Annotated in this window: 55 protein-coding genes and 1 pseudogene (1 of these 56 running past the window's edge); 35 read left to right on the top strand and 21 right to left on the bottom strand. The window is 66.1% G+C overall.

Annotated features, from left to right (window positions below; all coding sequences use genetic code 11):
• The 3 genes from IP89_RS19565 to ahpF form a co-directional block, all read left to right on the top strand.
• Nucleotides 1–155, top strand: the final stretch of a protein-coding gene (locus IP89_RS19565) for a hypothetical protein (protein ID WP_043311397.1). It extends 454 nt beyond the left edge of the window; the window shows 155 of its 609 coding nt (coding positions 455–609); the start codon falls outside the window, past its left edge; it ends in the stop codon at nucleotides 153–155.
• Between the two features lie 143 nt (nucleotides 156–298).
• Nucleotides 299–862 carry an alkyl hydroperoxide reductase subunit C gene (ahpC, locus tag IP89_RS19560; protein WP_043311396.1) on the top strand — a complete coding sequence of 188 codons (564 nt, stop codon included), beginning with the start codon at nucleotides 299–301 and terminating at the stop codon, nucleotides 860–862.
• A gap of 141 nt (nucleotides 863–1003) precedes the next feature.
• Entirely contained in the window at nucleotides 1004–2560 is a 1557-nt protein-coding gene (gene ahpF / locus IP89_RS19555) for an alkyl hydroperoxide reductase subunit F (protein ID WP_043311395.1), read from the top strand.
• A gap of 63 nt (nucleotides 2561–2623) precedes the next feature.
• Here the strand turns inward: ahpF and dgt are convergent, their stop codons facing one another.
• Both dgt and IP89_RS19545 read right to left on the bottom strand, forming a co-directional pair.
• Entirely contained in the window at nucleotides 2624–4090 is a 1467-nt protein-coding gene (gene dgt, locus IP89_RS19550; protein WP_043311394.1) for a dGTPase, read from the bottom strand.
• A 55-nt stretch (nucleotides 4091–4145) separates the two neighbouring features.
• Nucleotides 4146–5030: an EamA family transporter gene (locus IP89_RS19545; protein ID WP_043311393.1), complete on the bottom strand. Its 885-nt coding sequence runs from the start codon at nucleotides 5028–5030 to the stop codon at nucleotides 4146–4148.
• Nucleotides 5031–5175: 145 nt separating this feature from the next.
• Between IP89_RS19545 and IP89_RS19540 the strand changes: the two genes are divergently transcribed.
• The 8 genes from IP89_RS19540 to IP89_RS19505 all read left to right on the top strand — a co-directional run bounded on the left by IP89_RS19540 (nucleotide 5176) and on the right by IP89_RS19505 (nucleotide 12339).
• Complete coding sequence (locus IP89_RS19540; protein WP_043311392.1) at nucleotides 5176–5397, top strand: DUF3820 family protein; 222 nt, start codon at nucleotides 5176–5178, stop codon at nucleotides 5395–5397.
• Nucleotides 5398–5488: 91 nt separating this feature from the next.
• Entirely contained in the window at nucleotides 5489–5926 is a 438-nt protein-coding gene (locus IP89_RS19535; protein ID WP_043311391.1) for a MarR family winged helix-turn-helix transcriptional regulator, read from the top strand.
• A 3-nt stretch (nucleotides 5927–5929) separates the two neighbouring features.
• The gene (locus IP89_RS19530) at nucleotides 5930–8002 is read left to right on the top strand and encodes an FUSC family protein (protein WP_043311390.1); all 2073 of its coding nucleotides are present in this window, start codon (nucleotides 5930–5932) and stop codon (nucleotides 8000–8002) included.
• Complete coding sequence (locus tag IP89_RS19525) at nucleotides 7999–8211, top strand: DUF1656 domain-containing protein (RefSeq protein ID WP_043311389.1); 213 nt, start codon at nucleotides 7999–8001, stop codon at nucleotides 8209–8211. The genes IP89_RS19530 and IP89_RS19525 overlap by 4 nt, the downstream gene beginning before the upstream one ends.
• Nucleotides 8208–9086, top strand: a complete 879-nt coding sequence (locus IP89_RS19520) for an HlyD family secretion protein (protein WP_043311388.1) — start codon at nucleotides 8208–8210, stop codon at nucleotides 9084–9086. The genes IP89_RS19525 and IP89_RS19520 overlap by 4 nt, the downstream gene beginning before the upstream one ends.
• Nucleotides 9083–10504 carry an efflux transporter outer membrane subunit gene (locus IP89_RS19515; protein WP_043311387.1) on the top strand — a complete coding sequence of 474 codons (1422 nt, stop codon included), beginning with the start codon at nucleotides 9083–9085 and terminating at the stop codon, nucleotides 10502–10504. Before IP89_RS19520 ends, IP89_RS19515 begins: the two co-directional genes overlap by 4 nt.
• Before the next feature lie 100 nt (nucleotides 10505–10604).
• The gene (locus tag IP89_RS19510) at nucleotides 10605–11375 is read left to right on the top strand and encodes an SDR family oxidoreductase (RefSeq protein WP_043311386.1); all 771 of its coding nucleotides are present in this window, start codon (nucleotides 10605–10607) and stop codon (nucleotides 11373–11375) included.
• Between the two features lie 151 nt (nucleotides 11376–11526).
• Nucleotides 11527–12339 (top strand): ABC transporter substrate-binding protein, encoded by an 813-nt coding sequence (locus IP89_RS19505; protein ID WP_043311385.1) that lies wholly within the window; start codon nucleotides 11527–11529, stop codon nucleotides 12337–12339.
• On the opposite strand, the gene IP89_RS19500 is transcribed toward IP89_RS19505, so the two are convergent.
• Both IP89_RS19500 and IP89_RS19495 read right to left on the bottom strand, forming a co-directional pair.
• Nucleotides 12320–12853 (bottom strand): hypothetical protein, encoded by a 534-nt coding sequence (locus tag IP89_RS19500; RefSeq protein ID WP_043311384.1) that lies wholly within the window; start codon nucleotides 12851–12853, stop codon nucleotides 12320–12322. The genes IP89_RS19505 and IP89_RS19500 overlap by 20 nt on opposite strands.
• 102 nt (nucleotides 12854–12955) lie before the next feature.
• Complete coding sequence (locus IP89_RS19495) at nucleotides 12956–13699, bottom strand: polysaccharide lyase family 7 protein (protein WP_043311383.1); 744 nt, start codon at nucleotides 13697–13699, stop codon at nucleotides 12956–12958.
• Between the two features lie 260 nt (nucleotides 13700–13959).
• Here IP89_RS19495 and IP89_RS19490 point away from each other — a divergent pair, with 260 nt between their 5' ends.
• Nucleotides 13960–14457, top strand: a complete 498-nt coding sequence (locus tag IP89_RS19490) for a hypothetical protein (RefSeq protein ID WP_043311382.1) — start codon at nucleotides 13960–13962, stop codon at nucleotides 14455–14457.
• Between the two features lie 135 nt (nucleotides 14458–14592).
• Nucleotides 14593–15111, top strand: a complete 519-nt coding sequence (locus IP89_RS19485) for a ProQ/FINO family protein (protein WP_043311381.1) — start codon at nucleotides 14593–14595, stop codon at nucleotides 15109–15111.
• Nucleotides 15112–15176: 65 nt separating this feature from the next.
• Here IP89_RS19485 and IP89_RS19480 read toward each other — a convergent pair whose 3' ends face one another.
• The 6 genes from IP89_RS19480 to IP89_RS19455 form a co-directional block, all read right to left on the bottom strand.
• Nucleotides 15177–16562: an MmgE/PrpD family protein gene (locus IP89_RS19480; RefSeq protein WP_043311380.1), complete on the bottom strand. Its 1386-nt coding sequence runs from the start codon at nucleotides 16560–16562 to the stop codon at nucleotides 15177–15179.
• Between the two features lie 16 nt (nucleotides 16563–16578).
• A complete protein-coding gene (gene leuD / locus IP89_RS19475; RefSeq protein WP_043311379.1) occupies nucleotides 16579–17187 on the bottom strand; it encodes a 3-isopropylmalate dehydratase small subunit in 609 nt (202 codons plus the stop codon).
• A 1-nt stretch (nucleotide 17188) separates the two neighbouring features.
• A complete protein-coding gene (gene leuC / locus IP89_RS19470; RefSeq protein WP_043311378.1) occupies nucleotides 17189–18613 on the bottom strand; it encodes a 3-isopropylmalate dehydratase large subunit in 1425 nt (474 codons plus the stop codon).
• Nucleotides 18614–18615: 2 nt separating this feature from the next.
• Complete coding sequence (locus IP89_RS19465) at nucleotides 18616–19635, bottom strand: phosphoglycerate dehydrogenase (RefSeq protein WP_043311377.1); 1020 nt, start codon at nucleotides 19633–19635, stop codon at nucleotides 18616–18618.
• Nucleotides 19636–19733: 98 nt separating this feature from the next.
• Nucleotides 19734–21017, bottom strand: coding sequence for a CitMHS family transporter (locus IP89_RS19460; protein ID WP_043311376.1), 1284 nt, complete (start codon nucleotides 21015–21017; stop codon nucleotides 19734–19736).
• A 134-nt stretch (nucleotides 21018–21151) separates the two neighbouring features.
• Nucleotides 21152–21931, bottom strand: a complete 780-nt coding sequence (locus tag IP89_RS19455) for a MipA/OmpV family protein (RefSeq protein WP_081963320.1) — start codon at nucleotides 21929–21931, stop codon at nucleotides 21152–21154.
• 134 nt (nucleotides 21932–22065) lie between these two features.
• Here IP89_RS19455 and IP89_RS19450 point away from each other — a divergent pair, with 134 nt between their 5' ends.
• The 14 genes from IP89_RS19450 (at nucleotide 22066) to IP89_RS19385 (ending at nucleotide 37399) form a co-directional block, all read left to right on the top strand.
• A complete protein-coding gene (locus IP89_RS19450; protein WP_043311375.1) occupies nucleotides 22066–23268 on the top strand; it encodes a citrate synthase in 1203 nt (400 codons plus the stop codon).
• A gap of 159 nt (nucleotides 23269–23427) precedes the next feature.
• Nucleotides 23428–25287, top strand: a complete 1860-nt coding sequence (locus IP89_RS19445; RefSeq protein ID WP_371261967.1) for a DUF1302 domain-containing protein — start codon at nucleotides 23428–23430, stop codon at nucleotides 25285–25287.
• A gap of 10 nt (nucleotides 25288–25297) precedes the next feature.
• A complete protein-coding gene (locus tag IP89_RS19440; protein WP_043311373.1) occupies nucleotides 25298–26656 on the top strand; it encodes a DUF1329 domain-containing protein in 1359 nt (452 codons plus the stop codon).
• A gap of 339 nt (nucleotides 26657–26995) precedes the next feature.
• The gene (locus IP89_RS19435; RefSeq protein WP_043311372.1) at nucleotides 26996–28381 is read left to right on the top strand and encodes an acyclic terpene utilization AtuA family protein; all 1386 of its coding nucleotides are present in this window, start codon (nucleotides 26996–26998) and stop codon (nucleotides 28379–28381) included.
• The gene (locus tag IP89_RS19430; protein WP_043311371.1) at nucleotides 28381–28689 is read left to right on the top strand and encodes a DUF4387 domain-containing protein; all 309 of its coding nucleotides are present in this window, start codon (nucleotides 28381–28383) and stop codon (nucleotides 28687–28689) included. Before IP89_RS19435 ends, IP89_RS19430 begins: the two co-directional genes overlap by 1 nt.
• Nucleotides 28690–28902: 213 nt before the next feature.
• Nucleotides 28903–29970 (top strand): Ldh family oxidoreductase, encoded by a 1068-nt coding sequence (locus IP89_RS19425; protein ID WP_052081144.1) that lies wholly within the window; start codon nucleotides 28903–28905, stop codon nucleotides 29968–29970.
• Between the two features lie 78 nt (nucleotides 29971–30048).
• On the top strand, nucleotides 30049–30753 hold the full coding sequence (locus IP89_RS19420; RefSeq protein WP_043311369.1) for an SDR family oxidoreductase: 705 nt from the start codon (nucleotides 30049–30051) through the stop codon (nucleotides 30751–30753).
• A gap of 157 nt (nucleotides 30754–30910) precedes the next feature.
• On the top strand, nucleotides 30911–31840 hold the full coding sequence (locus IP89_RS19415; RefSeq protein ID WP_043311368.1) for an alpha/beta fold hydrolase: 930 nt from the start codon (nucleotides 30911–30913) through the stop codon (nucleotides 31838–31840).
• 106 nt (nucleotides 31841–31946) lie between these two features.
• Nucleotides 31947–32843, top strand: coding sequence for a LysR family transcriptional regulator (locus tag IP89_RS19410; RefSeq protein WP_177326906.1), 897 nt, complete (start codon nucleotides 31947–31949; stop codon nucleotides 32841–32843).
• 3 nt (nucleotides 32844–32846) lie between these two features.
• Nucleotides 32847–33749, top strand: coding sequence for a LysR family transcriptional regulator (locus IP89_RS19405; protein ID WP_043311367.1), 903 nt, complete (start codon nucleotides 32847–32849; stop codon nucleotides 33747–33749).
• Between the two features lie 149 nt (nucleotides 33750–33898).
• Nucleotides 33899–34525 carry a glutathione S-transferase family protein gene (locus IP89_RS19400; RefSeq protein ID WP_043311366.1) on the top strand — a complete coding sequence of 209 codons (627 nt, stop codon included), beginning with the start codon at nucleotides 33899–33901 and terminating at the stop codon, nucleotides 34523–34525.
• 51 nt (nucleotides 34526–34576) lie between these two features.
• A complete protein-coding gene (locus IP89_RS19395; RefSeq protein WP_043311365.1) occupies nucleotides 34577–36631 on the top strand; it encodes a pyridoxamine 5'-phosphate oxidase family protein in 2055 nt (684 codons plus the stop codon).
• A gap of 15 nt (nucleotides 36632–36646) precedes the next feature.
• Entirely contained in the window at nucleotides 36647–36886 is a 240-nt protein-coding gene (locus IP89_RS19390; RefSeq protein ID WP_043311364.1) for a hypothetical protein, read from the top strand.
• A gap of 36 nt (nucleotides 36887–36922) precedes the next feature.
• The gene (locus tag IP89_RS19385) at nucleotides 36923–37399 is read left to right on the top strand and encodes a nuclear transport factor 2 family protein (RefSeq protein ID WP_043311363.1); all 477 of its coding nucleotides are present in this window, start codon (nucleotides 36923–36925) and stop codon (nucleotides 37397–37399) included.
• A gap of 63 nt (nucleotides 37400–37462) precedes the next feature.
• Here the strand turns inward: IP89_RS19385 and IP89_RS19380 are convergent, their stop codons facing one another.
• The 5 genes from IP89_RS19380 to IP89_RS19365 all read right to left on the bottom strand — a co-directional run bounded on the left by IP89_RS19380 (nucleotide 37463) and on the right by IP89_RS19365 (nucleotide 42122).
• Nucleotides 37463–38776 carry an FAD-binding oxidoreductase gene (locus IP89_RS19380; protein WP_043311362.1) on the bottom strand — a complete coding sequence of 438 codons (1314 nt, stop codon included), beginning with the start codon at nucleotides 38774–38776 and terminating at the stop codon, nucleotides 37463–37465.
• Nucleotides 38777–38832: 56 nt separating this feature from the next.
• On the bottom strand, nucleotides 38833–40197 hold the full coding sequence (locus tag IP89_RS19375; RefSeq protein ID WP_043311361.1) for a glutamine synthetase family protein: 1365 nt from the start codon (nucleotides 40195–40197) through the stop codon (nucleotides 38833–38835).
• Nucleotides 40198–40288: 91 nt separating this feature from the next.
• Nucleotides 40289–40462 carry a hypothetical protein gene (locus IP89_RS23425; protein ID WP_156115086.1) on the bottom strand — a complete coding sequence of 58 codons (174 nt, stop codon included), beginning with the start codon at nucleotides 40460–40462 and terminating at the stop codon, nucleotides 40289–40291.
• A 67-nt stretch (nucleotides 40463–40529) separates the two neighbouring features.
• Complete coding sequence (locus IP89_RS19370) at nucleotides 40530–41492, bottom strand: hypothetical protein (RefSeq protein WP_043311508.1); 963 nt, start codon at nucleotides 41490–41492, stop codon at nucleotides 40530–40532.
• A 213-nt stretch (nucleotides 41493–41705) separates the two neighbouring features.
• A complete protein-coding gene (locus IP89_RS19365) occupies nucleotides 41706–42122 on the bottom strand; it encodes an HPF/RaiA family ribosome-associated protein (protein ID WP_043311360.1) in 417 nt (138 codons plus the stop codon).
• A 380-nt stretch (nucleotides 42123–42502) separates the two neighbouring features.
• Between IP89_RS19365 and IP89_RS19360 the strand changes: the two genes are divergently transcribed.
• Together IP89_RS19360 and IP89_RS19355 are read left to right on the top strand one after the other, a co-directional pair.
• A complete protein-coding gene (locus tag IP89_RS19360) occupies nucleotides 42503–43735 on the top strand; it encodes an NADH:flavin oxidoreductase/NADH oxidase family protein (RefSeq protein WP_043311359.1) in 1233 nt (410 codons plus the stop codon).
• A gap of 81 nt (nucleotides 43736–43816) precedes the next feature.
• Nucleotides 43817–44119 carry an I78 family peptidase inhibitor gene (locus IP89_RS19355; protein ID WP_043311358.1) on the top strand — a complete coding sequence of 101 codons (303 nt, stop codon included), beginning with the start codon at nucleotides 43817–43819 and terminating at the stop codon, nucleotides 44117–44119.
• Between the two features lie 11 nt (nucleotides 44120–44130).
• Here IP89_RS19355 and IP89_RS19350 read toward each other — a convergent pair whose 3' ends face one another.
• Nucleotides 44131–44493 (bottom strand): putative quinol monooxygenase, encoded by a 363-nt coding sequence (locus IP89_RS19350; RefSeq protein ID WP_043311357.1) that lies wholly within the window; start codon nucleotides 44491–44493, stop codon nucleotides 44131–44133.
• A 261-nt stretch (nucleotides 44494–44754) separates the two neighbouring features.
• Between IP89_RS19350 and IP89_RS19345 the strand changes: the two genes are divergently transcribed.
• Nucleotides 44755–45672, top strand: a complete 918-nt coding sequence (locus IP89_RS19345) for an AraC family transcriptional regulator (RefSeq protein WP_043311356.1) — start codon at nucleotides 44755–44757, stop codon at nucleotides 45670–45672.
• Here IP89_RS19345 and IP89_RS19340 read toward each other — a convergent pair whose 3' ends face one another.
• Entirely contained in the window at nucleotides 45673–46557 is an 885-nt protein-coding gene (locus IP89_RS19340; RefSeq protein WP_043311355.1) for a pseudouridine synthase, read from the bottom strand.
• A 167-nt stretch (nucleotides 46558–46724) separates the two neighbouring features.
• On the opposite strand from IP89_RS19340, the gene IP89_RS19335 reads away from it, so the two are divergent.
• Nucleotides 46725–47420: an aspartate/glutamate racemase family protein gene (locus IP89_RS19335; protein WP_043311354.1), complete on the top strand. Its 696-nt coding sequence runs from the start codon at nucleotides 46725–46727 to the stop codon at nucleotides 47418–47420.
• Here the strand turns inward: IP89_RS19335 and IP89_RS19330 are convergent.
• Together IP89_RS19330 and chrA are read right to left on the bottom strand one after the other, a co-directional pair.
• Nucleotides 47417–48994, bottom strand: coding sequence for a diguanylate cyclase (locus IP89_RS19330; RefSeq protein ID WP_156115084.1), 1578 nt, complete (start codon nucleotides 48992–48994; stop codon nucleotides 47417–47419). The two genes, IP89_RS19335 and IP89_RS19330, sit on opposite strands and share 4 nt — an antisense overlap.
• A gap of 65 nt (nucleotides 48995–49059) precedes the next feature.
• Nucleotides 49060–50400, bottom strand: a complete 1341-nt coding sequence (chrA, locus tag IP89_RS19325; protein WP_043311353.1) for a chromate efflux transporter — start codon at nucleotides 50398–50400, stop codon at nucleotides 49060–49062.
• 139 nt (nucleotides 50401–50539) lie between these two features.
• Between chrA and IP89_RS19320 the strand changes: the two genes are divergently transcribed.
• Nucleotides 50540–51796: an NAD(P)/FAD-dependent oxidoreductase gene (locus tag IP89_RS19320; RefSeq protein WP_043311352.1), complete on the top strand. Its 1257-nt coding sequence runs from the start codon at nucleotides 50540–50542 to the stop codon at nucleotides 51794–51796.
• 81 nt (nucleotides 51797–51877) lie between these two features.
• On the opposite strand, the gene IP89_RS19315 is transcribed toward IP89_RS19320, so the two are convergent.
• Entirely contained in the window at nucleotides 51878–52042 is a 165-nt protein-coding gene (locus IP89_RS19315) for a rubredoxin (RefSeq protein WP_043311351.1), read from the bottom strand.
• Nucleotides 52043–52300: 258 nt separating this feature from the next.
• On the opposite strand from IP89_RS19315, the gene IP89_RS19310 reads away from it, so the two are divergent.
• Nucleotides 52301–52495, top strand: coding sequence for a hypothetical protein (locus tag IP89_RS19310; RefSeq protein ID WP_043311350.1), 195 nt, complete (start codon nucleotides 52301–52303; stop codon nucleotides 52493–52495).
• Between the two features lie 9 nt (nucleotides 52496–52504).
• On the opposite strand, the gene IP89_RS19305 is transcribed toward IP89_RS19310, so the two are convergent.
• The gene (locus IP89_RS19305; RefSeq protein ID WP_043311348.1) at nucleotides 52505–53995 is read right to left on the bottom strand and encodes a helicase HerA-like domain-containing protein; all 1491 of its coding nucleotides are present in this window, start codon (nucleotides 53993–53995) and stop codon (nucleotides 52505–52507) included.
• 127 nt (nucleotides 53996–54122) lie between these two features.
• Between IP89_RS19305 and IP89_RS24005 the strand changes: the two are divergent.
• Nucleotides 54123–55139: pseudogene (locus IP89_RS24005) on the top strand (cache domain-containing protein); the annotation flags it as partial.
• 93 nt (nucleotides 55140–55232) lie between these two features.
• On the top strand, nucleotides 55233–55892 hold a 660-nt coding region (locus tag IP89_RS24000; protein ID WP_371261969.1), incomplete at its 3' end, for a methyl-accepting chemotaxis protein.

The following is a 55892-nucleotide window of genomic DNA, read 5'->3' as shown; positions in this document are numbered from 1 at the left end:
GCCTGCCCATCAAGGGCCGGCGTATCCGCCGGATCGGCCGCCATCGAGCGGCCTACAGCCTGCAGATGCACAACAGTGAACACGCGGAATGCATCCGCCAGTTCATCTTCGAGCAGTACCGTCAACGGCACCCACAACTACAAATCGCCGGCTGACCGTAATAGAAAACCGCCTCCTTTTAGACGATTGCCTATAGATCGAGCCAATCGTCTTGATGCCTTCATTCAATTTAGCGATTACAGCTGATGCGGTTAGTATGCGCAGCATCAAGTTTCCAAACCCCAACAGGAGTTCTCTCATGTCCCTGATCAACACCCAGGTTCAACCCTTTACCGCCAACGCCTTCCACAATGGCGAGTTCATCCAGGTCACCGAGCAGAGCCTGAAAGGCAAGTGGTCCGTGCTGATCTTCATGCCGGCCGCCTTCACCTTCAACTGCCCGACCGAAATCGAAGACGCCGCCAACAACTACGCCGAGTTCCAGAAGGCCGGTGCCGAGGTGTACATCGTCACCACCGACACCCACTTCTCCCACAAGGTGTGGCACGAAACTTCCCCGGCCGTTGGCAAGGCTCAGTTCCCGCTGATCGGCGATCCGACCCACCAGCTGACCAACGCTTTCGGCGTACACATCGCTGAAGAAGGTCTGGCTCTGCGTGGCACCTTCGTGATCAACCCGGAAGGCGTGATCAAGACCCTGGAAATCCACTCGAACGAAATCGCTCGTGACGTTTCCGAGACCCTGCGCAAGCTGAAAGCTGCTCAGTACACCGCCGCCAACCCGGGTCAAGTTTGCCCGGCCAAGTGGAAAGAAGGCGAGAAGACCCTGGCTCCGTCCCTGGACCTGGTCGGCAAGATCTAAGATCTGCCCGGGGCCGCATAGGCCCCACTCCGCCTTGCGCTTCGCCGGCTGTAACCCAGCCGCAAGTGCCCGAACGCCCGGGCGCGATCCGTCCGGGCGTTTGTTTGTCCGAAATTCGCTATTCGCTAGAGGATTCCCGTCATGTTGGACGCCAATCTGCAAACCCAGTTGAAGGCCTACCTCGAGAAGGTCACCCAGCCGTTCGAGATCGTCGCTTCCCTCGATGACGGCGAGAAGTCTCAGGAACTGCTCGGACTGCTCAAAGACATCGTCGGCCTGACCGACAAGATCACCCTCAAGACCGATGGCAACGACGCACGTCGCCCGTCGTTCTCGCTCAATCGCCCGGGTGCGGATATCGGCGTTACCTTCGCCGGCATCCCCATGGGCCACGAATTCACCTCGCTGGTACTGGCCCTGCTGCAGGTCGGCGGCCACCCGTCCAAGCTGGACGCGGAAACCATCGAGCAGATCAAGAGCATCGAAGGCCGCTTCGAGTTCGAAACCTACTTCTCGCTGTCCTGCCAGAACTGCCCGGACGTGGTCCAGGCGCTGAACCTGATGGCCGTGCTCAACCCCAACATCCGCAACGTGTCCATCGACGGCGCGCTGTTCCAGGAAGAAGTCGAGCGTCGCCAGATCATGGCCGTGCCGAGCATCTACCTGAACGGTGAAGTGTTCGCTTCGGGTCGCATGGAGGTGAAGGAAATCCTCGCCAAGATCGACACCCAGGCCGGCAACCGCGATGCCGAGAAGATGAACGCCAAGGACGCCTTCGACGTGCTGGTAGTCGGCGGTGGCCCGGCCGGCGCCGCAGCGGCCATCTACGCCGCGCGTAAAGGCATCCGTACCGGCGTTGCCGCCGAGCGTTTCGGCGGCCAGGTGCTGGACACCATGGCCATCGAGAACTTCATCTCGGTGCAAGAGACCGAAGGCCCGAAACTGGCCCGCGCCCTGGAAGAACACGTGCGTCAGTACGAAGTCGACATCATGAACCTGCAACGCGCCTCCGCCCTGGTTCCGGCCAGTGCCGAAGGTGGCCTGCACGAAGTGAAGTTCGACAACGGCGCTTCGCTCAAGGCCAAGACCGTGATCCTCTCCACCGGCGCCCGCTGGCGTGAAATGGGCGTGCCCGGCGAACAGCAATACAAGGCCAAGGGCGTGTGCTTCTGCCCGCACTGCGACGGTCCGCTGTTCAAGGGCAAGCGCGTGGCGGTGATCGGCGGCGGTAACTCCGGCGTCGAGGCGGCGATTGATCTCGCCGGCATCGTCGCCCACGTCACCCTGCTGGAGTTCGCCGACACCCTGCGTGCCGACGCCGTGCTGCAGAACAAGCTGTACAGCCTGCCGAACGTCACCGTGATCAAGAGCGCGCAGACCACCGAAGTGGTCGGCGACGGCCAGAAGGTCACCGGCCTGACCTACAAGGATCGCACCAGCGACGCGCTGCATACCGTCGAACTGGAAGGCATCTTCGTGCAGATCGGCCTGCTGCCGAACAGCGACTGGCTGAAAGGCACCGTGGAGCTCAACCGCTTCGGCGAGATCATCGTCGACGCCAAGGGCGCTACCAACATCCCCGGCGTGTTCGCTGCCGGTGACGTAACCACCGTGCCGTACAAGCAGATCGTCATCGCCGTCGGCGAAGGCTCCAAGGCCTCGCTGTCCGCCTTCGACCACCTGATCCGCACCAGCTGATCGGTACGCCGTAACGAAAAAGCCGGGCTCCCGCAAGGAAGCCCGGCTTTTTTATGCCTGCGATTACTGCGCGCTAAGCACCCGGTACTCGTCCTCCGCCAACTGGTCGGTCAGGCCGCTGACAAAGTCCAGCAGCAGGCGCGTGCGGTGGTAGAACTCCCAGGCCGGTGCATCGTCTCCTGCGTGCTCGGTCAGCGCCTGGCGATAGGCACTGAGCAGGTGGGTCGGCAAGCGGCGCAGCAGCATGCGTTGGTCGCCGCGGCCCTTGCCGTCGAGCAGTGCCTGGAAGCCCTCGGCGCTGACGCCCAGCAGCGCCCCGTAGCTGTCCAGCAGCCCCTGCAGGATGCGCAGGCCACGTATCTGCAGGGTCTCCACCTCGCGGTGGCAGAACACCTGCTCGGCGCCCACCGTCTTGAAGGTCTGCACCACGGCGCAGGCCGGACTGTCGTCCTCCAGCAGCGCGCGGTCGAGGGTGCCAGCGTAGACGGCGTCTATCTGCTCGATGAACTGCCCGGCGGCGTGCTGCACCAGAGGGTGGATCAGGTTCACGCGCAGGCGGATGAAGAACTGCCCGACCTTGTCCACCGGCTCGGCGTCGGCGCGCTGCCCGGCGTCATCCAGCAGCTCGGCGAAGCTACGCCCGCGGGTATCAATTGGTGTGTCCAGCGGTTTGAAGCGAGCGAAGGTCTCGCGCAGCAGCATGCACAGGCGCGGCAGGTCGAGAATGCCCTTGACCACCGCGTCTTCCAGGTCGGCCAGGCAGTAGGAGATATCGTCCGCCGCCTCCATCACGTAGACCAGCGGGTAGCGGGTCTGCGACGCCATGCCCAGCGTCTGCCACAGCTGGGTGACAAAGCCTTCCTCGCTCAGGTAGAAGCCGGGCTTCTTGCCCAGGTAGGCGCCAGCGCTGCCCTTCTCCGGCTTCGGCTGGTGCGCCGCGCGCACGTACTTGAGCATGCAGGCGGCCTGGCTGTAGGTCAGGTTCATGTCGTGCAGGCGATGCACCAGGCGAATGGCCTGGGCATTACCCTCGAAGCTGTTGAGGTCGCGCAGCATGCGCTGGCGCAGCTCGGCGTCGACCTGCGGCACGGCCGTGGCGAATAGCGTGTCGAGGTGCCGCGCACACCAGTCGCCGATGGCGAACTCGCCGAAGTGGCCGAACGGCGGATTACCGATGTCGTGGCTCAGGCAGGCCATCTCCACCAGCGTTTCCAGCACCCGCTCCAGGCCGTCCAGGCCATGGTCGGTAGCACGCGAGCCGAGCTTGTGGAACAGCGTGCGGACGATGTGCCGGCCGACCTGCTGCACTTCCAGCGAATGGGTCAGGCGACTGCGCACCGCGGCATTGCGCTCCAGCGGGAAGACCTGGGTCTTCTGCTGCAGGCGGCGCAGCGCCGCCGAGTTGAGGATGCGCCCGCGGTCGCTTTCCAACCGCTCGCTCAGCTCGAACAGCCAGGCCTCGTCTGCCACCTCGGGCACCGCGCCGCTGTCGCGGGCACGGCGTAGGGAAATCTTCGCTTTGAAATCCAACGCACTCGCTCCTTGCCGGTTGGCCCGCAGCCTACCGCGCCGGCGAGCGCTTCGGCTAGGCGGTTTGCGTGCCCTGCAGGCGCTGCCAGAGCTTGCCGCCGAACACGTTGACCAACAGGCCGAGCATCACCAGCGCAGCACCTGCCCACTGCAGCGTGCTGAGGCGCTCGCCCAACAGCACCGCCGAACTGCTCAGCCCAACCACCGGCACCAGCAGCGAGAACGGTGCCACCTGCCCGGCAGGGTAGCGCGACAGCAGGCGGCTCCACAGACCGTAGCCGAGCAGCGTGGCGACCAGCGCCAGGTACAGCAGGGCCAGCACCGAACTCATGCCGATGTTGAGCAACGCGTGCTCGATGCGCTGCGGACCTTCCAGCCACAGTGAGAGGAGGAAGAACGGGATCGGCGGAATCAGGCTGCCCCAGATCACCAGGCCCATCAGGTTGACCTTGCCGAATTTGCGCGTGAGCACGTTGCCCATCGCCCACATCGACGCGGCGATCAGGGTCAGCACGATGCCCAGCAGCGTGGTCGAGTGGCCGGTCTGCAGGCCGATCAAGAGCAGCCCGCCACCGGCGATCAGCAGACCAAGCAGGCTGGCGCCACGCATGCGCTCGCCAAGGAACAGCGCGGCGAAAGCCAGGGTGAAGAAAGCCTGCGACTGCAGCACCAGCGAGGCGAGGCCGGCCGGCATGCCGTTGGCCATGGCCTGGAACAGGAACACGAACTGGCCGAGGGAAATGGTCGCGCCATAGGCGATCAACCAGCGCCACGGCAGGTTGGGCCGGCGCACGAAGAACACCGGCAGCGCCGCCAGAACGAAGCGCAGGGCGCCGAGCAGCATCGGCGGCAGGCCGTCGAGGCCGACGCGGATGACCACGAAGTTGAGGCCCCAGGCGACGATCACCACCAGCGCCAGCAACAGATCCTTGGGGGCCATCGGGGCAACTCCGCGTCGAATGAAAGAGAAGAATTAAAACGCGCGGCCTGCCCGACGCAGGGATACAGCTGACGACAACAGTAGCCGTACAGTGGCCGCGCCGGGTTATCCTGCCCGCCCCTGCTCTGTATCTCGCCCTGCCACCATGAAGCCCGAAGACCTCCTGCAACTGGTCACCCGCACCATGCCCTACGGCAAGTATCAGGGCCGCCTGATCGCCGATCTTCCCGGCAACTACCTGGGCTGGTTCGCCCGCCAGGGCTTTCCCAAGGGCGAACTGGGCCGCCTGCTGGCACTGATGCACGAGATCGATCACAACGGTCTGAACGCCCTGTTGGTACCGCTACGGCAACAAGCAAAGCGCTGATCGGCAACTCAGTGTTGCGCGAAACGCACCTTGCTCGGTCGTGGATCGAGTGATTAGATAGCATGCTAATAGATAGCCTGCATTCTTTATCATGCCCATCGCAACCCTCCAGCAACAGGTCAGCAGCCGCCTGGTCAGCAGCGGTCGAATCTGGCGCCGTACCTGCCAGCAGGCGCTGGCGCATTTCGGCATCAGCGAAGCCTGCTGCATGCCGCTGCTGCTCATCGGCCGTCTCGGCGATGGCGTGCGCCAGGGCCAACTGGCCCAGGCCGTAGGTATCGAGGGGCCGTCGCTGGTACGCCTGCTCGACCAGCTGTGCCAGGCCGGCCTGATCGAACGCGCCGAGGACCCAGCCGACCGCCGCGCCAAGCTGCTCAGCGTCACCGCCGCCGGACGCACGCTCAGCAGCGAGCTGGAAGTCGAGTTGCGCAGCCTGCGCAGTCAGGCCCTCGGCCATCTGCCCGAGGCCGACCTGCACGCGGCGCTGCGCGTGTTCAGCGCGCTCGAACAGTTCACTCCGCAGGCCTGACCCATGCTCACCCTGCCCCCCGCCCGCGACTGGTTCTACTCGCTCAAGGTGTTCGCCGCCTCGATGCTGGCGCTGTACATCGCTCTGTACATGCAGCTGCCGCGGCCCTACTGGGCGATGGCCACGGTGTACATCGTCGCCAACCCCTTCGTCGGCCCGACCAGCTCCAAGGCGCTGTACCGCGCACTGGGCACTCTGCTCGGCGCCAGCGCCGCGGTGTTCTTCGTGCCGCTGCTGGCCCAGGCGCCGCTGCTGCTGTGCCTGGTGGTGGCGCTGTGGACCGGCAGCATGCTGCTGCTCTCCATGCACGTGCGCACCGCCGACAACTACGCGTTGATGCTGGCCGGCTACACCATGCCGATGATCGCCCTGCCGGTGGTGGATAACCCGCAGGCGGTGTTCGACCTGGCCTATTCGCGCTTCCTCGAGATCAGCCTGGGCATCGTCTGCGCCGCCGTGGTCACCAGCCTGTTCTGGCCCAGCCGCCTGGCCCCGGTGCTGGCCGACAACACCCGCCGCTGGTTCGGCGACGCCCGCGACTACTGCGCCCTGCAGCTGCAACGCCGGCGCGAGCTGACGCTGCTAGGCGAGCTGGCGCGCCTGCGCGCGGCGATGATCACCACCTTCAACAGCCTGGAACTGATGATCGGCCAGCTGCCGCACGAGGGCGCCCACCCGCGCGTGGTGCGCAACGCCCGCGAGCTGCGCGAGCGCATGGCCCTGCTACTGCCGGCAATGGATAGCCTGCACGACGCCATCGATGTGCTGCACCAGAGCGCACCGGAGCAGGCCACACATCTGGCGCCGCTGGTACGCCGCGCCGAAGCCTGGCTGCGCGACGGTGCCGACGAAGCCGGCCGTCTGCAATTGCAGCGCGAACTGCAAGCCCTGCAACCGCAACCTGAACGTCTGATCGAGCCAGCGCAGAGCCTGCTAGCCAACGCCCTCTACCGCCTGCGCCAATGGCTCGACCTGTGGCAGGACTGCCGCAGCCTGCAGCAGCGCCTGAGCGATGACGACCATAGCCCCTGGACCTCGGTGTACCGTCACTGGCACCTGGGCAGCGGCACGCGTTTCCACGACCGCGGGCTGATGCTGTATTCCACTGCCTACATCGTGCTCGGCATCTTCGTCGCCACCCAGTTGTGGATCTGGTTGGGCTGGACCGATGGCGCCAGCGCCGTGGTGCTCGCCGCCGTGGCCTGCTGCTTCTTCGCCACGCTCGACGAGCCGGCGGCGCAGATCAAGCGCTTCTTCGTCTGGACCTGCTTCAGCGTGATGCTGGCCAGCCTCTACCTGTTCCTCGTGCTGCCCAACGTGCACGACTTCCCGCTGCTGGTGCTGGCCTTCGCCGGGCCGTTCATCTGCGTCGGCACCCTCACCGTACAGCCACGCTTCTACCTGCCGACCCTGCTGATCGCGGTCAACACCGCCACCTTCATCAGCATCCAGGGCGCCTACCAGGCGGACCTCCTAGTATTCCTCAACAGCAACCTGGCCGGGCCCATCGGCCTGCTCTTCGCCTTCCTCTGGACCCTGGTGTTCCGCCCCTTCGGGGCCGAGCTGCTGGCGCGACGCATGACCCGTTCCAGCTGGCAGGACCTCGGCGCAATGAGCCATGCCGACACCCTGGTCGAACAGCGCCGCCTGGCCGGCCGTCTGCTCGACCGCTTCGCCCAGCACCTGCCGCGCCTCAACCTCAGCGGCCAGGACAGCGGCGAGGCCGAACGGGATCTGCGCATCGCCTACAACCTGCTCGACATCAAGGCCCACCAGGCGCGCCTACCGGGCGAGGCGCAACGCCCGCTGCAACTGGTGGTGCGCGGCGTCGGCCGGCACTTCCGCCGTAACCTGCGCGCCGGCCGCGCGCAGCCGGTGGCGCCCTCGCTGCTGCAGCTGATCGAACGCGCACGCCTGGCCGCAGCCGCCAGCGCGCCGCAGTGCGAGGAGGCGGCGCTGGCCGTGCTGCACGCCCTCGGCGGCCTGGCCACCGCGCTGCAGCCACCGGTCCTCGCCGCGCCGGCCGTGTACCACGAACCAGCCCTGCCCCAGGGCCTCGACGGAGCCGCACTGTGATCGGCGATATCAATGTCTTCGGCGTGTTCCTGCCCACCGCCCTGGTGCTGGCACTGCTCGCCTACCTGCTGTACCTGCCGCTGCAACGGCTACTCAACACCCTGCACGTCTACCGCCTGGTATGGCATCACGCGCTGTTCAACATCGCGCTGTACGCCGCCCTGCTGGGCCTTCTCGACCACCTCAGCCGAATCCTGATGCACTCATGAAAAGACTCGCGCTCTCCTCCGCCCGCCTGCTGGTCACCCTGGTCGCCGTTGCCGTCGCCGCCGTGCTGATCTGGCAGATGGTCAGCTACTACCTGTTTGCCCCCTGGACTCGCGACGGTCATATCCGCGTCGACGTGATCCAGGTGGCACCCGACGTCTCCGGACTGATCGCCCGCGTCGAGGTCCACGACAACCAGCCGGTCAGCCGTGGCCAGGTGCTGTTCGTCATCGACCAGGCGCGCTTCCAGGTCGCCCTCAAACAAGCCGAGGCGCTGCGCGACGACCGTCGCGAGACCCTGGCCCAGGCCAGGCGCGAGGCCGCACGCAATCGCGCGCTGGGCAAACTGGTGGCGCGCGAGATCGTCGAGGAAAGCGAATCCAGCGTGCTGCGCGCCAACGCCGCCCTGGCCGAGGCCGAAGCGGCGGTGGACAACGCGCGCCTGAACCTGGAGCGCACGGTGATCAGCAGCCCGGTGGACGGCTACCTCAACGACCGTGCGCCGCGCGTGGGCGAGTTCGTCAGCGCCGGGCGCAACGTGCTCTCGGTGGTGGACAAGGACTCCTTCCACCTCGACGGCTACTTCGAGGAAACCAAGCTCGGCCACATCCACGTCGGCCAGGCCGTGGACATCCGCGTGATGGGCGACGAGCGCCGCCTGACCGGTCACGTGCAGAGCATCGCCGCCGCCATCGAGGACCGTGACCGCACCAGCGGCGCCAACCTGCTGCCCAACGTCAACCCGGCCTTCAGCTGGGTGCGCCTGGCCCAGCGCGTGCCGGTGCGCATCCTGTTCGACGAGGTGCCGGAAGACTTCCGCATGGTCGCCGGGCGCACCGCCACCGTGTCGATCATCGAGGACGGGCAGAAGCCATGAACCTGCGCCTGCTACCCCTCGTCGCCGCCCTCGCCCTCGGCGCCTGCACCACGGTCGGCCCCGACTACCGCCTGCCGCAGGACGCCGCCGTCAACCGCAGCGACCTGCACGGCGAGCTGCCCGCAGGCCCCGAGGTGGTGTCCGCGCCGGTCCCCGCCGACTGGTGGCGGCTGTACCACGAGCCGGCTCTGGAGCGCCTGGTCGAACAGGCGCTGGCGGCCAACACCGAGCTGCGCGTGGCTGCCGCCAACCTAGGCCGCGCCGATGCGCGGGTCAGCGAGATCGAGGATCTGGGCAACGTCCACGAAGCCGTGGACGCCGACCTGCAGCGCGTGCAGGTGGCCGGCCAGCAGTTCCTGCTGATGGAGAAGGTGCCGGTGGTTAATTTCGCCAACCTCAACGTTGGTCTTTCCTACCAGCTCGACCTGTTCGGCAAGCTGCGCCGTGGTGTGGAAACCGCCCGCGCCGAGGCCGACGCCACCCAGGCCGCCGCCGACCTGGCGCGGATCAACGTGGTCGCGCGGGTGGTCGGTGCCTATGCCCAGGTGTGCGCCGCCAACGAGGAGCGCGCCGTAGCTCTGCACTCGCTCGACCTGCAGCGCCAGAGCCTGGAGCTGACCGCCCAGCTGCACGCCGCCGGGCGCGGCAACGAGACCGAGGTGACCCGCTCGGAAACCCAGTTCAAGTCCCTGCGCGCCGTGCTGCCGCGCTATGAAGCCATGCGCCAGACCGGCGTCTACCAGTTGGCCATGCTCACCGCGCAGCCGGCCGAGGCGCTGCCCAGCGACGTCACCGACTGTGCACACCTGCCAACCCTGCTGCAGCCGCTACCGGTCGGAGATGGCGCCGCCCTGCTCGCCCGCCGCCCCGACGTGCGCCAGGCCGAACGCCAGCTCGCCGCTGCCACCGCGCGCATCGGCGTGGCCACCGCCGCGCTGTACCCGGACATCAGCCTCGGCGCCTCCACCGGCCTGGTCGGCATTCTCGACGACATGGGCGATGCCTCCACCCAGCACTGGGGCTTCGGCCCGCTGATCCACTGGAGCATCCCCAGCAACGGCGCCCGCGCCCGCGTGCAGCAGGCCGAGGCTGGCAGCCAGGCGGCGCTGGCGCACTTCGACGGTGTGGTGCTCAATGCCGTACGCGAGACCCAGACCGCCCTCGCCCACTACCAGGCCGCGCTGCAGCAGCGCGACGCCCTGGAAGACACCGCGCGTTCGGCGCGCCGCGCCGCCGAACAGACCCACGCCTTCTACCAGGCCGGCCGCGAGAACTTCCTCGCCGAACTGCAGGCCCAGCGCACCCTGGCCGGCGTCGACGAACAGCTGGCGGCCAGCGAGAGCCAGGTGACCCAGGCGCAGATCGGCCTGTTCATGGCCCTCGGCGGGGGCTGGCAGCAGGCCAAGGCGGCGCCATAGGCCAGGGCTTGGCCGCACCATTTGCGCCCGCAATAACGGGCGCCAGCGGCGCCTTGGCGGATTAGGGTAGGCCCTCTACCCATCGGCCAAGGAGCCAGCCATGCATTCCTACTTCAGTCTCGCCGGACGCACCGCCCTGGTCACCGGCGGCAGCCGCGGCATCGGCCGGATGATCGCCCAGGGCCTGCTCGAAGCCGGCGCGCGGGTGTTCATCTGCGGCCGCGACGGCGCCGCCTGCCTGCAGACGGCAGAAGAGCTGTCGGTATACGGCGAATGCATCGGCCTGGCCGCCGACCTCTCCGGCGAGGAAGGTGCGCGTGCCCTGGCCGCCGAGCTGGGTCAGCGCATCGAGCACCTCGACATCCTGGTCAACAACGCCGGCACCAGCTGGGGCGCGCCGCTGGAGAGCTACCCGGTCAAGGGCTGGGAGAAGGTCATGCAGCTCAACGTCACCGCCGTATTCAGCTGCATCCAGCAACTGCTGCCGTTGCTGCGTAAGGCCGGCAACGAGGCCAACCCGGCGCGCATCATCAACATCGGCTCGGTGGCCGGCATCAGCTCGATGAGCGAAGAAGCCTACGCCTACGGCCCGAGCAAGGCGGCGCTGCACCAGCTGTCGCGCAACCTGGCCCGCGAGCTGGTCAGCGAGCACATCAACGTCAACGTCATCGCCCCCGGCCGCTTCCCGAGCAAGATGACCCGCTTCATCTCCAACGACGAGGCGGCCCTGGCCGCGGACGTGGCGCTGATCCCGATGAAGCGCTGGGGTCGCGAGGAAGAAATGTCGGCACTGGCCATCACCCTGTGCAGCACCGCCGGCGCCTACATGACCGGCGCGATCATCCCCATCGACGGCGGTTTCACCCTGTAATTCTGGGGTAATTTGCCACGCGGCAGGCGCTGGTATGCGGCACGCCAAACCGGGAGCACGAGAGTGCTCTTGCCAGTTCGACAAGCGCAAGTAAACGCACCATGCTCGGAGCTGGTCACAGCTGTAGGTGACGCATCTCCAAGGACCCAGCATGTCGCATCCCGTCTTGCTACGCTGCCTGCCCCTCGTGCTTGCAATCCTCGCCCTGCCTTGCGTGGCAGCCTCGCCAAAATCGGTGCAGGCGTTCAATACCTATGAGACCAGCCCCTTTCTGATCGCCGCCCAGCGCGGCCTGGTGCCGGAGCTGGTCGAACAGCTCAACACGCTGCTGGCCGAGCAATACCACATCGAGCTGCGCAACCTGCCGCGCGCTCGTTTGCTGCAACAGTACCTAAGCCAGCCAGAACGTTTTGACGGCCTGGTCATGCTGCTCAACCCCAGCTTCATCGACGATGCCGAGCAGCAGACCTACCTGTGGAGCAAGCCGCTGTTCGACGACTACAACGTGCTGGTGCTACGGACGGGGCAAGCTCCAGCGGAGCTGGATGAGGGCTGGCTGCATGGCAAGCGCCTGCTCGCCGTACGCGGCCAGCGCCTGCCGCTACTCGATGAACTGATGACGGCCGGTCAGCTGAGCCGCGAGGACTTCAATAGCGAGCTGCAGACCCTGCAAATGGTGGCCGCCGGGCGTGGCGACTTCACCCACATGAACCATCTGATGTTTCGTCACCTGGTGCGCAAAACCGGGCTGGACCAGCGCCTGGTCGGCATCCCGGTGCCGGGCGTCGCCCACTTTCAACGGCACATCCTGGTCGGCAGAGGCGCCGCCGAACTGCTGGCGCCGCTGAATGCCGCCATCGACGCCCTGCACTGTCAGCCCGAGTGGCGCAGGACCGCTACCAGATACGGCTTCGCCACCATGCCCTGCGCGAACGCCGACGTGCTCACTCCTGCTCGGAACTAGCCTTCAGCGCCTCATAGGCCGGCGCGGCGTAGATCCCGACCTCCACGGCCAGTTCCAGCACCCGCGACAGATCGCTGGTGTAGACCAACACGCACTGCAGCTCGTCATCCAAAGGCTCGCTGAGGTCCACCAGCACGTAGCCGCCCTTCTCCTTGTACAGCGCCGAGAGCTGCACCTGGATGCGGTTCAGCGCCTTCAGCGGCTCGACCTTCTGCAGCTGCTTGGGCTTGATGTTGAAGCTCACCTGCGGGCCGAACGAATCGATGATCTGCTGCAGCAGATCCTCGTAGCTGTCGGCCTGGAACAGCACGGTTTCCGGCAGGCTGCCGACCACCACCCACTCGCCCAGCGGGATGGGGAAATCGTCGTCGTAGTTGATGTCCGGGTTGGCGGCGAGGAAGGCCGCCGGGTCGGCGTAAGCCTGGTCAGCCTCGTCGGCGATGCGGGCGATCTCCTCGTCGGTCATGCAGCCGGAGCTGATCAGGGTGATGAGTTCGAGGAGCTGAGCTTTCATGGGGCGATCCTGGGCAGGCGAAACGGGTGCATAGGATAGCCGCCGGGGCTGCCCGCAGCTAATCGTGGCGCGTGCTCAGCTGAGTGAATTGCACCTCGCCTTTCAGTCGTGGCGCACATTCAGCTGGGTGAACTGCACCTCGCCGACATCGTCGTCACCATCCTCGTCGTCATCCTGCACATAGGCGCCGGCCTTGAAGTAGAAGCGCACGTCGCGCCAGGCCGGGTCCTCGGCGTAGACGTCATGAGTGATGCGCTCGCCGTTGACCTCCACCATCAGCACGCCGTCCTGCAGTTCGATGACGTAGGAGAACAGGTCGTTGCCCACGGGCGTCTCGAACTCGTGGCTGATGTCCTCATTGCGGCCTTCAGGATGGCGCTTGATCAGCGCCTTGAGCTTGCCCTTCTCCCACTGCAGTTTGATCAGCGGGCGGGCGTCGAAGCCGTGGATCTGCCCGACGATGATCTTCTGCGTGCTCGGCGCACGCAGCACACGGGCACTGGCCTTGAGCTGGTGGAAGCCGCTGCCGCTCCAGTTGCGGTTGTCGTCGCTGGGGTCGAGCAGCTCGCGCAGTTCCGAGCGTGGGTAGTCGGAGTTCTTGGTGCTGCCGGCGCCGGCTGGGGCGACGAAGACCATCGCGCCGTTGTCGGCCAGGTGGAAGTAGCGCGAGGCATAGCCGGCGCGCAGCTCGGCGTTGTCCACCTCGCTGGCGTCGTCGTCCGGCAGGGTCAGCTTCCAGTGCGTCAGGTCGTAGTTGGCCCCCGGCGCCCGGTAAGGGCCGTCCTGGTCGGTGCTGCAGCCCACCAGCACCAGCAGGCCGCCCAGGCAGAGTAGTGATCGATGCATCGGCTCGCTCCCACAACGCTCGCGCTATCTATACAGACTCTGTGCAGACAGCACGACCGGCGCCTGGGTTTCACGAGACGAATGGAATACCGGCCTGAGCCGGCACAGACCTCTCTAATTAGTGCCATACAGCCCGCCAGTAGGCTCTCGCTTCGGCCGATAAGCGCAACCAGCCAACGCCCGCGGCCAAGACTGAATACAATGTGTGCTCAATGATCCCGCGCCATGCACATGGCTACACCGAACAAGGAACTCGCCCCATGGCCTCCCCGGACAAACAGCACAAACGCGCCCAGCGGGCTAAAGCCAAGGCCAAGCAGAATCGTTCGGGCAAGTCCAAGCCCAATGTCGTGCACCCGCTGCTGTCCAATCCGCTGGTCAACGAACCGTTCGATGATGTGGAAATCGACCTGAGCACCTTCGACTTCAAGGACATCGAAGAGAACGGCTTCGACCCGGCGCACTTCGACGATCTGTTCCAGGCGATGAAAGTCGGCGAAGGCATCAGCCTACTGGCGATGTGCCTGATCTTCCTGCAGTACCCGGTGCTGGAACTGGTGGTCGCGGAGGAATCGCAGGAGTCGGCGATCGACTTCATGATGGGCCTGCTGATCGTCTACCGCGGAATCTTCCACGATGAAGACGAAGACGCGGCGGTGAACTGGGTCGGTAGCGATGCCTTCCAACAGGCCTACAACGAAGCCTCGTTGATCCTGGAGAAGAAGAACGCGCGGGGAGCCCCACGGCAGCACGGCTGAAATCCGGAGTTTCTGCTCCACTAGACGAACAATTCCAATCTTGTCCTGGCCGCACCGATACTTGGTCACGCCGATGCACAAGAGTCATGGGATAATCGCCCGCAATGAATCAACCACGAGTCTGCGAACCGAACGATGGGTTTTGAACAATTAGCTGAGCTACGCGACCGCCTGCGAGCCGAAAAAGAGCAGGTCAAGGGAACCGAGCAGGTCAAGACTGACAAGCGCAAGCCGAAGCCCTCCCGGCCAGCGGCCCCGCGTGAGCAGGACCCGGCGGTGGAAGCGATCTGGCGTTTGCAGAAGCACTTCCCACTGGCCTTCCCTGTCAATCCAGCGCCCAAGGTTCCGCTCAAAGAAGGCATTCTCAAGGATGCCGAGCAGCACCTGGAGCTACTCGGCATCACCGCCGAACAGCTCAAGCAGGGCCTCGCCACCTGGTGCCGGGGCAGCCGCTACTGGTCCAGCATGACGGAAAATGCTCCGCGCCTGGACCTGAATGGCGAGGCAGCCGGCATTGTGACCACAGCGCAGGCGCTGCATGCCAAGCAGCAGGTCAAGCGGCAGCGCGCCGATGCACGCCGCGCGCAGTCCAAGCCGAAGGCCCCTGCAAAGCCCGCCACCGATACTGCCGCAGTGGAGCAAAGCGCGGACTAAGCCTCGCGCTCGCCATCGAGCCGCCCGATCACCCCAGCAGAGTGATTGGGCGACTTGCGGCCGACTCAGCGAGGCAAAGGCCCTTTTCCCAACATCGCAGCGAACAACGCCACGTAATCGGTCTGCTGCTCCAAGCGAGCGACATAGGCCAGCACACGATCTTGTGCACTTCGGTCGATATGCGGAGCCGCCATGCGCCGGAACTTGCGTTCGAAGTCTGCGTCGTTCATCGGCGTCTCCAATGAACCGGGACCGCTGATCACCTCGCTGGTAAGTGCCTCGCCCGTGTTCAGGGTCACGCTTACCCGATTGGCCAGGTGCCGAGGGAACAGCTTGGTCAAGGCCGGATCTTCGCTGACCGTCGTCCGACTCATGAGCACACAGGCACGTGGATCGGCTATCCGCTGCGGCGAGTAGGAGTCGAGGGTGATATCGCCATCCAGCAGCGCTCGGGCAACGTTGTAGGGCAAGCTGTGGTCCGCCGTTTCCCGGGTTTGCGGATGCCATTTCTCCGGCTCTGCCAGCACCCGTCGATTGAACTCCGAAGTCTCGATATGGATCGACTCGATAGTGCCGAGATCGGCAATCTGCGCCCTCAGCTCAAGCGCAGCCCAAACGGCGGTATGCAACTCACCGTTGGTAGGGAAGGTCTTGGTCAGCGAGCGAAGGATGGCGAAGTCGCCGTTGTTGCGATTGCCGAAGTTCTCGACGTCTAGAGCGAACTCTCCCGTCACCTGGCGAAAGAAGCCCATGTTGCCTTCGAATACCGGCGCCGGCCCGGTCATGCCGTGACGGGCCAGGCTGGCGGCGAAGATAGCGTTGCGCGCTGCGTTCGCCGCCGAGCAGCCCTTCCAGTCGGAAAGTAATCCCGAACGTACCTGGCGCAATGCCAGGTACGCACTGAGGGCGATGTTGATCGCCTGCTCGGCCTGTTCCTCGTCCAGCTTCATCAGCCTGGCGGCAGCGGCGGCCATTGCCACATTGATGTAATTGACGTGGTCCCAGCCGCGCCTGTTCAGACTGGCAGCATCCTGCAGACGCATCTGGATCTCGTAAGCGATGACGATGGCCGTGACCAACTCGCTGCCCGCGACACCTTCGGCCTCGGCCAGGGCTAGGCAGGCGGGAATGCTGTCGCTGGGGTGGCCGGGCTCCAGGCCCATGTAGCCGTCGTTGTAGTCGAGGAAGCGCACCATGATGCCGTTGGCGAAGGCAGCCAGATCCGGCGTGGTGCGCAGGTCGGTGCCAAACACGCTGGCCGCCGGTTGCTGCACCTGCGCCGCCATGGCGATGGCGATTTCGACCGGTTTCGCGCCATAGGCGCCGAGAATGCAGGCCAGGCTGTCGACGAAACGCCGGCGTACGCAAGCGATCACCGGTGCGGGAATAGACTCAATCGAGAGGTTGCAGGCATAGCGGGCAAGGCGCCGCGCCAGGGTCGGGTCGGACATGTGCTGAAGTCTCCGTTCAGGCCAGCCAGGGGTTAGCGCGCAGGTGCTGCGCCTCGAATGCGCGGATCTGCTCGGTACGCTGCAGGGTGCTGCCGATGGCATCCAGGCCCAGCAGCAGGGCCTGCTTGCGCAGCGGGTCGATGTCGAAATTGATGATTGCACCGTCGCCGAGCAGCACCTGTTGCGCCTGCAGGTCGACGCTGATCGCCGCACTGGCCGGGTCGCTGACGATGCGGCCGAGGTACTGCAACTCGGCCTCCTTCAGCTGGATCAGCAACACGCCGTTGCGCTGGCAGTTATCGAAGAAGATGCCGGCGAAGCTGGTACCGATCAGGGCGCGAAAGCCCAGCTGCTTGAGCCCCCACACCGCATGCTCGCGGCTGGAACCGCAGCCGAAGTTGGGCCCGACCACCAGAAAGCTGGCGCGATTCCACGGCGCCTGATTCAGCACGAAGTCGGGATTGGGCACGCCACCTTCGACAAAGCGCAGGTCGTAGAACAGGCCACGGTCCAGGCCGCTGCGGTCGATGCCCTTGAGGAACTGCTTGGGCATGATCACGTCGGTGTCGACGTTGGCCGCGAGCATCGGCGCGGCGATGCCGCTGACATGAGTGAACGGCTGCATCTCAGGACTCCGGGGACAGGCTGCGAACATCGGTCAAATAGCCCGTGACGGCCGCCGCTGCGACCATCGCCGGGCTCATCAGGTGGGTGCGTGCACCGGCGCCCTGGCGACCTTCGAAGTTGCGGTTGGTGCTGGAGGCGCAGCGGTCGCCGGGGGCCAGCACGTCATCGTTCATCGCCAGGCACATCGAGCAGCCGGACTGCCGCCACTCGAAGCCGGCATCACGGAACACCTGGGCCAGGCCCTCGGCTTCCGCCTGGTCACGCACCTGGGTCGAGCCGGGCACGATCATCGCCCGCACATGGCTGGCCACGCGGCGCCCGCGTACCACCCGCGCGGCATCGCGCAGATCCTCAATACGTGCGTTGGTGCAGGAGCCGATGAAGGCGTGGCTGATACGGATGTCCGCCAGCCGTTCGCCAGCCATCAGGCCCATGTAGCGCAGGGCGCGCTGCAGGTCCTGGCGGCGGATCGGATCGCCCTCCTCCTGCGGGTCTGGCACGCACCCGCCGATAGCAGCGGCCTGATCCGGGCTGGTGCCCCAGGTGACCATCGGCTGCAGTGCGGCGGCGTCCAGCTCCACCTCGCTGTCGTAGTGCGCGCCGGGGTCGCTGCGCAGCTCACGCCAGCTGGCCAGCGCCTGTTCCCAGCGCTCGCCGCGCGGTGCCCGCGGTTTGTCCCGCAGGTAGGCGAAGACCTTGTCGTCGGGGGCCATGAAGGCGCCGCGAGCACCGGCTTCGACGGCCATGTTGCAGATGGTCATGCGCGCCTCGACGCTCAGCGCCTCGATGGTCGGGCCGCAGAATTCGATGGCGTAGCCGGTGGCGCCCGCCGCGCCGATGCGATGGATCAGCGCCATGATGATGTCCTTGGACGTCACCCCCGGCCCCAGCTCGCCACGCACGGTCACGCGCATGCTGCGCAGCTTCTTGTAGACCAGCGTCTGGGTGGCCAGCAGGTGCTCGATCTCCGAGGTGCCGATGCCGAAGCCGAAGGCACCCAGCGCGCCGTAAGTGGTGGTGTGGCTGTCGCCGGCGGCGACCACCATGCCGGGCAGGATGAAGCCCTGCTCCGGCGCCACCACGTGCTCGATGCCCTGGCGCTTGTCCAGCACGTCGAACAGTTCCAGGCCGAAGTCGCGGCAGTTCTGCTCGAAGTAGGAAACCTGCTGCGCGCCGCCGGCGTCCGGCATGGCGGCGATGCGCTCGGGCGCCGTGGGGTTCACATGGTCGACTACGCACAGCGTGGCAGCCGGGCGCCACACCTTGCGCCCGGCTTCGCGCAGGCCGCTGAAGGCCTGCGGGCTGGTGTACTCGTTGGCGACCTGGCGGTCGATGTACAGCAGCACGTGACCGTGGTCGTCCAGGGTGCAGACGGTGTGGGCGTCGATGTGTTTTTCGTAGAGATTGCGCGCTCGCGTCGTCATGTTCACAGGGCCCCCGAGATGGGACGGCCGTCGGCGATCACGCAGGGCGCCGGCGGCGTCTCGCCATTCAGCACCGCCACCACGCATTGCGCGGCAATCAGGTTGGTGCGCTGCAGCCCTTCATGGGTCGAGGCGCCGCTGTGTGGCGTGGCCACCACGTTGGGCAGGACCAGCAGCGCGTCGGTGGTGGCGCGGTAGCTGGCGTCGGTTTCACTGAGGAAGACATCCAGGCCGGCACCGGCGATAGCACCATCCAGCAACGCCTCCAGCAGCGCGCGATCATCGACCAGACCGCCGCGGGCGGTGTTGATCAGCACGGCAGTGGGCTTCATACGGTTGAGCGCGGAGGCGTCGATAAGCAGGCGCGTGTCGTCGTTCAGCGGCGCGTGCAGGGTCACGTAGTCGCTCTCGGCCAGCAAGGTATCGAGATCGACGAACTGCACACCGGCCTCGCGCCCGTAGCTCCAGTCCGGCTTCGGCGAACAGGCCAGCACGCGTGCATCGAAACCGGCCATGCGCTTGACCACGCCACGGCCGATGCGGCCCAGGCCGATGACGCCGACGGTCTTGCCATACAGGTCGCCGCCCAGGGCGATGGTCCAGTCGCCATTGAGCATGCGCGCCTTGGAATCGCCCAGGCGCCGACCCAGGGCCAGCATCATCGCCACGGCGTGATCGGCGACGCTGGCGTCGTTGCCGCCGACGGCGATGGTAGCAACCTTGCCGCTGGCGCGGACCGCGGCCACGTCCACACGCTCGTAGCCGACGCCGCGGCGGGCGATGGCCTGCAGCCGCGGCAGGCGACCGAGCAGCGAGGCGGTGATCCAGGCATGGCCGACGATCCATGCATCGGCGTCGGCCAGCAGCGCCTGCAGCTGGTCTTCGCTGAAGTCGCCATCGGCCTGGCCGTCGGCCAGCTGTGCCAGCTCGACCTCGCAGCCATTGGCATGCAGATACGCCAGGCTCTCGGCATCGAAGAAGCGCTGGGTCACCAGCACCTTGCGGGGGAGTCGCTCACTCATGATGGGCCTCGCCTGAGTAAGAAATGCGTTTCCTGCGGCCAGCCGCTGCCTATCCCCGGGCACGGCGCCCGAGGAGGTGTATGCAGCTGACAGGAGGGTTAGGTGATGGCGCCGGTGGCCAACGCAGAGAGTATCAGGATCGCCGAACAGCCCAGCGCCCAGAGCAGGCCATAGCGCTGCAGCTCGCCCATGTCGCGCTTGAGCAAGCCGGCCAGCAGGTAGGGCGCGGCGATCAACGGGCTGAGGGCGTGCACCGGCTGGCCCAGCACCGAGGCGCGGGCAATGTGCAGCGGGTCGATGCCGTATTGGCCGGCCGCGCCGTTGAGGATCGGCAGGATGCCGTAGAAGAACGCGTCATTGGACATGAAGAAGGTGAAGGGAATCGCCGCCAGCGCGGTGATCACGCTCATGAACGGCCCGGCGTTTTCCGGCACCACATCGAGGAAGGCCTTGGACATGCCGTCGACCATGCCCGACCCAGACAGAATCCCGGTGAAGGCACCGGCGGCGAAGATCAGCGCCACCACGTTGAGCACGTTGTCCGCATGCGCGGCGATGCGTTCCTTCTGCTCGGCCAGGCGCGGGTAGTTGATCACCAGCGCCAGGGCCAGGGCGATCATCATCAGCACCGGCAGCGGCCCGAGGCCCAGGCCCATGCTCGCCACCAGCCCCAGGGTCAGCGCCAGGTTGACCCAGAACAGGTGCGGTCGATGGCTGTCCTTGAGCTTGCGCTCCAGCTCGGGCGCCGCCGTGTCGAACTGTCCCGGCACCCAGCCGAGACGCCGACGCTCGCGCTTGCCCAGCCACCAGGCTGCGGCAAAGGCGTAGGCCAGGGCGATGAGCATGGCCGGAATCAGGCCGACGAATACATCCATCGCATCCACGTGCAGGGCACTGGCAGCGCGGGCAGTCGGCCCGCCCCAGGGCACGATATTGATCACCGTGTTGGTCAGCAGCAGCATCACCGCCAGGATCAACGGGTTCATGCCCAGGCGCAGGTACACCGGGAGGAACGCGGTGACCACCACCAGAACCGTGGTCGCGCCGTCGCCATCCAGCGAGATGACGGTCGACAGCGCGGCGGTGCCGAGGGTGATGCGCAGCGGGTCATTGCCGACCCAGCGGATGATGCGCTTGACCGCCGGCTCGAACAGGCCGGCGTCGAACATCACCGCGAAATACAGTAGGGCGAACATCAGCATCATCGCGGTCGGCGTGACCTTGATGACACCCTCCAGCACCATGTCGCCCATCTGTTCGCCGAGACCCAGCGCCAGGGCGAACGCCACCGGCACCAGAATCAGCGCGACGATGGCCGACAAGCGCCGCGTGAGAATCAGCAGCATGAACACCGAGACCATCGCAAAGCCAACCCAAGCCATTCTCTTGTCCTTGTTATCAGAAGCGTTGAGGTAAGGGGCCGCACGTCAGGCGCAGGCAGCGCTCAGGGGCACGACGATCAAAAAGCTACACATTGATGAATTAACCGTAAATCTGTATTTTTTTCGTACACTATTCAGTCAAATAACCAGGACAGTCCGACCTTCACCCCGAACTGGCCGGAGTCGCCTTCGCTCAGCGGGCTGTCGCTGAGGCGGTCGGGCAGCATGCGGTAGCTCGCCTCGCCATTGATCAGCCAGCGCTCGCCGAGTGGCTGCGACAGACCCAGGGACAGACTCGGCACCAGTGCACTGCCGGGTCGGTAACGCAGCACGCCGCGTTGTTCTTCGTCACGCAGGGTGCCGTAGTAGTAATCGGCGAGGTCGCTCGACAGATGGTTCAGCGCCAGCGATGGGGTCACTGTCGCACTCCCCAGCTGCAGGGGGTAGCCGTATTCCATGCTCAGCTCGTAGCCGTCGCTGGCACCACTGACATCGCCCCTGACAGAGGCCTGCAGCTCGCCGAGCGCGCCCTTCCAGCTGGCCTGCAGGCCCAGGTCGAGGCCGTCGTCGCGGTCCTCCAGCAGGTCGCGATCGATGCCGTTCTCGGCCAGCTCGCGACGGCCGAAGTCATCGGCGTCGATGCCATCGAAACGCCCGGCGACTATCACATCGAGACCAAAGCCCTCGCCCTGATACAGGTGCAAACCGGCGTGCAGGCCACGCACGAACAGGTGTTCGCCCTCGTAGTTGAGCAGCGGCAGCAGCGACAGCGAGGTGCCGGCACCGGCATAGGGACTCTGCGAGGCGGATACGCCGAGACCGACCGACTTCAATCCGTACTCATCCGCCAGGGCCGCCAGGGGCAGCAGCAAGGCAGTCGGAACCAGGGACAACGCAAGACACAGCGACTTCATGAGAGCAGCCTTCTGCAGGTTTCAGCATCGGTCGAAAGCGCCGGAATAGACGCTGGCCAACCACCGTTTACAAGAATGTAAACAGTCGACTAAGATCGGTAAATCTGTACATAAACTGTCCATACAAGGCCGCCATGACCCAGCAAGACGAGCTCTATCTCTCCGCCGAAGAAGCCGCCGCCCTGCTCGGCGTCAACCTGCCCACGCTGTACGCCTATGTCGGGCGCAAGAACATCCGCTCGCTCAAGGTCGAGGGCTCGCGCAAGCGCCGCTACTGGGCCGCGGATATCCAGCGCCTGGTCAAGGGGCCGAAGAATGGCGAGGGCGGCAGCAAGCGCAATGTCGACTCGCACAGCTCGCTGACCCTGCTCACCGAAGACGGCCTCTACTACCGCGGCCGCGACATCAACGAGCTGGTGGAAACCGCCACGGTCGAGGAAGTCGCGGAGATGTTCTGGCAGGTGCCAGGTGCGTTCGGCAGCACCCTGCCGCACCTGCCGGAGGGCATCGACCAACTGCTCGAGCTGTATGCGCATACCACGGTGATCGAGAAGGCGATTGCCCTGTTCCCGCTGGTGGAGCGGGTCAACCCCAAGGCCTTCGACCTGTCGCCGGAAGGCTACGCCCGCACCGGCGCCGACGTGGTGCGCTGGTTCGCCGCCCTGGTGGTCGGCGCGAAGCTGCCGGACACCCGCCCGCTGCACGAATTCCTCGCCTCGTCCTGCGGTGTCGACCAGCGCTTCGCCGACCTGATCCGGCGCATGCTGATCCTGTGCATCGACCATGAACTGGACCACTCGACCTACAGCGTGCGCGCTGCGGCGAACACCGGCGTCACGCCCTACTACGCCGCCATCACCGGCCTGGCCACGGCGCGCGGACGCCGCGTGGCCTACGGCCGCAACGAGGCGGTCAGCCACCTGCTGGACGACATCTGCAACGCCAAGGACCCGGCCGAGCCGATCCTGCAGTACTACAGCCAGGGCGGCGACATCCCCGGCTTCTGCGCCAACGCGCATACCGCCCACCACGTGCACAGCATCGCCGACCCACGGGCGATCAGCCTGAAGAAGACCCTCGATGAAATGTTCGCCGACGACCCGGAATACCTGCGCCTGCTCAAGGCAATGCAGGTCGCCGAGGAACTGGTACAGCACCCGGCCGAGTTCATCCTGCTGGTCAGCTTCGTCGGTCGCAAACTCAACCTCGCCGGACAGGAACTGGCCCTCGCCGCTGTCGCCCGCCTGATCGGCTGGTTCGCCCACGCCAGCGAGCAGTACAACCAGCAGCCGATGATCCGCCATCGCGCTCGCTACACCGGCGCCCTGCCCGGCTAAGCCTTCCGCCCTCCCCGCTGTCGACCAAGCCCGCCGCCAGTCTCCTGGCAGCGGGCTTTTTCGTGCATGGACAAAATCTATACAGATTTACATCTAGATTTCCCACGTATAGCGTCTAATGGAGATTGATTCATACATGTAGATTATTTTTGTACATATATGACGATCTTCAAGCCTAAGGATGTTTCGGAAGGCGGCCCGCCGCACTCCGCATCGAAAACAAAAACAAAGGTGAGAGACGTGAAACCATCCATCAAGCGCCCCGGCTTGCCCGGGACAGCACTCCTGGCAGTGGCAACGGCGGGCTACATGGCCGGCGCCCAAGCGGTGAATTTCAATATCGGCGAAGTGGAGGGGCAGCTCGATTCGGCGTTGTCCGTCGGCGCGAGCTGGGCGGTGCGTGCACCGGACCCGGACTTCATCGCCCAGGGCAACGGCGGCAAGGGCGACTCGCGCACCTCCGACGACGCCCGTCTGAACTTCAAGAAGGGCGAGACCTTCTCGAAGATCTTCAAGGGCATCCATGACCTCGAACTGAAGTACCGCGACTCCGGCATCTTCCTGCGCGGCAAGTACTGGTACGACTTCGAACTGAAGGACGAGAGCCGGCTGCTCTACGACATCCGCGACGACAACCGCAAACGCGGCGCGCAGTCGTCCGGCGTGGAGCTGCTCGACGCCTTCGTCTACCACAACTACGAGGTCGCCGACCGGCCAGGCTCGGTGCGCGTCGGCAAGCAGGTGGTCAGCTGGGGCGGCAGTACCTTCATCAGCGGCGGCATCAACAGCATCAACCCGCTGGATGCCAACGCCCTGCGCCGCCCGGGCTCTGAGCTCAAGGAAGGTCTGCTGCCGGTCAACATGATCTACCTGCAGCAGACGCTGACCGAAGACGTCAGCATGGAGACCTTCTACCAGTTGGAGTGGGACCAGACCGTCGCCGACAACTGCGGCACCTTCTTCGCCAGCTCGGACATCGTCGCCGATGGCTGCTATGACCGTTACGTGGTGCGCGGTGCGGACATCGAGCCGGGCCAGTCCGACAACAGCGGGCTCAACGGCAACACCATCTACATGCCGCGCGGCGGTGACCGCGACGCCCGCGACAGCGGCCAGTTCGGCGTCGCCCTGCGCTGGTTCGTGCCCGAGCTGAACGACACGGAAATCAGCGCCTACTACCTGAACTACCACAGCCGCACACCGGTGGGCAGTTCGGTGATCAGCAGCGCACCCAACCCGTTCGCCGCACCGGGCTTCGGCGCGGCCAATGCCCAGTACTTCCTCGAATACCCGGAAGACATCCGCCTGTACGGCCTGAGCTTCAACACCACCGTCGGCACCGCCTCCGTCGAGGGTGAGCTGAGCTACCGGCCGAACATGCCGCTGGCGTTCGACGACCTGACCTACGCCACCCTGCGCCTGGCCCCCGTGGTGCCGAGCATCATCCCCAACTCGGGCATCCCTGGCGACGTGATCCACGGCTACACCCGCGTGCCGATGACCCAGGCGCAGATGAGCGTGACGCAGACCTTCGACCAGGTGCTTGGCGCCAGCCGCCTGAGCCTCATCGGCGAGGTCGGCTTCAACCACCTCAACGGCATCAGCGAGGGCGACTACGGCGAGTATCGCTTCGGCCGGGCGAGCCACTTCGGCCCGGGCGAGTACTTCGACGCCGACGGCAACGACCTGTGCAGCACGCTGCTCAGCGGCCGCCCGGAGTACTGCAACAGCGAAGGCTTCTTCACCCGCAACTCCTGGGGTTATCGCCTGCGCGCCGGCCTGACCTACAACGGCGTGATCGGAGGCCTCGACCTCAGCCCCAACCTGGCCTGGTCGCACGACGTGGATGGCTACGGGCCGAACTTCAACGAAGGCGGCAAGGCCATCAGCATCGGGCTCAGCGCCAAGTACCTGTCCAACTACGAAGCCAGCATCAGTTACACCGACTACTTCGGCGGCAAATACACCACCAACGGTGATCGGGATTTCATCAGCGCCAGCTTTGGCGTGACGTTCTGAGGACGTTCCAATGACAAAACAATACCTATCGCGCTACGCGCTCTCGCTGTGCCTGCCCCTGCTGATCAACCCTGCGTTCGCCGCCGTCGATGCAGCGCAAGCCGACAAGCTGGGCGCTGCCCTGACGCCCGTGGGCGCCGAACGCGCCGGCAATGCCGCCGGCAGCATTCCCGAGTGGACCGGCGGCCTGGCCAAGGACGCCGGCACCAGCACCAATGGCTTCCGCGCTGACCCGTTCGCCAGCGAGAAGCCGCTGGCCGTTATCACCGCGCAGAATCTCGACCAGTACCGCGCACAGCTGAGCCCGGGCCAGCAAGCGCTGTTCGCCCGCTACCCGAGCACCTACAAAATCCCGGTCTACCCCAGCCACCGCAGCGTGGCCTGGCCGCAGAAGACCTACCCGATCATCCGCAACAACGCCCTCAACACCACCGCGGTGGAGGGCGGCAACGGCCTGGAGAACTACACCAGCCCGCTGGCCTTCCCGGTGCCGCAGAACGGCCTCGAGGTGCTGTGGAACCACATCACCCGCTACCGTGGCGGCAGCTTCACCCGCGAGACCACGGCCTTCATGACCACGCCGTCGGGCGACTACTCGTGGAAGACCGAGCGTGACCGCCTGGCCTACAGCGAGGAACTGCTGGACTACGACCCGAGCAAGTCGAAGAACATCCTCTACTACTTCACCTCCGAGAACGTCGCCCCGGCGCGGGATGTCGGCGGCGTGCTGCTGGTCCACGAGACCCTCAACCAGGTCAAGGAACCACGCATGGCCTGGCAGTACAACTCCGGCCAGCGTCGCGTGCGCCGCGCGCCACAGGTCGCCTACGACAGCCCCGGCCCAGGCAACCTGCGCACCACCGACCAGACCGACATGTTCAACGGCTCGCCCGATCGCTACGACTGGAAGCTGGTGGGCAAGCGCGAAATGTACGTGCCCTACAACAGCTTCCGCCTAGCCGACCCGAGCAACAGCTACGACGAGCTGATCACCCCCGGCCACCTCAACCAGGACAAGACCCGCTACGAGCTGCACCGGGTCTGGGAAATCATCGGCACGCTCAAGGAAGGCCAGCGCCACGTCTACTCCAAGCGCCACCTGTTCATCGACGAAGACAGCTGGACCATCGTCGAGGCCGACCACTACGACGCCCGCGGCAACCTCTGGCGCGTGTCGGAGAACCACATTCTGCCGCTGTACGACGTGCAGACGCAGATCTCCGCCGGCGAGCTGACCTACGACCTGATCTCCGGCCGTTACCTGGCGAACTACATGTTCAACAAGGTGAACAACGCCTACCAGTTCGGCCTCAAGGCCAAGACATCGGACTTCACCCCGGCCGCCCTGCGCGCCATGGGCATCCGCTGACCATGGCAGGTCCGTTCCACGCTGGCTCCTCCTCTCTGGCCGTCCTGTCATCGACGCCCCGCTAGAGACCTTTGCCGCCCGCTGGGCGGCTTTTTTTCAGCGGGCGCAAAGGTGCCGGTCAGAGCCAGAAGCAGGCGTAGATGGACGAAATCCGTACAGATTTACATGAACAAACAGCAAATGTATGTTTAATCCACGCAATAAACGTATACATGTACAAATAAATACATACATGCGTAATGCGGCCCAGGGATGCCCGTGAAACCAGGCGTTCGCGGAACACAACAAGACCAACAACGCGCCGTTGAACCCATCAACGCGCAGAGGCTTAGGAAGACCATGGAAAACCCCGTCAAGATTCTGATCCCGTGCGGATCGATAGGCACCGGCATACGCGAAGAGGAAGTCCGCCTCGGCATCGCGCTCGGCGCCCAGGCCATCGCCAGCGACGCCGGCTCGACCGACAGCGGTGCGGCCTACATGATCCAGGGCGTCGGCAAGTACCCGCGCGCCACCATCAAGCAGGAACTGGCGATCCTCATGAAGGCCCAGGCCGAGGCGAAGATCCCGCTGATCATCGGCTCCTGCGGCCAGTCAGGCAGCGATGCTGGCCTCGATTGGATGCGCGACATCGCCCTGGAGATCGCCCGCGAGAACGGCCTGACGCCGAAGATCGCCGTGCTCTACTGCGAGCAGGACAAGGCCACGCTGAAAGCCAAGCACGCCGCCGGCAAGATCAAGGAACTGCCGCCGCTCGGCCCGATCACCGACGAGCTGATCGACTCCTGCGAACACATCGTCGCCTCCATGGGCGTGGAGCCCTACATCGCCGCGCTACGTGATGGCGCCGACATCGTCCTCGGCGGGCGCACCACCGACACCGCGGTGATCGCCTCCTACGCCCTGCTCAAGGGCGCACCCGCCGGCCCGGCCTGGCACGCGGCGAAGATCGCCGAGTGTGGCGCGCAGTGCACCGTCGACCCCACCAACGGCAACGGCATCCTGATCAGCATCGACGCCGACGGCTTCGAGGTCGAACCGCTGCAGCCGAACAACAGCTGCGCCCCGGAAACCGTGTGCGCACACATGCTCTACGAGAACTCCAACCCGTTCCTGCTCACCGAGCCGGGCGGCGTGCTTGACGTCACCGACGCCAAGTACGTGCAGAAGGACGAGCGCGTGGTGCGCGTCACCGGCTCGCGCTGGATCGAGAAGCCCTACACCATGAAGCTCGAAGGCGCCGCCGCCGGGCGTTACCAGACGCTGATGCTGATTGGCATCGAGGACCCGGAAATCCTCGGCCGCATCGACGAGTTCCACGACCGCATGCACGCCGCGCTCACCGGCCGCGTGCACTCGGTGCTCGGCGCCGAGGCCGGCGACTTCCATATCTCGCTGCGCGTCTATGGCTGGAACGCCGTGTCTGGGATGAAGCGCCCGGCGGGCACGCCGGCGCCACTGGAGGTCGGCATCCTGTTCGTCGCCACCGCCGCCACCCAGGCGCTGGCCACGCGCATCGCCAAGACCTGCAACCCGTGGTTCTTCCACTGGCCGCTGGAGCGCAATCGCGAGCTGCCGAGCCACGGCTTCCCCTTCTCGCCCGCCGAGCTGGAGCGTGGTGCCGTGTACGAATTCAAGCTCAACCATGTCGTGGAAACCGACGATGGCTTCGAGCTCGTGCGCAGCCAGTGGGTCGATCTGTCCAACCAAGTGGAGTCCGTCTAATGGCCACCCTCAAAGACGTCAGCCGTCACGTCCGCTCGAAGAACGCCGGCCCCTTCTGGGTCACCGTGGACATCTTCTTCGACAGCAAGGAGAGCTTCAGCAAATACGCCAGGACCGAGAAGCTCTCGCCCAGCGTGTTTGCCGAGCTCTACAACGCCAACCCGGAGCACGTGCACCACTACCTGGTGCCGGACCTGAACATCCTGAAGATATCCTACCCACGCACCTGGCCGCAGGGCGGCGAGCTGGAGCGGGACATGCACGCCGGCAACCAGTGCAAGCGCCTGCTCGGCATCGAACTCGACTGAGCCCGACGGGCCGGCAGCACTGCCGGCCCTTTCCATCCGCCAGATCGCAGTGCCTGCCACGTTTCAACACGCAATACGCAGCGCCCTGGCGGATATCCCCAGCCCATCAGCATCACTTCCAAACGGGACACGCACCTTGCCTGCCCGCGCGCCTCGCTGCCGCAATTTCTGCGACAAGCGCGCCCTCCCCTCTGACTAACCCGCGGAGATGCCATGACTCATCCCCTACCCAGCACACCCGCCGTTGTCCTCTACGCCGCAGATGACCTCATGGAGTGGACGGCCAAGGCCTTCCAGGCCGCCGGCGTTCGCCCACTCGACGCGCAGCACACCGCCCGCGTATTGCTGCGCACCAGCCTGCGCGGCATCGACACCCACGGCGTGGTGCGAGTGATGCCCTACATCGAGAAAGTACGCAGTGGCGAGGTCAATGCCGCGCCGAATATCTCGTCCCAGCTGCGCGATGGCGTACTGCATTTCGATGGCGACGGCGGCCTCGGCCAGTCGGTCGCCAGCGAGGCGATGACGGCTGCCATCGAGCAGGCCCGTAGCCAGCCGGTGGTCACCTGTTTGCTACGGCGCAGCGGCCATCTCTCGGCCATCGGCCAGTTCGCCCTGCAGGCCGCCGAGCAAGGCATGATCGCCCTGATCTGCCAGGAGACGCCGCCGCTGATGGCCCTGCGCGGCTCGTCACGCCCCTCGATCGGCAACAACCCGATCGCCTTCGCCGCCCCCGTCAGCGGCCAGGCGCCACTGGTGTTCGACATGGCGACTAGCGTGGTGGCGCGCGGCAACGTGCTGGATGCCATCCGCGAAGGCCGCCCCAGCCTGCCGGAAGGCTGGGCCATCGGCCCGGATGGCGAGCCGACCTGCGATCCGGCCCAGGCGCTCAAGGGCGCCATGCTGCCCATCGCCGGGCACAAGGGTATCGGCCTGGCGATGATGGTGCAGGTCTTGGCCGGCAGCCTCAGCGCCTCGACCACGGCGCAGAGTGCCGCGACCCATGCGGCCACCAGCAGCGCCGGCAACGTCAGCGCCTTCATCCTGGTAATCAATCCGGACCTGGTGATCGGTCGCGACACCTTCGACGCACATATGCACGCCTGGATCGACACCTACAAGAACGCCTCGGGCGCCGGTGGGCGTTACCCCGGCGAGCGCGCCGCCGAGATCGAGGCGCAACGCTTGCGCGACGGCATCCCGCTGGCCAGCCAGGTGGTGGCCGAGCTGCAAAAGGTCGGCGAGTCAGTTGGGCATGCGTTCACCGTGCAACCGCGCTAGGCGCTGCGCCGAGCTGGACTGCCAGCAGGAAGGCAATGCTAGGCTCGCAGCTACCAACAGGTTTCTGGAGCACGGTGTATGTCAGTAGAAAAAGTAGCGATCCTCACCGCAGCCGGCAGCGGCATGGGCGCGGCAGCCGCCAGGCGCCTCGCCGCGGACGGCTACAAGGTCGGCATCCTGTCGTCATCGGGCAAGGGCGAGGCACTGGCCCGCGAGCTGGGTGGCGTGGGCGTGACGGGCAGCAACCAGTCGGTCGAGGACCTGCAGCGCCTGGTCGACACAGTCACCGGAAAATGGGGGCGCATCGATGTGCTGGTGAACAGCGCAGGCCATGGCCCGCGCGGGCCGATTCTCGAGATCAGCGACGAGGACTGGCATCGGGGAATGGACACCTACCTGCTCAACGTCATCCGCCCGACCCGCCTGGTCACGCCGATCATGCAGCAGCAGAAAGGCGGCGCGATCATCAATATCTCTACCGCCTGGGCGTTCGAGCCCAGCGCCATGTTCCCCACCTCGGCCGTGTTCCGCGCCGGCCTGGCGGCGTTCACCAAGATCTTTGCCGACACCTATGCCGCCGACAACATCCGCATGAACAACGTCCTGCCGGGCTGGATCGACAGCCTGCCGGCGACCGAGGAGCGACGTGGCAGCGTGCCGCTGCAGCGCTATGGCAGCAGCGAGGAAATCGCCGCGACCATCGCCTTCCTTGCCTCGGATGGCGGCGCCTACATCACCGCGCAGAACATTCGGGTCGACGGCGGCCTCAGTCGCTCGGTCTGAGCCACACAGCCCTGTAGCTCGCCGCGAGATACTGCCGAAGAGCGATAGCAGCACAGCCCGCAAGTCCCGAATATTGGCGCCTACCGTTCCGCTTGGACGCCTTTGGTGCCTCGCCCTGATCGGTCACTCCAACAGCGATGCGCCATAGGGATTTGCCATGAAGAAACTGCTGTCGATCATCGTCGTGCTGCTCGCGGCGGCAGCCGCGACTCTGTATTTCTCCCCCACCGCCCTGCTCGCCAGTACGCAGTCGCTCGAGCGGCACCTGGCCGGGCTGTCGACCCAGGATATCCAGGTCGACGAGTTCAACATCCGCTACTACGAGGGCGGCCCGGCGGATGCTGAAACAATCCTGATGCTGCATGGCTTCGGCGGTAACCGCGACACCTGGCTGCGCTTCTCCCGCGAGCTCACCGCGCGTTACCACGTCATCGCCCTGGACCTGCCGGGCTTTGGTGAAAGCAGCAAGCCGGATGTCAGCTACGACGTCGCCAGCCAGGTCGAACGCCTGCACGGCCTGATCCAGGCCCTGGGCATTCGCAAGCTGCACCTGATCGGCAACTCCATGGGCGGCCATATCGCCGCGCTCTATAGCGCACGCCATGGCGACGAAGTGCTCAGCCTGGCCCTGCTCAACAACTCTGGCGTAACCACACCGACCAAGAGCGAGATGTTCCAGCGCATCCAGCGCGGCGAGCCCAATCCGCTGGTGGTGCGCAAACCGGAGGACTTCGATGTGCTGATGCACTTCGTCTTCGCCACCCCGCCAGCCATGCCGGAGCCGCTGAAGCGTCACTTCGCACAGCAGTCGATGGCCAACCGCGAACACTACGACCGCATCTTCGCCCAGCTGCGCGAACGCTACGTCCCGCTGGAGCCGGAGCTGCCGAAGATCCAGGCGCCGACCCTGCTGCTGTGGGGCGACCAGGATCGCGTGCTGGATGTCTCCAGCATCGAGGTGATGAAGCCGCTGCTGCACAAGCCCAGCGTGGTGATCATGCAGAACTGTGGTCACGTGCCGATGCTCGAACGCCCGGCCGAAACCGCCCAGCACTATCAGGATTTCCTCGACGCCAACCGCGGCTGAGGCGAACAGGGATTTGCCCATGTCACTCGAACGGCCTGAGGCGCTACGCTGTTAGCGGCTCGGACCACTCTGCAGACTGGCGGTGATCGTGGACAGGTTTCAGGAAATGAAGGTGTTGTTGGCGGTCGCGGAAGCGGAGAGCTTTGCCGGGGGCGCCAAGCTGATGGGCATGTCGCCACCGAGCGTGACCCGGGTGATCGCGGGGCTGGAGAATCGCCTCGGCACCCTGCTGCTGGCCCGCAGCACACGCAGCCTGCGCCTGACCGAGGCGGGCCGGCGCTACGTGGAGGACTGCAAGCGCATCCTGCTCGACCTGGAGGAAGCCGACGAACTGGCCGCCGGCAGCAGCAGCCGGGTGCGCGGCAACCTGACCGTGACGGCGCCGGTGATGTTCGGCGAGCTGTTCCTGATTCCGCTGATCACCGAATACCTCGCCGAGCACCCGGAGGTGTCGATCAACGCCCTGCTGGTGGATCGCCTGGTGAGCATGGTCGACGAGGGCCTGGACGTGGCCGTGCGCATCGGCAAGCTGCCCGACACCGGCCTGCAGGCGGTCCGGGTGGGCGCCATCCGCCCGGTGATCTGCGCCGCCCCGGCCTTTCTCGAACGCGCTGGGCGGCCCCAGGTGCCCAAGGATGTGCTGGGCGCGCCCATCGTCATGTCGTCGGCCAGTAGCCTGCTCACCGACTGGCAGTTCAACGGCGCGCAGGGCGCCCTCACCCTGCATCCCAAGCCGCGCCTGCTGGTCAGCTCCAACCAGGCGGCGATCAATGCCGCGCGCATGGGCTGGGGACTGACGCGGGTGCTGTCGTATCAGGTCGCCGAGCTGGTGGCCAAGGGAGAGCTGGAGATCGTCCTCGAGGACTACGAAACCGCGGCGCTGCCGGTGCACGTGCTGTACCAGGGCAGCAAGCGCATCTCGGCCAAGGTGCGCACCTTCGTTGACTTCTGCACCCGGCGCTTCCAGCAGGACCCGGCGCTGCAGTCGGCGACGGTGGCCTGAGGCATGAGCCGCTACCGGCAGATGCAGGTGTTCGATGCCGTGGTGCAGGCCGGCAGCCTGGCCGCTGCCGCGCGCCCGCTGGAACTGTCGGTGGCGACCATCATGCGCACCATCGATGCGCTGGAGGCGCGCCTGAATGCCACCTTGCTGGTACGTGGGCCGCGCGGGGTAAGCCTGAGCCCTGCCGGTGAGCAGTTCGCCTTGAGCTGCCGGCAGATCCTCGAGCAGACCGAGGAGGCCGAACGCTCGGCGGTGGGCGTGCATACCTGCTCGGGCGGGCAACTGACGCTGGCGCTACCGCTGCTGATGGACCATCAGGTGCTCACGCCCATCGCCCTCGCCTACCTCGACGCCTTCCCCGACGTGCAACTGGCCACCCGCGCCAGCCACGGCACGCCCAGGCTGCTGGAAGAAGGCATCGATGTGGCGCTGGTGGTGGGTCAGCTGGCCAACTCGTCCGAGTTTGCCCAGTCCCTGGGCGAGGTGCGGCCGATCGTCTGCGCCGCGCCCGCCTACCTGGCCCGGTGGGGCCAGCCGCAGACGCCAGATGAGCTCAAGGCCCATCGCGCGGTGATTGCCACGGCCCCCGGCTACGACGCGCCCTGGCAGTTCCGCTGCGAGCGCAGCACGCGCCTGGTCAAGCCCACGCCGGTGCTGACCTGCACCACCCAGCGCGCGGCCATCCACGCCGCCACCCTGGGCCTGGGGCTGATCCGCTGCATGAGCTACGAAGCCCATGCCGAGCTGCAGAGCGGCCTGCTCGAACCGGTGCTGCAGCCCTTCGCCAGCGCCGGGGTGCCGGCGCAGCTGATCTATCGCCACGGCCGTCGCGCCGAGGCGCGAGTGCGCAGCTTCATCGACTTCGCCACGCCGCGGCTGCGCGCGCACCCCGCCTTCTGCGGCTGACCCGCGCGTCCCACTCTTTCAGAAAACGGAATTATGGATTGCCCGGCGTGGTGATTCTGCTCGCCCCTGCATGGGCGCAGGATGGCTCCAACAGCGCAACACCCCCGAACAGCGCGCTGACCACTCACACAAGTAACGGAGCCACGATCATGACCAACACCATCAAACTCTACCGCCACCCGCTGTCCGGCCATGCCCATCGCGTCGAGCTGATGCTCTCGCTGCTCAACCTGCCTACCGATCTGGTGTTCGTCGACCTGGCCAACGGTGCGCACAAGAAGGCCGAGTACCTGGCCATCAACGCCTTCGGCCAGGTGCCGGTGATCGATGACAACGGCACCCTGCTCAGCGACTCCAACGCGATCCTGGTCTACCTGGCCAAGCAATACGGCAGCGGCAGCTGGCAGCTCAACGACCCGCTACACGAAGCTCGCGTACAGCGCTGGCTGTCGGTCGCCGCCGGCCAGGTTGCCTACGGCCCGGCTGCTGCACGGCTGATCACGGTGTTCGGCGCATCCTTCAATGCCGACGAGGTCATCAGCCGTGCCCATGCCCTGCTCAAGGTGATGGAGACCGAACTGGCGGCCAGCCCGTTCCTCGTAGGCAGCGAGCCGAGCATCGCCGATGTCGCCAACTACAGTTACATCGCCCATGCCCCGGAAGGCAACGTCTCGCTGGAGGCCTACCCGAACGTGCGTGCCTGGCTGCAACGCATCGAAGCCCTGCCCGGCTTCGTACCGATGCAACGTACCGCCGCAGGTCTGCAAGCCAGCTGAGTGTTGACCCGGCTGCCGGGTTTCCCGGCAGCCCTCTCAAGGAGCGCCGTCATGGACCATCTGCCCAAACACCGCACATCGCCCTGGCATGCCGGCGAACGCCAGCTGCAGGAAGCCGTACACGCCACCGAGCGCATGGAAGTGATCGGGCAGAAGGTCATCCGCGATTACATGCCCGACCAGCACCGCGAGTTCTACCACCAGCTGCCATTCATGGTGGTCGGCGCGGTGGATGCTGGCGGCCGCCCCTGGGCTACTCTGCTCGAAGGGCCGGAAGGCTTCGTCACCTCGGACGATCCGCAGCACCTGTTCCTCGCCACTCAGCCCGATCCGCAGGACCCGGCCGCCGCCGGCCTGCAGGCAGGCAACGCCATCGGCATGCTCGGCATCGAGCTGCATACGCGCCGGCGTAACCGCATCAACGGCGTGATCCAGCAGGCCTCGGCCGCAGGCTTCGCCGTGGAAGTCGAGCACTCCTACGGCAACTGCCCCAAGTACATCCAGGAACGCTCTTACACCCGCGTCACCGCGCCGGCAAACGGCAATCCGCCACGCCAGGACTTCACCGGCCTGGACGACTACAGCAGCGCGCTGATCCGCGCCGCCGACACCTTCTTCATCGCCAGCTACGTCGAGCATGACGACCACAGTCGTTCGGTGGACGTCTCCCATCGCGGCGGCCGTGCCGGCTTCGTCAGGGTCGAAGGCAACCGCCTGACCATTCCCGACTACGCCGGCAACCTGTTCTTCAACACCCTCGGCAACCTGCAGGTCAATCCGATCGCCGGCTTGCTGTTCGTCGACTTCGCCACGGGCGACGTGCTGCAACTCAGCGGGCGCACCGAGCTGCTGCTCGACAGCCCGCTGATCAAGGCCTTCGAAGGCGCCGAGCGGCTGTGGACGGTCGAGGTCGAGCACGTGGTGCTGCGCCCGGCCGCCGTGGGCATTCGCTGGCAGTTTCACGACTATGCGCCGACCAGCCTGGCCACCGGCACCTGGGCGGAGACCGAGGAACGCGTGCGCCAGTACGAGCAGCGCCGACAGTGGCAGCAATGGCGCGTGGCGCGGGTGCAGCAGGAGAGCAGCGACATCCGCTCGTTCGTCCTCGAACCGCAGGACAGCGCTGCCGTGCCCTTCGCCGCCGGCCAGCACCTGCCGATGCGCCTGCAGGCCAGCGACGAGGCCCTGGTCAGGACCTACACCGTCTCCAGCGCGCCGTCCGACGGGCATATCCGCATCAGCGTGAAATTGCAGGGCAAAGCCTCGCGCCACCTGCACGAGAACGTCCAGGTCGGCGATCTGCTGGAAGTACGCGCACCGCTGGGCAGCTTCACCTTGGTCGATGAAGCCGAGCGGCCGGTGGTGCTGATCGGCGCCGGCGTCGGCATCACCCCGATGGTGTCCATGGCCCGCGAGCTGGTGGCGCAGAACCGCCAGCACCAGCGCGCGCGGCATATCCATCTGTTCCACAGCGCCCGCAGCCTGGCCGAGCTGCCCTTCCGCGAGGAGCTGACGGCGCTGCAACAACAGGCGGACGGACTGCTGCATATCCACCGCGCCCTGAGCAGCCCCGGCGCCGAGGCGCAGCTCGAACGCGATTACCAACTGGCCGGCCGCCTGAGCTTCGCCCAGGTCAAGGCGCGCCTGCCGCTGGACGACTACGACTTCTACCTGTGCGGCCCCAGCAGTTTCCTGCAGGACATGTACGACGGCCTGCGTGGCCTCAATATCCCTGACCAGCGCATCCACGCCGAGGCCTTCGGCCCCTCTGCGCTGCGCCGCTCACAAACCGAGCAGCCGCCGAGCCTGGAACAACCGCCAGCAGCCACGGTGCCGGTACCGGTGTACTTCTCCGCCTCGGCCACCGAGGCGCGCTGGAAGCCCGACAGCGGCAGCCTGCTGGAGCTGGCCGAAAGCCGTGGCCTGAGCCCCGAATTCAGCTGCCGCGGCGGTTCGTGCGGCACCTGCGCCGCCAAGCTGGTCAGCGGTGCCGTGCACTACCCCAATCCGCCGGCGCAGTTGCCGGACGGCGACAAGGTGCTGATCTGCTGCGCCGTGCCGGCGCAGACCGAGGACAGCCCACAACCCCTGGTGCTGGATATCTGACGAGGAGGCCACGAGATGAACAGAAGCGATTTGCGCAGTTGGGAAATGCAGCCGCCCGTGCAGTGGCACGACGCGCCCACCTCTTCGTCACCGAACCGTGACGCCATGGAGTGGGAAGCGAACCTGCTGCTGCCGCAGATGGCTGCGGCGCTGGAACACCCCTGCTCCGCCGCATCGGCCAACCGCCTGCTCAGCCTGTGGCGCGCACTGCGCACCGGCATTCGTCAGCCAGTCACCGGCGCCGCGCGCCACTGAACGCCCCCAATTCCCTTCGCCAACAGGAGCAAGCCCATGTCCACGCCCGAAATCCGCCAGCCAGTGCCGCCCTTCACCCGCGAGACCGCCATCCAAAAAGTGCGCATGGCCGAGGATGGCTGGAACAGCCGCGATGCGGCCAAGGTGGCTCTGGCCTATACCCCGGATACCAAGTGGCGCAACCGCGCGGAGTTCGCCAGCAGCCGCGCCGAGGCGCAGGCGTTCCTCACCCGCAAGTGGAACAAGGAGCTGGAGTACCGTCTGATCAAGGAGCTGTGGGCCTTCAGCGAGAACCGCATCGCCGTGCGCTACGCCTACGAATGGCATGACGACTCCGGCAACTGGTTCCGCTCCTACGGCAACGAGAACTGGGAGTTCGCCGACAACGGCCTGATGGCCCATCGCTTCGCCTGTATCAACGACCTGCCCATCAGCGAGGCCGAGCGCAAGTTCCGCTGGCCGCTGGGCCGCCGTCCGGATGACCATCCGGGGCTGTCTGAACTGGGCCTGTAACGAGGCCAGGCGACCCGCTTCCGGGTGGAAGCGGGACTGCTCAGATGGCGTGAGCGCGCGTTATCAGCGCAGCTTTTCCATCATCTGGTAGTACCACATGCCGGCGGCCAGCATCGGGTTGCCGAACACGTCACCCATCGGCACCTTGATGTGCTTGCAGGCGGCGAAGGTGTCGTAGTGGCCGAGGGTGCCGGTCAGGGCGTTGGCCATGATCTCGCCCATGATGTGGGTGGTGGCGATGCCGTGGCCGGAATAGCCCTGGCAGTACCAGACATTCTGCGACAGCTTGCCCAGCTGCGGGATGCGGTTCATCACGATGCCCATGGCGCAGCTCCACTGGAACTCGATCTCCACGCCCTTGAGCTGCGGGAAGGTGCGCTCGATGCACGGGCGCAGCTCGGCGGCGATATCGCGCGAGTCGCGGCCCGAGTAGTTAGCGCCACCGCCGAACAGCAGGCGGCCGTCGTTGGTCATGCGGTAGTAGTCGAGCACGAAGCGGCAGTCGTATACGGCCAGGGTCTGCGGGTTGAGCTCCTTGGCCAGGTCGCCCAGCGGCGCGGTGGTGACGATGCCGCCCATGGCCGGGAAGATCATGCCTTTGAGCTGCTTGCGCGCCAGCTTGTGGTAGACGTCGCCGGCCAGCAGCACCTGCTTGGCATTGATGCGGCCCTGGGCGGTGATCACCGCCGGATTGGCGCCCTGGACGATGTCCAGCACCTCGGAATGCTCGAAGATCAGCGCGCCCAGGCTCTCGGCGGCCTTGGCCTCGCCGATGCACAGGTTCAGCGGGTGCAGGTGCATGTTGCGGGTGTTCTTGATCGCGCCCATGTAGATATCGGTTGCCAGGTGCTCGCGCACGCCGGCGGCGTCGAGCAGGCTGACGTCGTCACCCATGCCGCGCTCGATGGCCTCGGCATAGGAGCTGCGCAGCTCGTCCATGTGCGAGGGCTTCATCGCCGCGTGCAGGTGGCCGTGGCGCAGGTCGCACTGGATGCCGTACTTGGCCACGCGGTTCTTGATGATCTCGTGGCCACGCCAGCGCAGGTGCCAGATGAAGTCGTCGACTTCCTCGCCCAGGGTATTGCGCATCTGCTTGCGCATGGCCGCATCGCCCGACAGGCTGCCGGTGACCTGGCCGCCGTTGCGCCCGGTGGCGCCCCAGCCGATCTTGTTGGTCTCGACTATGGCTACCTTGAGGCCGCGCTCGGCCAGCTCTACCGCGGTGGCGACGCCGGTGAAACCGCCGCCGATGATGGCGACGTCGACGCTGACCTGGCCCTGCAGGGTCGGGTAGTTGGTTTCCTCGTTCAGCGTGGCGCTGTAGTAGGACTTGGCCCGCTCGGCGGCGGCGATCACGGGTTGGGTTGCTGCGTTCATAGCTGTTTTCCTCTGTGGCCACCGGCATCAGGCGCGGCGGCTGTTCTTGTTCTGTATCAGGCGTTGGTCAGGTACCAGCGCCAGTCCTGCTCGCCCACTTCGCCCATGAACTGGCGGTACTCGGCGCGCTTCACCGCCAGGTACACGCGCAGGAACTCCGCGCCGAAGGCATCGCGAGCCCAGGCGGAGTGCTCCAGGGCGTGTAGCGAGGCGGACCATTCGGTGGGCAGGAACTGTTTGGCCTGGGCATAGCCGTTACCCTGCACCGGCGCGCCCGGGTCGAGGTTCTCGCGCAGGCCACGGTGGATGCCGGCGAGAATCGCCGCGGCAGCCAGGTAGGGATTGGCGTCGGCGCCGCAGATGCGGTGCTCGACATGCCGGGTATGCGCCGGGCCGCCCGGTACGCGCAGGCTCACGGTGCGGTTGTCCACACCCCAGGTCGGCGCCAGCGGCGCGTAGCTGTTGGCCTGGAAGCGCCGGTAGGAGTTGGCGTTGGGGCAGAACAGCAGCAGCGAGTCGAGCAGGCTGGCGAGCATGCCGCCGACCGCCTGACGCAGCAGCGCGCTGCCCTCCTTGGCCTCGCTGGCGAACAGGTTGTTGCCCTGCTCGTCCGCCAGGCTCACATGCATATGCATGCCGGTGCCGGCGAGATGGTCGAACGGCTTGGCCATGAAACAGGCCTGCATGCCGTGCTTGTGCGCCACGCCCTTGACCAGGCGCTTGTAGCGCACCGCCTGATCCATGGCTTCGAGCGCATCGCCGTGCTCCAGGGTGATCTCCACCTGGCCAGGCGCGTATTCGGAAATCGCCGTGCGCGCCGGAATGCCCTGGGCCTTGCAGGCTGCGTAGAGGTCGGCGAGGAACGGCTCGATCTGCTCCAGCTCACGCAGGCCATACACCTGGGTACTGCGTGGGCGGCCGCCGTCGGCGTCCAGCGCCGGTTGCGGGCGGCCCTGGGCGTCGCGTTTCTGGTCGAGCAGGTAGAACTCCAGCTCGCAGGCCATCACCGGCTGGTAGCCGTCGGCCTTGAGCGCATCGATCACCCGCACCAGCAGGTGGCGCGGATCGGCCACGGTGGCCGGCAGGCCTTCGCTGGGGTGCATGGAAACCTGCACGGCGGCGGTGGGAATCTGCCGCCAGCTCAGGCGTTGCAGGCTGCCGGGCAGCGGATAGGCGCGGCAATCGATGTCGCCCACCTCCCAGACCAGGCCGGAGTTCTCGACATCCTCGCCATGCAGGGTCAGACCAAGCATGGTACTGGGCAGCGGTCGGCCGCTCTGGTACAGCGCCAGCAGCTCCTCGCGGTGCAGCAGCTTGCCGCGCGGCACGCCGTTGGCGTCCAGCACGAACAGCTCGATCAGCTCGATGTCGGGGTTGGCGGCGAGGAAGGCAGTGGCTTCCTCGACGGGGGCAAATCGCATGGGGCCTCGCTTTGCGCCAGAGGGCGCGCTGTCTGAAGAACGGCAGACAAGAAATCGACAGGCGAGCCGCGTACTTGGCGCGGTCGCGTTATCAGGCAGCGAGGCGAGTGTCCGGTGGGCGGGCGTGACGGCAGTGCCAGAGGGCCCAGAAGGCCAGCACCGGGTTGAGCGAGGGCAGCGCGCCGATGCCGAACCGCGCCCGGAAGGGGCGGCGTGCGGGTGCGGTCATCGGCGTGCAGGGATTCATGGCTTGGCAGACTCGCATGGCGGCTAACCACGGTTAAATCGGATTCTTTGCATGCTCAGTTCAGGCTTAGCTAAACAATCGACATTCAGGGCAGATAACGGAATGGCCGGCCAAGACCTTCCTCGACCTGCCCGGAGAGGTACCAGACGCCCGCCAACACACCGCGATCCGGGCTACTCAGCAGAGCCCGAAACTCCTGGTCGAGCGCCACGTCCAGGCTGCTGCGCAGCTGCGCCTCGCGCTCGGGTCGGTCGTTCTCGCGGGCGATCAGGGTGAACAGGGTGACGCCCAGCGACAGGCTGGCACCGGCCACCCGCCCGAGCATGGCCGACACTGCACTGGCGGCGCCGCTGGTGGTCATCTCCTCGACCAGCCGCTCGCTGGTGCGCTGGGCCACCAGCGAGATGCCGGGGTCGGCCGACCAGTCGCCACCCGGCACCGCACCGACCCGTTCGAGCAGTGCGGCATAGGCCGGCAGGCGTTCCAGCGGATCGGCGTGGATCAGCTGATAGAGGTTGGCGCCGGGCTCGCCGGCGAGCATCGGCAGCGCGGCCAGGCGCTGGTCGAACTGCTCCTGCGGCACGCCGTGGCGCGCGGGAATGGGCTGCAGGCGCATGTCGAGTTGGCGTACGTAGATGCGCGTGGAGGCGCGCAGGATGCGTTCGGGCGAAGTCTGCTCGGCTACCGGTTCGAGCACCTGCTCCTGGTACTCCTCCTGCAGGTAGGCGGCCAGGCGCCGTACGGTGGGGTCGTCCTCGTCGGCGCCGAGCTTGTACCAGGACACCTTGAAGCTCAGCCATTGCTGGGTCCAGTAGCCAGAGAACCAGGGGATGAACTCCTCGTCGGTCTGCCGCTGCACCAGCGCCAGCCAGCGCTGCATGGCCTGCAGCGCATGCTCGCGGGCCTGCTCCTCGGCGCCACGCGAGGCGGCAGCGATGTCCTGGTCGACCTGCCGCCAAGTGCTCTCGGAAACCTGCACCGGCGGGCCACCGGCGCAGCCGAGCAGCAGCGCCGCGAGGAGCGATAGGCACAGCTGCCGACCCGCCATGAGATCCGCCTGCCCGCCACGCTGGCGAGCCACAGCCTCCTTCCGCCGGATCGCGAAGCAACCTTCGCAACCCGCACGGCCCCCGCTCCAACGAAGCGTCCAGCACGCCCGACCCTGGTCGGTTTCAGTATAGGAGCCGGGCCTCTTGCTAGGCGCAGAAACGACAACCGCCCGGAACGGGCGGTTGTTGATAGCTATGCAGAGGGACGTCGATCAGTCGCGCTCCAGCTCCTCCTGCTTGGCCAGGAACTCCTCTTCCAGCAGGGCATCGGTGAGCACCACATCGCCGTCTGCGACGTAACGGCCGGTGGAGGAGATGGCTTTACTTTCCAGACGCCCGGTCATGTGCTCCAGGGCGTGGCGCATCTTCTCGGCGGCGCCGTCGATGGCCTGCTCCATGGCCTCGGCCTTGTGTGTCACGGAGATGGGCTGATGGCCCTTGGGCCGGGCCTCGATGAGGCAGCGTTTGTCGTCGCTGCCGGACTTGTGCGCGTTCTCGTCGCTGATATGAACCACCACCCGGGTTAGCAGCTCGTCGAAGTGTTCGAGTCTGTCCGTCACTTCCGCGCTAACCCATTCCTGAAGCCGAGCACTACCTTCGATTTGATTGGTGCGAACTTGAACTTGCATGGGGCTTCCTCGTATTGCTGGGGTGTCTCCGAGGTGCTGCGGCTGCGGGGCTCAGGCGGGTGAAGCGTCTCCTCTGGTGTGCCTGCGAAGCGTGGCGTACCGACTTCGGCGCGCCATTCCCCCTGCTGGACCACACAACTACGGATGGGTCGGCAGACCTTTTGCCGCGACCCGATGAATCTCTGACTCCAGTCTTACTACAGCCTTCGTCGGCGGGCAAATCCAAGATGTCGCACCTCGCCCTGCGAATGTTTCTCCAGATTACCCAGCACGGCGCAATACCCCGCAGCCGAGCTGCACAGGAAATATCCACAAGGCTATTGACCTTAAAGTTGACTTCAAGCTTAGGATTCCTCCATCGCCCATCGGAGACCTGATTCATGTCGCCCTTCCAGCCCTTGCAACTGCCCAACGGCGCCAGCATCCCCAACCGCATCGCCAAGGCCGCCATGGAGGAAAACATGGCCGACTGCCAACAGGCGCCCTCGGCCGACCTGCTGCGCCTGTACCGCGCCTGGGCCGAAGGCGGCTCCGGCCTGCTGCTGACCGGCAACGTGATGATCGACGGCCGCGCCATGACCGGCCCCGGCGGCGTGGTGCTGGAGGATGACAGCCAGTTGGACAAGTTCCGCGAGTGGGCCCGCGTCGGCCGCGCCCAGGGTGCGCAGTTCTGGATGCAACTCAATCATCCCGGCCGGCAGATGCAGGCCAACCTCGGCCAGCAGACTGTGGCGCCCTCCGCCGTGGCCATCGAGCTGGGCAGCTTCTCCAAGCTGTTCCCGCTGCCCAAGGCGCTGGACGAGGCGGAGATCGCCGAGCTGATCCGCCGCTTCGTGCGCTCCGCCGAGCTGGCCGAGCAGGCCGGTTTCACCGGCGTGCAGATTCACGCGGCCCACGGCTACCTGCTCAGCCAGTTCCTCTCGCCCATCACCAACCGCCGCACCGACAGCTGGGGTGGCTCGCTGGAGAACCGCGCGCGCCTGCTGCTGGAAGTGGTCAAGGCGGTACGTGCCAAGGTCTCGCCGAGCTTCTGCGTGTCGGTCAAGCTCAACTCGGCGGACTTCCAGCGCGGCGGTTTCGACGCCGCCGACGCCAAGCGCGTGGTGGAGATGCTCGGCGAGCTGGATGTCGACCTGGTCGAGCTGTCCGGCGGCAGCTACGAGGCGCCAGCCATGCAGGGCGATGCCCGCGACGGCCGCACCCTGGCCCGCGAGGCCTACTTCCTCGAATTCGCCGACGAGATCGCCGCGGTGGCGCGCATGCCGCTGATGGTCACCGGTGGCATTCGCCGCCTGCCGGTGGTGGAGAAGGTGCTGGACAGCCGCGTGGCCATGGCCGGCATCGCTACCGCTCTGGCCATCGACCCGGCCCTGCCCGCGCACTGGCGCCAGGACCGCGAGCGCAGCGCCGAGCTGCCGCCGATCCGTTGGAAGCGCAAGGCCCTGGCCTCGCTGGCCTACATGGCCACGGTGAAGTTCCAGCTCAAGCGCCTCGCCCAGGGCGCCCAGCCCAAGCCGCTGGTCTCGCCGCTGCGCGCGCTGATCGGCGAGCAGCTGCGCATCGCCCGGCGTACCCGCCAGTACAAGCGCTGGATGGCCGCCCGCAGCGCCTGACGTCGCAGAAGCTGATCCGCGTGGTTGCCTGAACGGGCGGAGGGTGGCACGGTGGGGCATGTTTCAGAAAGGACGCAAGCCATGACCCGAATCCTGCCTCTCTCCGCCCTGCTCGCCGCTGCCCTGCTGGCCGGCTGTGCCTCCAGCCCGGATGGCGAAGCCCCGGCCGCCAAGGGCGACGGCCGCTGCGACGCCGCAGCGGTGCAGAACCTGGTGGAGCAGCGCATCACCACCGAACTGGCCGAAGAGGCCCGTGTGAAGTCCGGCGCCGAACTGCTGCGCGTAACCCATCCGAATCAGCCGGTGACCATGGACTACAACCCGCGCCGGCTGAACATCGACATCGATGACGCCGACAGCATCATCCGCCTGAGCTGCGGCTGACGCGTACTTCGCTAGATGCGCGGTTCCACGCGCATCTGCATGCGGCGAATCAGGCCGCTCTCCACCAGGCGCCCGAGCAGCTGCATGTGCGGCAGCCCGAGATGCGCCTGCAGCTCCTGGTCGGAGTCCCAATGGCTGCGCAGCTGCCACTCATCGGCAGCGACGCGCTGCAGCTCGCAGCGCCGGCAGGCCGGATCGCGCCGCGCGCAATGCAACAGTTCTTCGAGCTGCTCACCGAGTGTCTCACCCGCGCCGACGCGGGCATGGAAGCTGGCCAGGCTGATAATCGCTTGATTCATCTGCAGTACCCCGCGCAATGGGATGAAACGCGCCGGGGCCGATGGGCCAGCGGCGGCGATGGCAAGGGAGTTCATGGCAAAGGCCTCCTGTAACGGCGCTCGCCAATGGCGCCTGGACGCTGCAGAGATTGCGCGCACGCGAGGCATCATCGTTAGCCGGAAACTGTCGACGACTTGCACGATCCTGCATCGCGCAGAATCGGTCTGGCCCTGAGCAAACCTGCGCCGACTAGCGCCTTGCCCGATCCTCTGCGGTTCTTGCCTGATCCTGCCGACCGGCAGACATCCCCTGCCGAATGGGGAGTATTCTGGCCGCTCACCGAGGAGAGCCACGCCATGTCGAACGCCGCAAGCCCCCTAGAGAATCAGGAAGGACAACGCCGCGAGCTGGCCCAGCTGATTGCCCATTTCTGCCCGGAAGAAGGCATCGCGGAAACCTCGGTGCCGGGCCTTGCGCTGTTCCGTTCCTCCGCGCCCCTGCCCATCACCCACGGCTTGTGCCGCCCGGCACTGTGCATCATGGCCCAGGGGCAGAAAGTGGTGCGCCTGGAGGGCGAGGTGTACGCCTATGACCCGCTGCATTACCTGGTGGCCATGGTGACGCTGCCGATCACCGGCGAGGTAACCCTGGCCTCGCCGGAAGAGCCCTACCTGAGCCTGCGCCTGGACATCGACCCCAACGAGATCGGCAACCTGCTGGCCGCCGCCGGCCCCGTCGGCGTGCCCAGCGGCGGCAGCGGGCGCGGCCTGCATGTCGATCGCCTCGACGCACCGTTGCTGGATGCCGTGCTGCGCCTGGTGCGCCTGCTGGAGAGCCCGCGCGACATCGCCATGCTCGCCCCGCTGGTGCGCCGCGAGATTCTCTATCGCCTGTTGCACAGCCCGCAGGGGCAGCTGCTGCGCGACATCGCCACGGCGGACAGCCAGGCACACCGGATCAACCTGGCCATCGAGTGGCTCAACGGCCACTACCACGAGCCGCTGCGCATCGACGAGCTGGCGCGACTGAGCAACCTCAGCACCTCGACCCTGCATCACCGCTTCAAGGCGGTGACCGCCATGAGCCCGCTGCAGTACCAGAAGCAATTGCGCCTGCAGGAGGCGCGGCGGCTGATGCTGTGCGAGAACCTGGATGTGTCGAGCGCCGGCTACAAGGTCGGCTACGAGAGCCCGTCGCAGTTCAGCCGCGAATACAGCCGCCTGTTCGGCGAGCCGCCGGTACGTGACCTGGCGCGACTGCGCAGCGCGGGCTGACTACCAGTCCAGCTCGAGACGGCTCTCGAAACTGCGCGGCGCGCCGCTCAGCGGATCATTGAAGTTCAGGCTGTGGGCCAGCAGCTTGAGCGGGCGGCTGAAGTCGTCCACGCCCTTCTCGTCAACAAGTTCGGGGTAGAAGGTGTCATTGACGATCGGCGCGCCGAGGGCGGCCATGTGCACGCGCAGCTGGTGCTGCTTGCCGCTGACCGGGAACAGCCGGTAGCGCCACAACTCCTCGCGCCGCTCCAGTACCTCCAGCAGGGTCTCGCTGTTCGGCTCGCCATCCACCTCGCGCATGCGGAAGAACGGCTCACCCTTTTCCAGGCGGCTGTGCCGGCGTAGGGGGAAGTCGTATTGCGGCAGCGCCGGGGCGATGGCCTGGTAGCGCTTGTCGATGCGTTTCTCGCGGAACAACGCCTGGTAGGCACCGCGGCTGGCAGGCGTGGCGGAGAACAGCACCAGCCCGGCGGTGTGCCGGTCGATACGGTGCAGCGGTGCCAGGTGCGGGTTGCCGGTCTCGCGCACCAGGCGGGTGAGCAGGGTTTCCTCGGCGTAGTCGCCGGCCGGCATCACCGGCAGGAAATGCGGCTTGTCCGCCACCAGCAGGTGTTCGTCCAGGTGCAGCACCTGGGCCTGGAAGGGAATCTTGCGTTCGTTCTCGATCTCGCGGAAATACTGCACGCGCAGCGCCTCGCGGTAAGGCGCATCGGGGCCCAGCGGGCGATTCTGCTCGTCGAGCACCAGGCCACGGGCCATGCGCGCCAGCCAGGTGTCGCGGGAAATCTGCGGGAAGCGCTCGCACAGGCAGTCCAGCACCGTGGCCCAGGTGCCTGGCGGCAGGTGTAGATAACTGGGGCGAACATGCAGGGATGGCGAGGTCATAGGGCATACATGGCGGCAAGGCCGTGCATTATTCCTCAGCCCGGCGCAAAACGCCGCCCCACTCGTCCACCGCGCACCATCTGTAGGGGCCGATTCGCCGCAGACTGTAGCTGCAGAAGCGCCGCGGGCCGGCGCACCATGCACGGCTGAACAAGCAGGAGACGCAGATGAAGACCATTGGCCTGATCGGGGGCATGAGCTGGGAGTCCACCCTGCCCTACTACCGGCATATCAACGAGGCGATCAGGGCGCACCTGGGCGGCCTGCATTCGGCCCGCCTGGTGCTGTACAGCGTCGACTTCCACGAGATCGAGCAGCTGCAGCGCAGTGGTGACTGGCAACGTGCCGGCGAGCTGCTGGGCGAGGCAGCCGTGGCCCTGCAACGCGCCGGCGCGGACTTCCTGGTGCTGTGTACCAACACCATGCATAAAGTGGCCGCGACCATCGAGGCCGCCAGCGATCTGCCGCTGCTGCATATCGCCGACCCGACCGCCGCCGCCATCCACAGCGCCGGCCTGCAGCGGGTGGGCCTGCTCGGCACGCGCTTCACCATGGAGCAGCCGTTCTATCGCGAGCGCCTGGAGCAGCGCCACGGCATCCAGGTGCTGGTGCCGGAGGAGGCCGACCGCGATCTGGTGCATCGGGTGATCTACGAAGAGCTGTGCCTGGGCCAGGTGCGCGAGGACTCGCGCCAGGCCTATCGCGCGCTGATCGAACGCCTGGTGGCGCGCGGCGCCGAAGCAGTGATCCTCGGCTGCACCGAGATCGGCCTGCTGGTGGGCGCGGAAGATGCCCGCGTGCCGCTGTTCGACACCACCCTGTTGCACGCGGTGGCTGCAGCGGAGCAGGCGCTGCAGGACTAGCCGATCAGCGCGTCGACCTTGCCGTCGTAGAGCATCACTCGGTCGCGCCCCGAGGCCTTGGCCGCGTAGAGCGCCTTGTCCGCGCCTTGGACCAAGCCATCGATGCCAATCGACGAAGCCGGCTGCGGCAGGCAGACATTGACCCCGGCGCTCAGGCTCAGGCGCCGTCCCGGCGAGCCGGCGTGCGGCAAGGCCAGGTCCTCCAGGGCCAGGCGGATCTGCTCGGCCACCAGCAGCGCGCCCTGGGCATCGGTCTCCGGCAGCAGCAGGCAGAACTCTTCGCCACCGTAGCGCGCGGCCAGGTCGGCCGGGCGCTTCTGCCCGCCACGAATCAGATCGGCCACGGTGCGCAGGCATTCGTCCCCCGCCGAGTGGCCGTAGATGTCGTTGTACTGCTTGAAGTAGTCGACATCGAACATCACCAATGCCAGCGGCTTCTTGCTGCGCGCGGCGCGGCTGTATTCGTCCTGCAGCGCGTGCATGAAGCGACGGCGGTTGGCCAGGCGCGTCAGCTCGTCTTCCAGGGCCTGTTGCTCCAGGCGCTTGTTGAACGAGCGCAGGGCGTCGCGGGTGGCCACCAGCTCCACCTCGATGCGCTGGCCCTCCTTGATCAGGCGCAGCAGGTAGAAGCCGAACAGCGCCAGCAGGATCGCCAGCAGGCTCACCACGAACAGCTGACGGGACGTGTCTTCGCGCCAGTCGGCGAGGATGTCCTCCTCGGCCAGGGCGGTGATCACCACCAGTGGATAGCCCTGGATCTGCCGGTAGCTGAACAGCCGCTCCACCCCGTCGATCACCGAGGGCAGCAGCGCCGTGCCGGTGGGGCTGTGCGGCAGCATGTGGGTGAAGATTTTGCCGCGGGCGATGCTCGAGCCGATCAGGTCCTCGCGGAAGGGACTGCGTACCAGCAGGGTGCCGTCGTTGAGCACCAGGTTGATAGCGCCGTGCTCGCGCACATCGAAGGTCGCGTAGAACTGGCGGAAGTAGTCGATGGAGATGGTCGCCAGCGCCACGCCGGCGAAGTTGCCCTGGGCATCCTCCAGGCGCCGCGACAGCGGGATGATCCACTCGCCGGTGGTACGACTGCGTACCGGCAGGCCGACGTGGGCATCGTGGTCATCCGGATGCTGGCGATGGAAGACGAAGTACTCGCGGTCGGCGTTGTTGGCTCCGGGCGGAACCTCGCCGAACGAATTGACCACCCAGTTGCCATCGCGATCGTAGGCGAACAGGCCATGCAGCTCGGCCTGTTCGTAGACATGCTGGCGCATCAGCCCCTGCAAGCGCTGCAGCTTCTGCTCATCCATGCCGTCCACCTGCAGCCGCTCGACCAGGTCGAGCAGCACGGTATCGGCCTTCTTCAGGGAGTCGGACGCCTGCCGCGCCAGCGCTGAGGCAAGGTTGGAGGTCTCGATCTCGGCCTCACGCAACTGCACCTGACGCGCCTTCCAGATCAGCCAGCCATCGGTCGCCACCAGGGACACGCACACCAGCACCACGAAAAGGCGTGCCAGCGGCACTATCGCCGGGCGCTGCAACCAGCGTCGAAAGCTGCTCCCTGATTCGCTACTCATACTCATCTAGTGGCGCTGCTCACCTCCGGCTGATGTGCTTCAAATATAGAAAAGCCTGGCGCCGGTCAATAAAACGCGCGTACCAGATGCACCGCCAGGCCCATCGCGGCACACAACAGCAGCACTTCGACCACGCCACGGCGCAGCACGAACAGCGCCACTGCCGCCAGCACGGCGATCAGTGCCGACGGCCAGTCGAAGGCGCCGGCGAAGCCCTGCGGCCAGAGCACGTGGTAGGCGAAGAACAGCGCAAGGTTGAGGATCACCCCCACCACCGCGGCGGTGATGGCGGTCAGCGGCGCGGTGAACTTCAGCTCGCCGCGGGTCGCCTCCACCAGCGGCCCGCCGATGAGGATGAACAGGAACGACGGCAGGAAGGTGAACCAGGTGACCAGGCAGGCGGCCAGCGCGCCGCTGGTGAAGGCCGAGTCAGCGCCGAACAGCGGCTGACCGTAGGCGCCGACAAAGGCGACGAAGGCCACCACCATGATCAGTGGCCCCGGCGTGGTCTCGCCCAGGGCCAGGCCATCGATCATCTGCGCCGGCGTCAGCCAGCCATAGTGCGCCACCGCGCCCTGGTAGACGTAGGGCAGCACCGCGTAGGCGCCACCGAAGGTGAGCAGCGCGGCCTTGCTGAAGAACCAGCCCATCTGGGTCAGGTTGCCGTGCCAGCCGAAGGCCAGGGTCAGCAGGCCCATCGGCAACAACCACAGTGCTGCGCCGACCAGCAGCAGGAGCAGCAGGCGCGGCAGTCGGAAACGCGCATGGGCGGGCGGCGGCGTATCGTCGTCGATCAAGGCCGGACCGTAGGAAACCTGCGCCGGCCCGTGCCCACCACCAGGTGCAAAATACTGCGGCGCCAGGCGCCCGCCCAAATAGCCAAGCGTGGCGGCCGCCAGCACTATCAGCGGGAACGGCACGTTGAGAGCGAAGATGGCCACGAAGGCCGCCGCCGCTATTCCCCACAGCCAGCGGTTATTCAGCGCCCGCGAGCCGATGCGATGGGCCGCCTGCACCACTATCGCGGTCACCGCCGGCTTGATGCCATAGAAGATGCCGGCCACCAGCGGCATGTCGCCGAAGGCGATGTACAGCCAGGACAGCAGGATCAGCAGCAGCAACGATGGCAGCACGAACAAGCTGCCGGCGATGACCCCACCCCAGGTGCGGTGCAGCAGCCAGCCGATATAGGTCGCCAGCTGCTGGGCCTCGGGACCGGGCAGCAACATGCAGTAGTTGAGCGCGTGCAGGAAACGCCGCTCGGAAATCCAGCGCCGCCGCTCCACCAGTTCCTGATGCATCAGGGCGATCTGCCCGGCCGGCCCGCCGAAACTGATGAAACCCAGCTTGAGCCAGAACGGCAGCGCCTGGCGCCAGCTCAGTGATTGCGGTCCCTCGGCCTGCATGCGTCATCTCCCCCGATTACAGCCGCTCATGCTGCCACAGGCATTGCGACAACGGCATGGCGATTGGCATCTTCGGTCGGGACTTGAGCCACCAGGATGCATACACTAGCGGCCAGCCCCATTTCAGCCCGAGGTCACCATGACAGACGCCGCTTCCTCCACTGCCATCATCATCGGCGCCGGCCATGCCGGTGGCGAACTGGCCATCGCCCTGCGTAACGAGGGCTGGGAGGGGCGCATCCTGCTGCTCGGCGAGGAAACTCACCTGCCCTACCACCGTCCGCCGCTGTCCAAGGCCTACCTGGCCGGCAGCGTGGAGAAGAGCAGCCTGTCGATCCGCCCGCAGATGGCCTACGACAAGGCCAATGTGGAGTTCTTCGGCGGCGTGCGCGTGACGCGCATCGACCGCGCCAACAAGCTGCTGGAGCTGGCCGACGGCAAGCAGTTGGCCTACGACAAGCTGGCCATCGCCACCGGCGGCCGCCCGCGCCCGCTGGCCGTACCGAATGCCGGCAGCGCCGAGCGCTGCAGCAACTTCCACTACCTGCGCACCCTCGACGATGTCGAACTGATCCGCGCGCAGATGGCCGCCGGCAAGCGCCTGGCCATAGTCGGTGGCGGCTACATCGGCCTGGAAGTGGCTGCTGCGGCCATCGCCCAGGGCCTACAGGTCACCGTACTCGAGACCCTGCCGCGCGTGCTGCAACGCGTCACCGCCGCCGAGCTGTCGGCCTACTACGAGCGCAAGCACCGCGAGGCCGGGGTGGATATCCGCACCGGCGTACAGGTTGCTGATCTGGAGGTCAGCGGCGAGGCGGTCAGCGCCGTGCTCTGCGCCGACGGCAGCCGCCTGGAAACCGACCTGGTGGTGGTCGGCATCGGCCTGATCGCCAATACCGAACTGGCCGCCGAAGCCGGCCTGCAGGTGGACAACGGCATCCTGGTCGACGAATGCGCCCGCACCAGCGACCCGGACATCTTCGCCGCCGGCGACTGCACCAATCACCCCAACGCCCTGCTCGGCCGCCGCCTGCGCCTGGAGTCGGTACCCAACGCCCTGGAGCAGTCGCGCGCAGCCGCCGCCAACATGGCCGGCAAGTCCAAGGCCTATGCCTCGGTGCCCTGGTTCTGGTCCGACCAGTACGAGCTGAAACTGAAAATGGTCGGTCTCTCCGAAGGCTTCGAGCGCCTGGTACTACGCGGCGACCCGCTGAGCGACAGCTTCAGCGCCTTCTACCTCAAGGATGACAAGGTGCTGGCCGCCGACACGGTGAACCGCCCACAAGACTTCATCGCCGCCAAACGCCTGGTCGCCGAAAGCATCGCCGTGACCGTGGAGCAACTGGCCGACGACAGCAAGCCGCTCAAGGAGCTGTTGCCGGTGGCCGGCGCCTGAAAATCTGAGCCTGAGCGCTGCACACCATAAGGATGCAGCGCTCTTTTGGCAGGGCGCGAGTGATCACACGCCTGTCGCCCCTCAAATCTCGATCATCTCGAAATCGGCCTTGGCAGCCCCGCAATCGGGGCAGAGCCAGTCTGCCGGCACATCCTCCCAGCGCGTCCCCGGAGCGATGCCCTCGTCCGGCCAGCCCAGCGCTTCGTCATAGATGAAGCCGCAGATGGTGCATTGCCACTTCTTCATAGCCACCTCCCATGCCTGCATTGAGCATAGGAAGTTGCAGCGACACACCCAGCCAAGATGCTTCGAATACAACTTGGCAACTCGGTCAAACTTAATGAACTCGGCGTGGCATGCGGCTTCCAATAATTGCCGCCGACACTTTCGAGCGATGGAAATGAAAGAACCGAACGCTATAATTGCGCCACTACTACCGAATAAATGCAGTAGTAGCTTCGATAGAGGCCGCTCCCTGCGGCCCCTCACTCATCTGGTGAACATGTGACGAAAGACGAACTGCGCGCCGAACTGGAGCGTCAGGCGCAACGTTACAAGGATGTATATGGCGGCGAAGTCGTGACCTACGCCGCCCAGCCGGACCCCGAGCGCAAGCCCTGGCGCAAGAAGCAAAGCCTGCTGGACCAGGCGTTCCAGCAGGAAATACAGAAGATCGAACAGGCCCGCGAGGCGGAGTGATCCGCCGCCTCAGCGCCGCTTGCCACCGCCCAGCAACGAGCCCATCAGCCCTCGCACCAGTTGCCGACCGATCTGGTTGGCGGCCTGGCGCACGGCGGTCTTCATCACCTGGCTGGCCAGGCTGCCCAGCAGCTCGCCGGCCATGCCACCCAAACCACCCTGCTCCGGCGCTGGCGCCGCCTTGCCGGCCGGCACTGCCTCCGGCGCCTGGGCGTTGCGCGCCATGAGCATTTCATAAGCAGATTCACGATCCACCGGTTTGTCGTAGCGCCCGGCCTGCGGCGAGCTGCGCAGCAACTGCGCGCGCTCGGCCTCGCTCAGCGGCCCGATGCGTGACTGCGGAGGAGCAATGGCAACGCGCTGTACCATAGCCGGCGTGCCCTTCTCTTCCAGAGTACCGACCAGCGCCTCGCCGATGCCCAGCTCGGTAAGCACGCTCAGGCTGTCGAAGTCCGGATTAGGGCGGAAACCATCGGCCACCGCACGTAACGACTTCTGCTCTTTGGCGGTAAAGGCGCGCAGGCCATGCTGAATACGCAGGCCCAGCTGGGCCAGGACATCGTCCGGCAGGTCGCTGGGCGACTGGGTGACGAAGTAGACGCCGACGCCTTTCGAGCGGATCAGCCGCACGACCTGTTCCAGACGCTCCTGCAAGGCCCGCGGAGTATCGGCGAACAGCAGATGCGCCTCGTCGAAGAACAGCGCCAGCACCGGTTTGTCGGCATCGCCGCGCTCGGGCAACTGCTCGAACAGTTCGGCCAGCAGCCAGAGCAGGAAAGTGGCATAGACCTTGGGCGCCTCGTGGACCAGGCGACTGGCATCGAGCAGGTGGATGCGTCCGCGTCCATCACGCTCGGGATGGAGGATGTCCTCCAGCTGCAGCGCCGGCTCGCCGAACAGTGACTCGGCGCCCTGTTGCTCCAGGGTGGCCAGGCGCCGCAGCAGGGCCTGGGCCGAGGCTCCGGCGAACAGCGCCCGATCCTCGCCGAGCAGCTCGGGGTGATCCTTGAGATGGTTGAGCAGCGCCTTCAGGTCCTTCAGATCGAGCAGCAGCAGCCCTTCGCGATCGGCCACCTGGAAAGCGGCGTAGAGCGCGGCCTGCTGGCTGTCGGTCAGCTCCAACAGGTTGCCCAGCAGCAGTGGCCCCATCTCGCTGAGCGTGGTGCGCAGCGGATGGCCGGTCTTGCCCGCCACATCCCAGAGGGTCACCGGATAGGCTTGGGGAGTGTGATTGAGCCAGGGCATGCCGGCGATGCGCTCGGCGACCTTGCCCTGCGGGTTGCCGGCGGCGCCCAGGCCGCAGAGATCGCCCTTGATGTCGGCGGCGAATACCGCCACGCCGGCATCGCTGAACAGCTCGGCCAGGCGCTGCAGAGTCACCGTCTTGCCGGTGCCGGTGGCGCCGGCGACCAGGCCGTGGCGATTGGTCAGGCGCAGGGCCTGGGCGACGGGCTGGCCCTGCGGATCAGCACCAAGAACAAAAGTATCGGCTACAGGCATCTTGCCATCCCTCGGGCTAAAGCTTTACTGCAGATATGTCGCTATAGGTGATGTTACCGAAAGGCGCGCGAGTCCTCGCGCAGCCACCTACAAGACTGCTGCCAGTCATTACCGGACGCAAGTGACCATGACCCAGAATCTCAAGTTCAGCCACAAGATCCTGCTCGCCGCCTCATTGGTGGTGATCGCAGCCTTCACCCTGTTCAGTCTGTACAACGACTATCTGCAGCGAAACGCGATCAAGGTTGACTTGGAAGACGAGTTGCAGAGCCTCGGCGAGGTCACCGCCAGCAACATCCAGAACTGGCTGTCCGGGCGCATCCTGCTGGTCGAGAACATCGCCCAGGGCGTACAGGACGATACCCCGGAAACTCTCGCGCGCACCCTGGAACGCAAGGCGCCGGCCTCCACCTTCGCCTTCACCTACCTGGGTGGTGCAGACGGCTCCTTCACCATGCGCCCCGAGGGCGACATGCCCGAGGGTTACGACCCCCGTACCCGTCCCTGGTACAAGGACGCCATGACCGCCGGCGGCTCGACCCTGACCGAGCCTTACGTAGATGCCGCGACCGGCAAGCTGATCATCACCATCGCCACCCCGGCCGGTAGCAGCGGCGTGGTCGGCGGCGACCTGAGCCTGGATACCCTGGTACAGATCATCAACTCGCTGGACTTCGGCGGCATGGGCTATGCGTTCCTGGTCAGCTCCGACGGCAAGATCCTGGTTCACCCGAACAAGGATCTGGTGATGAAGAGCCTCAAGGACATCTACCCGCAGAACACCCCGCAGATCAGCAACCAGGTGTCCGAGGCCAATCTGGACGGCATCGACCGCATCCTCACCTTCACTCAGGTCAAGGGGCTGCCCTCGGTCAACTGGTACATCGGTCTGTCCATCGACAAGGACAAGGCCTACGCCACGCTCAGCGATTTCCGCACCTCGGCCATCATCGCTACCGTGATCGCCGTGGTCATCATCATGCTCCTGCTGGGCATGCTGATCCGCGTGCTGATGCAGCCGCTGCTGCTGATGGGCAAGGCCATGCGCGACATCGCCCAGGGTGAAGGCGACCTGACCAAGCGCCTCAGCGTGCATGCCCGCGACGAATTCGGCGAGCTGGCCAGCTCCTTCAACCAGTTCGTCGAGCGTATCCATGGCTCGATCCGCGAGGTGTCCTCGGCCACCGGCCAGCTCAACGAAGTAGCCAAACTGGTGGTCAGCGCCTCCAACTCGTCGATGGCCAACTCGGACGAGCAAGCCACCCGCACCAACAGCGTGGCCGCAGCGATCAACGAGCTGGGTGCCGCCGCTCAGGAGATCGCGCGCAACGCCGCCGATGCCTCGCACCAGGCCTCGGACGCCCGCGAGCTGGCCGAGGAAGGCAGCCAGGTGCTGCAGAAGACCATCACGGCGATGAACGAGCTGTCGGAGAAGATCAGTGCCTCCAGCTCCAACATCGAGGCACTGAACAGCAAGACGGTCAACATCGGTCAGATCCTCGAGGTGATCAAGAGCATCTCCGAGCAGACCAACCTGCTGGCGCTCAACGCGGCCATCGAGGCGGCCCGTGCCGGCGAGGCTGGGCGTGGCTTCGCCGTGGTAGCGGACGAAGTGCGCAACCTGGCCCACCGTACCCAGGAGTCGGCGCAGGAAATCCAGAAGATGATCGAGGAGCTGCAGGTAGATGCCCGCGAATCGGTCACCACCATGACCGAGAGCCAGCGCTACAGCGAGCAGAGCGTGGAGATCGCCAACAAGGCCGGTGAGCGTCTGGGCAGCGTGACCCTGCGTATCGGCGAGATAGACGGCATGAACCAGTCGGTGGCCACCGCGACCGAGGAACAGACCTCGGTGGTCGAGGCGCTGAACATGGACATCACCGAGATCAACACCCTC

It is taken from the genome of Pseudomonas sp. ML96, assembly GCF_000761545.1.
Taxonomy (GTDB): domain Bacteria; phylum Pseudomonadota; class Gammaproteobacteria; order Pseudomonadales; family Pseudomonadaceae; genus Aquipseudomonas.
This window is presented reverse-complemented; position numbering and strand designations above follow the sequence as displayed.

Bases quoted from the DNA above. Each gene is read 5' to 3' on its own strand.
- IP89_RS19440 (WP_043311373.1), top strand. From the start codon at position 25,298: ATGACAAAACAATACCTATCGCGCTACGCGCTCTCGCTGTGCCTGCCC.
- IP89_RS19405 (WP_043311367.1), top strand. From the start codon at position 32,847: ATGAGCCGCTACCGGCAGATGCAGGTGTTCGATGCCGTGGTGCAGGCC.
- IP89_RS19360 (WP_043311359.1), top strand. From the start codon at position 42,503: ATGTCGCCCTTCCAGCCCTTGCAACTGCCCAACGGCGCCAGCATCCCC.
- IP89_RS19465 (WP_043311377.1), bottom strand. From the start codon at position 19,635: ATGAGTGAGCGACTCCCCCGCAAGGTGCTGGTGACCCAGCGCTTCTTC.
- IP89_RS19515 (WP_043311387.1), top strand. From the start codon at position 9,083: ATGAACCTGCGCCTGCTACCCCTCGTCGCCGCCCTCGCCCTCGGCGCC.
- IP89_RS19370 (WP_043311508.1), bottom strand. From the start codon at position 41,492: ATGGCGGGTCGGCAGCTGTGCCTATCGCTCCTCGCGGCGCTGCTGCTC.
- IP89_RS19305 (WP_043311348.1), bottom strand. From the start codon at position 53,995: ATGCCTGTAGCCGATACTTTTGTTCTTGGTGCTGATCCGCAGGGCCAG.
- IP89_RS19510 (WP_043311386.1), top strand. From the start codon at position 10,605: ATGCATTCCTACTTCAGTCTCGCCGGACGCACCGCCCTGGTCACCGGC.
- IP89_RS19445 (WP_371261967.1), top strand. From the start codon at position 23,428: ATGACGATCTTCAAGCCTAAGGATGTTTCGGAAGGCGGCCCGCCGCAC.
- IP89_RS19395 (WP_043311365.1), top strand. From the start codon at position 34,577: ATGGACCATCTGCCCAAACACCGCACATCGCCCTGGCATGCCGGCGAA.
- IP89_RS19500 (WP_043311384.1), bottom strand. From the start codon at position 12,853: ATGAAAGCTCAGCTCCTCGAACTCATCACCCTGATCAGCTCCGGCTGC.
- IP89_RS19350 (WP_043311357.1), bottom strand. From the start codon at position 44,493: ATGAACTCCCTTGCCATCGCCGCCGCTGGCCCATCGGCCCCGGCGCGT.
- IP89_RS19490 (WP_043311382.1), top strand. From the start codon at position 13,960: ATGGCCTCCCCGGACAAACAGCACAAACGCGCCCAGCGGGCTAAAGCC.
- IP89_RS19420 (WP_043311369.1), top strand. From the start codon at position 30,049: ATGTCAGTAGAAAAAGTAGCGATCCTCACCGCAGCCGGCAGCGGCATG.
- IP89_RS19435 (WP_043311372.1), top strand. From the start codon at position 26,996: ATGGAAAACCCCGTCAAGATTCTGATCCCGTGCGGATCGATAGGCACC.
- IP89_RS19390 (WP_043311364.1), top strand. From the start codon at position 36,647: ATGAACAGAAGCGATTTGCGCAGTTGGGAAATGCAGCCGCCCGTGCAG.
- ahpC (WP_043311396.1), top strand. From the start codon at position 299: ATGTCCCTGATCAACACCCAGGTTCAACCCTTTACCGCCAACGCCTTC.
- IP89_RS19340 (WP_043311355.1), bottom strand. From the start codon at position 46,557: ATGACCTCGCCATCCCTGCATGTTCGCCCCAGTTATCTACACCTGCCG.
- IP89_RS19380 (WP_043311362.1), bottom strand. From the start codon at position 38,776: ATGAACGCAGCAACCCAACCCGTGATCGCCGCCGCCGAGCGGGCCAAG.
- IP89_RS19455 (WP_081963320.1), bottom strand. From the start codon at position 21,931: ATGAAGTCGCTGTGTCTTGCGTTGTCCCTGGTTCCGACTGCCTTGCTG.
- IP89_RS19535 (WP_043311391.1), top strand. From the start codon at position 5,489: ATGCCCATCGCAACCCTCCAGCAACAGGTCAGCAGCCGCCTGGTCAGC.
- leuD (WP_043311379.1), bottom strand. From the start codon at position 17,187: ATGCAGCCGTTCACTCATGTCAGCGGCATCGCCGCGCCGATGCTCGCG.
- IP89_RS19485 (WP_043311381.1), top strand. From the start codon at position 14,593: ATGGGTTTTGAACAATTAGCTGAGCTACGCGACCGCCTGCGAGCCGAA.
- IP89_RS19335 (WP_043311354.1), top strand. From the start codon at position 46,725: ATGAAGACCATTGGCCTGATCGGGGGCATGAGCTGGGAGTCCACCCTG.
- IP89_RS19460 (WP_043311376.1), bottom strand. From the start codon at position 21,017: ATGGCTTGGGTTGGCTTTGCGATGGTCTCGGTGTTCATGCTGCTGATT.
- IP89_RS19530 (WP_043311390.1), top strand. From the start codon at position 5,930: ATGCTCACCCTGCCCCCCGCCCGCGACTGGTTCTACTCGCTCAAGGTG.
- IP89_RS23425 (WP_156115086.1), bottom strand. From the start codon at position 40,462: ATGCGAGTCTGCCAAGCCATGAATCCCTGCACGCCGATGACCGCACCC.
- IP89_RS19520 (WP_043311388.1), top strand. From the start codon at position 8,208: ATGAAAAGACTCGCGCTCTCCTCCGCCCGCCTGCTGGTCACCCTGGTC.
- IP89_RS19320 (WP_043311352.1), top strand. From the start codon at position 50,540: ATGACAGACGCCGCTTCCTCCACTGCCATCATCATCGGCGCCGGCCAT.
- IP89_RS19505 (WP_043311385.1), top strand. From the start codon at position 11,527: ATGTCGCATCCCGTCTTGCTACGCTGCCTGCCCCTCGTGCTTGCAATC.
- IP89_RS19375 (WP_043311361.1), bottom strand. From the start codon at position 40,197: ATGCGATTTGCCCCCGTCGAGGAAGCCACTGCCTTCCTCGCCGCCAAC.
- IP89_RS19480 (WP_043311380.1), bottom strand. From the start codon at position 16,562: ATGTCCGACCCGACCCTGGCGCGGCGCCTTGCCCGCTATGCCTGCAAC.
- ahpF (WP_043311395.1), top strand. From the start codon at position 1,004: ATGTTGGACGCCAATCTGCAAACCCAGTTGAAGGCCTACCTCGAGAAG.
- chrA (WP_043311353.1), bottom strand. From the start codon at position 50,400: ATGCAGGCCGAGGGACCGCAATCACTGAGCTGGCGCCAGGCGCTGCCG.
- IP89_RS19425 (WP_052081144.1), top strand. From the start codon at position 28,903: ATGACTCATCCCCTACCCAGCACACCCGCCGTTGTCCTCTACGCCGCA.
- IP89_RS19330 (WP_156115084.1), bottom strand. From the start codon at position 48,994: ATGAGTAGCGAATCAGGGAGCAGCTTTCGACGCTGGTTGCAGCGCCCG.
- IP89_RS19410 (WP_177326906.1), top strand. From the start codon at position 31,947: ATGAAGGTGTTGTTGGCGGTCGCGGAAGCGGAGAGCTTTGCCGGGGGC.
- IP89_RS19450 (WP_043311375.1), top strand. From the start codon at position 22,066: ATGACCCAGCAAGACGAGCTCTATCTCTCCGCCGAAGAAGCCGCCGCC.
- IP89_RS19540 (WP_043311392.1), top strand. From the start codon at position 5,176: ATGAAGCCCGAAGACCTCCTGCAACTGGTCACCCGCACCATGCCCTAC.
- IP89_RS19385 (WP_043311363.1), top strand. From the start codon at position 36,923: ATGTCCACGCCCGAAATCCGCCAGCCAGTGCCGCCCTTCACCCGCGAG.
- IP89_RS19355 (WP_043311358.1), top strand. From the start codon at position 43,817: ATGACCCGAATCCTGCCTCTCTCCGCCCTGCTCGCCGCTGCCCTGCTG.
- IP89_RS19495 (WP_043311383.1), bottom strand. From the start codon at position 13,699: ATGCATCGATCACTACTCTGCCTGGGCGGCCTGCTGGTGCTGGTGGGC.
- leuC (WP_043311378.1), bottom strand. From the start codon at position 18,613: ATGACGACGCGAGCGCGCAATCTCTACGAAAAACACATCGACGCCCAC.
- IP89_RS19415 (WP_043311368.1), top strand. From the start codon at position 30,911: ATGAAGAAACTGCTGTCGATCATCGTCGTGCTGCTCGCGGCGGCAGCC.
- IP89_RS19345 (WP_043311356.1), top strand. From the start codon at position 44,755: ATGTCGAACGCCGCAAGCCCCCTAGAGAATCAGGAAGGACAACGCCGC.
- IP89_RS19430 (WP_043311371.1), top strand. From the start codon at position 28,381: ATGGCCACCCTCAAAGACGTCAGCCGTCACGTCCGCTCGAAGAACGCC.
- IP89_RS19400 (WP_043311366.1), top strand. From the start codon at position 33,899: ATGACCAACACCATCAAACTCTACCGCCACCCGCTGTCCGGCCATGCC.
- IP89_RS19365 (WP_043311360.1), bottom strand. From the start codon at position 42,122: ATGCAAGTTCAAGTTCGCACCAATCAAATCGAAGGTAGTGCTCGGCTT.
- IP89_RS19545 (WP_043311393.1), bottom strand. From the start codon at position 5,030: ATGGCCCCCAAGGATCTGTTGCTGGCGCTGGTGGTGATCGTCGCCTGG.
- IP89_RS19315 (WP_043311351.1), bottom strand. From the start codon at position 52,042: ATGAAGAAGTGGCAATGCACCATCTGCGGCTTCATCTATGACGAAGCG.